At 60.2% G+C, this 56,345-nt stretch carries 55 protein-coding genes and 6 pseudogenes (1 of these 61 running past the window's edge); 30 read left to right on the forward strand and 31 right to left on the reverse strand.

What is annotated here, in order from left to right; translation table 11 throughout:
* Positions 1–149, reverse strand: a pseudogene (locus tag BSG09_RS20215) (RNA-guided endonuclease TnpB family protein); the annotation flags it as partial.
* A gap of 233 nt (positions 150–382) precedes the next feature.
* Here BSG09_RS20215 and BSG09_RS14125 point away from each other — a divergent pair.
* The 3 genes from BSG09_RS14125 to BSG09_RS14135 all read left to right on the forward strand — a co-directional run bounded on the left by BSG09_RS14125 (position 383) and on the right by BSG09_RS14135 (position 3,534).
* On the forward strand, positions 383–655 hold the full coding sequence (locus BSG09_RS14125; RefSeq protein WP_092934216.1) for a helix-turn-helix transcriptional regulator: 273 nt from the start codon (positions 383–385) through the stop codon (positions 653–655).
* Between the two features lie 34 nt (positions 656–689).
* Positions 690–1,541: a DUF6544 family protein gene (locus tag BSG09_RS14130; protein ID WP_092934219.1), complete on the forward strand. Its 852-nt coding sequence runs from the start codon at positions 690–692 to the stop codon at positions 1,539–1,541.
* A gap of 382 nt (positions 1,542–1,923) precedes the next feature.
* Positions 1,924–3,534 (forward strand): long-chain-fatty-acid--CoA ligase, encoded by a 1,611-nt coding sequence (locus BSG09_RS14135; RefSeq protein WP_092934221.1) that lies wholly within the window; start codon positions 1,924–1,926, stop codon positions 3,532–3,534.
* Between the two features lie 167 nt (positions 3,535–3,701).
* On the opposite strand, the gene BSG09_RS14140 is transcribed toward BSG09_RS14135, so the two are convergent.
* The gene (locus BSG09_RS14140) at positions 3,702–4,526 is read right to left on the reverse strand and encodes an ion transporter (RefSeq protein WP_092934223.1); all 825 of its coding nucleotides are present in this window, start codon (positions 4,524–4,526) and stop codon (positions 3,702–3,704) included.
* Positions 4,527–5,117: 591 nt separating this feature from the next.
* Entirely contained in the window at positions 5,118–5,246 is a 129-nt protein-coding gene (locus tag BSG09_RS21595) for a hypothetical protein (protein ID WP_262488536.1), read from the reverse strand.
* 481 nt (positions 5,247–5,727) lie between these two features.
* Between BSG09_RS21595 and BSG09_RS14145 the strand changes: the two genes are divergently transcribed.
* From BSG09_RS14145 to BSG09_RS14155, 3 genes are all read left to right on the forward strand, one after another.
* The gene (locus BSG09_RS14145; RefSeq protein ID WP_092934225.1) at positions 5,728–6,051 is read left to right on the forward strand and encodes a hypothetical protein; all 324 of its coding nucleotides are present in this window, start codon (positions 5,728–5,730) and stop codon (positions 6,049–6,051) included.
* A gap of 94 nt (positions 6,052–6,145) precedes the next feature.
* Positions 6,146–7,921: a nitrite/sulfite reductase gene (locus tag BSG09_RS14150; protein WP_092934226.1), complete on the forward strand. Its 1,776-nt coding sequence runs from the start codon at positions 6,146–6,148 to the stop codon at positions 7,919–7,921.
* A gap of 1 nt (position 7,922) precedes the next feature.
* Complete coding sequence (locus BSG09_RS14155) at positions 7,923–8,234, forward strand: DUF6360 family protein (protein ID WP_175542209.1); 312 nt, start codon at positions 7,923–7,925, stop codon at positions 8,232–8,234.
* Positions 8,235–8,492: 258 nt separating this feature from the next.
* Here the strand turns inward: BSG09_RS14155 and BSG09_RS14160 are convergent, their stop codons facing one another.
* From BSG09_RS14160 to BSG09_RS14175, 4 genes are read right to left on the reverse strand one after another with little or no spacing between them, the layout of a single operon-like run.
* Positions 8,493–9,281: an ABC transporter permease gene (locus tag BSG09_RS14160; RefSeq protein WP_092934228.1), complete on the reverse strand. Its 789-nt coding sequence runs from the start codon at positions 9,279–9,281 to the stop codon at positions 8,493–8,495.
* The gene (locus tag BSG09_RS14165) at positions 9,278–10,141 is read right to left on the reverse strand and encodes an ABC transporter permease (RefSeq protein WP_092934230.1); all 864 of its coding nucleotides are present in this window, start codon (positions 10,139–10,141) and stop codon (positions 9,278–9,280) included. Before BSG09_RS14165 ends, BSG09_RS14160 begins: the two co-directional genes overlap by 4 nt.
* On the reverse strand, positions 10,138–11,181 hold the full coding sequence (locus BSG09_RS14170; RefSeq protein WP_092934232.1) for an ABC transporter ATP-binding protein: 1,044 nt from the start codon (positions 11,179–11,181) through the stop codon (positions 10,138–10,140). Before BSG09_RS14170 ends, BSG09_RS14165 begins: the two co-directional genes overlap by 4 nt.
* Before the next feature lie 5 nt (positions 11,182–11,186).
* On the reverse strand, positions 11,187–12,263 hold the full coding sequence (locus tag BSG09_RS14175; RefSeq protein WP_092934234.1) for an ABC transporter substrate-binding protein: 1,077 nt from the start codon (positions 12,261–12,263) through the stop codon (positions 11,187–11,189).
* Between the two features lie 148 nt (positions 12,264–12,411).
* Between BSG09_RS14175 and BSG09_RS14180 the strand changes: the two genes are divergently transcribed.
* The 6 genes from BSG09_RS14180 (at position 12,412) to BSG09_RS14205 (ending at position 18,826) form a co-directional block, all read left to right on the forward strand.
* Positions 12,412–13,212: an enoyl-CoA hydratase/isomerase family protein gene (locus BSG09_RS14180; protein WP_223174775.1), complete on the forward strand. Its 801-nt coding sequence runs from the start codon at positions 12,412–12,414 to the stop codon at positions 13,210–13,212.
* Positions 13,213–13,214: 2 nt separating this feature from the next.
* Complete coding sequence (locus BSG09_RS14185) at positions 13,215–15,407, forward strand: acetate--CoA ligase family protein (protein WP_092934235.1); 2,193 nt, start codon at positions 13,215–13,217, stop codon at positions 15,405–15,407.
* Positions 15,400–16,197 (forward strand): enoyl-CoA hydratase/isomerase family protein, encoded by a 798-nt coding sequence (locus BSG09_RS14190; protein ID WP_223174776.1) that lies wholly within the window; start codon positions 15,400–15,402, stop codon positions 16,195–16,197. The genes BSG09_RS14185 and BSG09_RS14190 overlap by 8 nt, the downstream gene beginning before the upstream one ends.
* Complete coding sequence (locus BSG09_RS14195; protein ID WP_092934237.1) at positions 16,194–16,982, forward strand: carbon-nitrogen hydrolase family protein; 789 nt, start codon at positions 16,194–16,196, stop codon at positions 16,980–16,982. Before BSG09_RS14190 ends, BSG09_RS14195 begins: the two co-directional genes overlap by 4 nt.
* 96 nt (positions 16,983–17,078) lie before the next feature.
* On the forward strand, positions 17,079–17,600 hold the full coding sequence (locus tag BSG09_RS14200; RefSeq protein ID WP_092934239.1) for an Lrp/AsnC family transcriptional regulator: 522 nt from the start codon (positions 17,079–17,081) through the stop codon (positions 17,598–17,600).
* 146 nt (positions 17,601–17,746) lie between these two features.
* The gene (locus BSG09_RS14205) at positions 17,747–18,826 is read left to right on the forward strand and encodes a 2,3-butanediol dehydrogenase (protein ID WP_092934241.1); all 1,080 of its coding nucleotides are present in this window, start codon (positions 17,747–17,749) and stop codon (positions 18,824–18,826) included.
* A 214-nt stretch (positions 18,827–19,040) separates the two neighbouring features.
* On the opposite strand, the gene BSG09_RS14210 is transcribed toward BSG09_RS14205, so the two are convergent.
* Positions 19,041–19,499 carry a Tfx family DNA-binding protein gene (locus BSG09_RS14210; protein WP_092934243.1) on the reverse strand — a complete coding sequence of 153 codons (459 nt, stop codon included), beginning with the start codon at positions 19,497–19,499 and terminating at the stop codon, positions 19,041–19,043.
* Between the two features lie 59 nt (positions 19,500–19,558).
* Here BSG09_RS14210 and BSG09_RS14215 point away from each other — a divergent pair, with 59 nt between their 5' ends.
* From BSG09_RS14215 to BSG09_RS14225, 3 genes are read left to right on the forward strand one after another with little or no spacing between them, the layout of a single operon-like run.
* Entirely contained in the window at positions 19,559–20,479 is a 921-nt protein-coding gene (locus tag BSG09_RS14215; RefSeq protein WP_092934245.1) for an extracellular solute-binding protein, read from the forward strand.
* Positions 20,454–21,263, forward strand: a complete 810-nt coding sequence (locus tag BSG09_RS14220) for an ABC transporter permease (protein ID WP_092934247.1) — start codon at positions 20,454–20,456, stop codon at positions 21,261–21,263. The genes BSG09_RS14215 and BSG09_RS14220 overlap by 26 nt, the downstream gene beginning before the upstream one ends.
* Positions 21,264–21,266: 3 nt before the next feature.
* Positions 21,267–22,310, forward strand: a complete 1,044-nt coding sequence (locus BSG09_RS14225) for an ABC transporter ATP-binding protein (protein ID WP_092934249.1) — start codon at positions 21,267–21,269, stop codon at positions 22,308–22,310.
* A gap of 370 nt (positions 22,311–22,680) precedes the next feature.
* On the opposite strand, the gene BSG09_RS14230 is transcribed toward BSG09_RS14225, so the two are convergent.
* Complete coding sequence (locus BSG09_RS14230; RefSeq protein ID WP_223174777.1) at positions 22,681–23,496, reverse strand: lysyl oxidase family protein; 816 nt, start codon at positions 23,494–23,496, stop codon at positions 22,681–22,683.
* A gap of 302 nt (positions 23,497–23,798) precedes the next feature.
* On the opposite strand from BSG09_RS14230, the gene BSG09_RS14235 reads away from it, so the two are divergent.
* Positions 23,799–24,977, forward strand: a complete 1,179-nt coding sequence (locus BSG09_RS14235) for a PQQ-binding-like beta-propeller repeat protein (protein ID WP_092934253.1) — start codon at positions 23,799–23,801, stop codon at positions 24,975–24,977.
* A pseudogene (locus tag BSG09_RS14240) lies at positions 24,970–25,566 on the forward strand (transposase); the annotation flags it as partial. The gene BSG09_RS14235 and the pseudogene BSG09_RS14240, both read left to right, overlap by 8 nt.
* A gap of 555 nt (positions 25,567–26,121) precedes the next feature.
* On the opposite strand, the gene BSG09_RS14245 reads toward BSG09_RS14240, so the two are convergent.
* Positions 26,122–27,327, reverse strand: coding sequence for an FAD-dependent monooxygenase (locus tag BSG09_RS14245; RefSeq protein WP_092934255.1), 1,206 nt, complete (start codon positions 27,325–27,327; stop codon positions 26,122–26,124).
* An 84-nt stretch (positions 27,328–27,411) separates the two neighbouring features.
* Between BSG09_RS14245 and BSG09_RS14250 the strand changes: the two genes are divergently transcribed.
* From BSG09_RS14250 to BSG09_RS21125, 3 genes are all read left to right on the forward strand, one after another.
* Positions 27,412–28,068, forward strand: coding sequence for a helix-turn-helix domain-containing protein (locus BSG09_RS14250; protein WP_092934257.1), 657 nt, complete (start codon positions 27,412–27,414; stop codon positions 28,066–28,068).
* A gap of 107 nt (positions 28,069–28,175) precedes the next feature.
* Positions 28,176–28,628, forward strand: a complete 453-nt coding sequence (locus tag BSG09_RS21120) for a helix-turn-helix domain-containing protein (protein WP_217650126.1) — start codon at positions 28,176–28,178, stop codon at positions 28,626–28,628.
* 10 nt (positions 28,629–28,638) lie between these two features.
* Positions 28,639–29,307: an IS630 family transposase gene (locus BSG09_RS21125; RefSeq protein ID WP_254799186.1), complete on the forward strand. Its 669-nt coding sequence runs from the start codon at positions 28,639–28,641 to the stop codon at positions 29,305–29,307.
* Positions 29,308–29,378: 71 nt separating this feature from the next.
* Here the strand turns inward: BSG09_RS21125 and BSG09_RS14260 are convergent, their stop codons facing one another.
* The 10 genes and pseudogenes from BSG09_RS14260 to phnG all read right to left on the reverse strand — a co-directional run bounded on the left by BSG09_RS14260 (position 29,379) and on the right by phnG (position 36,868).
* Positions 29,379–29,642, reverse strand: a complete 264-nt coding sequence (locus BSG09_RS14260; RefSeq protein WP_223174759.1) for an ATP-binding cassette domain-containing protein — start codon at positions 29,640–29,642, stop codon at positions 29,379–29,381.
* Positions 29,643–29,776: 134 nt separating this feature from the next.
* Positions 29,777–29,991, reverse strand: a pseudogene (locus tag BSG09_RS14265) (IS5/IS1182 family transposase); the annotation flags it as partial.
* 92 nt (positions 29,992–30,083) lie between these two features.
* Positions 30,084–30,872 (reverse strand): sugar phosphate isomerase/epimerase family protein, encoded by a 789-nt coding sequence (locus BSG09_RS14270; RefSeq protein ID WP_092934259.1) that lies wholly within the window; start codon positions 30,870–30,872, stop codon positions 30,084–30,086.
* A complete protein-coding gene (locus BSG09_RS14275; protein ID WP_092934261.1) occupies positions 30,869–32,029 on the reverse strand; it encodes an alpha-D-ribose 1-methylphosphonate 5-triphosphate diphosphatase in 1,161 nt (386 codons plus the stop codon). The genes BSG09_RS14270 and BSG09_RS14275 overlap by 4 nt, the downstream gene beginning before the upstream one ends.
* Positions 32,030–32,084: 55 nt before the next feature.
* Positions 32,085–32,834 (reverse strand): phosphonate C-P lyase system protein PhnL, encoded by a 750-nt coding sequence (locus tag BSG09_RS14280; RefSeq protein WP_092934264.1) that lies wholly within the window; start codon positions 32,832–32,834, stop codon positions 32,085–32,087.
* The gene (locus tag BSG09_RS14285; protein ID WP_092934266.1) at positions 32,835–33,665 is read right to left on the reverse strand and encodes an ATP-binding cassette domain-containing protein; all 831 of its coding nucleotides are present in this window, start codon (positions 33,663–33,665) and stop codon (positions 32,835–32,837) included.
* A complete protein-coding gene (locus BSG09_RS14290) occupies positions 33,662–34,672 on the reverse strand; it encodes an alpha-D-ribose 1-methylphosphonate 5-phosphate C-P-lyase PhnJ (RefSeq protein ID WP_092934268.1) in 1,011 nt (336 codons plus the stop codon). The genes BSG09_RS14285 and BSG09_RS14290 overlap by 4 nt, the downstream gene beginning before the upstream one ends.
* A complete protein-coding gene (locus BSG09_RS14295) occupies positions 34,665–35,834 on the reverse strand; it encodes a carbon-phosphorus lyase complex subunit PhnI (RefSeq protein WP_092934270.1) in 1,170 nt (389 codons plus the stop codon). The genes BSG09_RS14290 and BSG09_RS14295 overlap by 8 nt, the downstream gene beginning before the upstream one ends.
* Positions 35,835–36,428: a phosphonate C-P lyase system protein PhnH gene (gene phnH / locus BSG09_RS14300; protein WP_092934272.1), complete on the reverse strand. Its 594-nt coding sequence runs from the start codon at positions 36,426–36,428 to the stop codon at positions 35,835–35,837.
* On the reverse strand, positions 36,425–36,868 hold the full coding sequence (phnG, locus tag BSG09_RS14305; RefSeq protein ID WP_092934274.1) for a phosphonate C-P lyase system protein PhnG: 444 nt from the start codon (positions 36,866–36,868) through the stop codon (positions 36,425–36,427). The genes phnH and phnG overlap by 4 nt, the downstream gene beginning before the upstream one ends.
* A gap of 246 nt (positions 36,869–37,114) precedes the next feature.
* On the opposite strand from phnG, the gene BSG09_RS14310 reads away from it, so the two are divergent.
* The 4 genes from BSG09_RS14310 (at position 37,115) to BSG09_RS14325 (ending at position 40,816) form a co-directional block, all read left to right on the forward strand.
* Complete coding sequence (locus BSG09_RS14310; protein ID WP_092934276.1) at positions 37,115–38,125, forward strand: PhnD/SsuA/transferrin family substrate-binding protein; 1,011 nt, start codon at positions 37,115–37,117, stop codon at positions 38,123–38,125.
* Positions 38,126–38,159: 34 nt separating this feature from the next.
* The gene (locus BSG09_RS14315) at positions 38,160–38,951 is read left to right on the forward strand and encodes a phosphonate ABC transporter ATP-binding protein (protein ID WP_092934278.1); all 792 of its coding nucleotides are present in this window, start codon (positions 38,160–38,162) and stop codon (positions 38,949–38,951) included.
* Positions 38,948–40,000 (forward strand): phosphonate ABC transporter, permease protein PhnE, encoded by a 1,053-nt coding sequence (phnE, locus tag BSG09_RS14320; RefSeq protein ID WP_092934280.1) that lies wholly within the window; start codon positions 38,948–38,950, stop codon positions 39,998–40,000. Before BSG09_RS14315 ends, phnE begins: the two co-directional genes overlap by 4 nt.
* A 150-nt stretch (positions 40,001–40,150) precedes the next feature.
* Positions 40,151–40,816: an LbetaH domain-containing protein gene (locus tag BSG09_RS14325; RefSeq protein ID WP_092934282.1), complete on the forward strand. Its 666-nt coding sequence runs from the start codon at positions 40,151–40,153 to the stop codon at positions 40,814–40,816.
* Between the two features lie 206 nt (positions 40,817–41,022).
* Here the strand turns inward: BSG09_RS14325 and BSG09_RS14330 are convergent, their stop codons facing one another.
* Together BSG09_RS14330 and BSG09_RS14335 are read right to left on the reverse strand one after the other, a co-directional pair.
* Positions 41,023–41,769: a flavodoxin domain-containing protein gene (locus BSG09_RS14330; protein ID WP_254799185.1), complete on the reverse strand. Its 747-nt coding sequence runs from the start codon at positions 41,767–41,769 to the stop codon at positions 41,023–41,025.
* A gap of 70 nt (positions 41,770–41,839) precedes the next feature.
* Positions 41,840–42,781, reverse strand: coding sequence for a PhoU family transcriptional regulator (locus BSG09_RS14335; RefSeq protein WP_092934286.1), 942 nt, complete (start codon positions 42,779–42,781; stop codon positions 41,840–41,842).
* 192 nt (positions 42,782–42,973) lie between these two features.
* Here BSG09_RS14335 and BSG09_RS14340 point away from each other — a divergent pair, with 192 nt between their 5' ends.
* Entirely contained in the window at positions 42,974–43,987 is a 1,014-nt protein-coding gene (locus BSG09_RS14340; protein ID WP_092934288.1) for a phosphate uptake regulator PhoU, read from the forward strand.
* 590 nt (positions 43,988–44,577) lie between these two features.
* Here the strand turns inward: BSG09_RS14340 and thiM are convergent.
* From thiM to BSG09_RS14375, 8 genes and pseudogenes are all read right to left on the reverse strand, one after another.
* Positions 44,578–45,411 (reverse strand): hydroxyethylthiazole kinase, encoded by an 834-nt coding sequence (thiM, locus tag BSG09_RS14345; RefSeq protein WP_092934290.1) that lies wholly within the window; start codon positions 45,409–45,411, stop codon positions 44,578–44,580.
* Entirely contained in the window at positions 45,404–46,057 is a 654-nt protein-coding gene (thiE, locus tag BSG09_RS14350) for a thiamine phosphate synthase (RefSeq protein WP_092934292.1), read from the reverse strand. Before thiE ends, thiM begins: the two co-directional genes overlap by 8 nt.
* 399 nt (positions 46,058–46,456) lie before the next feature.
* Positions 46,457–47,203, reverse strand: a complete 747-nt coding sequence (locus BSG09_RS14355; protein ID WP_092934294.1) for a lipoate--protein ligase family protein — start codon at positions 47,201–47,203, stop codon at positions 46,457–46,459.
* On the reverse strand, positions 47,200–47,469 hold the full coding sequence (locus BSG09_RS14360; protein ID WP_092934296.1) for a hypothetical protein: 270 nt from the start codon (positions 47,467–47,469) through the stop codon (positions 47,200–47,202). Before BSG09_RS14360 ends, BSG09_RS14355 begins: the two co-directional genes overlap by 4 nt.
* A gap of 43 nt (positions 47,470–47,512) precedes the next feature.
* Positions 47,513–47,905, reverse strand: a complete 393-nt coding sequence (locus BSG09_RS14365) for an OsmC family protein (protein ID WP_092934297.1) — start codon at positions 47,903–47,905, stop codon at positions 47,513–47,515.
* Positions 47,906–48,025: 120 nt separating this feature from the next.
* Complete coding sequence (gene lpdA / locus BSG09_RS14370) at positions 48,026–49,429, reverse strand: dihydrolipoyl dehydrogenase (RefSeq protein WP_223174761.1); 1,404 nt, start codon at positions 49,427–49,429, stop codon at positions 48,026–48,028.
* Between the two features lie 213 nt (positions 49,430–49,642).
* Positions 49,643–49,876 (reverse strand): annotated as a pseudogene (locus tag BSG09_RS21740) (biotin/lipoyl-containing protein); the annotation flags it as partial.
* Between the two features lie 571 nt (positions 49,877–50,447).
* Complete coding sequence (locus tag BSG09_RS14375) at positions 50,448–51,569, reverse strand: outer membrane protein assembly factor BamB family protein (RefSeq protein ID WP_092934301.1); 1,122 nt, start codon at positions 51,567–51,569, stop codon at positions 50,448–50,450.
* Between the two features lie 1,471 nt (positions 51,570–53,040).
* Between BSG09_RS14375 and BSG09_RS14380 the strand changes: the two genes are divergently transcribed.
* Together BSG09_RS14380 and BSG09_RS21745 are read left to right on the forward strand one after the other, a co-directional pair.
* Positions 53,041–53,412: a MarR family transcriptional regulator gene (locus BSG09_RS14380; protein WP_092934303.1), complete on the forward strand. Its 372-nt coding sequence runs from the start codon at positions 53,041–53,043 to the stop codon at positions 53,410–53,412.
* Positions 53,409–53,663, forward strand: a pseudogene (locus tag BSG09_RS21745) (type II toxin-antitoxin system PemK/MazF family toxin); the annotation flags it as partial. The gene BSG09_RS14380 and the pseudogene BSG09_RS21745, both read left to right, overlap by 4 nt.
* Here BSG09_RS21745 and BSG09_RS21670 read toward each other — a convergent pair.
* Positions 53,655–53,777: pseudogene (locus tag BSG09_RS21670) on the reverse strand (QacE family quaternary ammonium compound efflux SMR transporter); the annotation flags it as partial. The pseudogenes BSG09_RS21745 and BSG09_RS21670 overlap by 9 nt on opposite strands.
* Positions 53,778–53,937: 160 nt before the next feature.
* On the opposite strand from BSG09_RS21670, the gene BSG09_RS14395 reads away from it, so the two are divergent.
* The 3 genes in view from BSG09_RS14395 to BSG09_RS14405 are tightly spaced (at most 37 nt apart) and all read left to right on the forward strand, a layout consistent with a single transcriptional unit that may run on beyond the window.
* Complete coding sequence (locus BSG09_RS14395; protein ID WP_092934305.1) at positions 53,938–54,828, forward strand: DUF6159 family protein; 891 nt, start codon at positions 53,938–53,940, stop codon at positions 54,826–54,828.
* Between the two features lie 37 nt (positions 54,829–54,865).
* A complete protein-coding gene (locus BSG09_RS14400; RefSeq protein WP_092934307.1) occupies positions 54,866–55,627 on the forward strand; it encodes an ABC transporter ATP-binding protein in 762 nt (253 codons plus the stop codon).
* Positions 55,620–56,345 carry the 5' end (the start) of a hypothetical protein gene (locus BSG09_RS14405; RefSeq protein WP_092934309.1) on the forward strand. The gene runs 1,050 nt beyond the window's last position, so only the first 726 of its 1,776 coding nucleotides appear in the window; it begins with the start codon at positions 55,620–55,622; its stop codon lies beyond the right edge, outside the window. Before BSG09_RS14400 ends, BSG09_RS14405 begins: the two co-directional genes overlap by 8 nt.

Genomic DNA, 56,345 nt, shown 5'->3' on the forward strand with positions numbered 1-56,345 from the left:
ATCTCACCGTCTTCATCCCACCGTTCTTGGATGTAGTAGCGACCGACGTTCCACAGTTTCGATGCTGCGAACCCGCACTGGTCGAGGTCGTCACGAATCTGCGTGTGATTCGTGATGCGTGCGACGTAGGTGCGGGTTGTCTCCAGCATCGTACTGTGTTCATAATCAGTTATGAAACAGAGGATCTTAGAGGCTATGTTTGACGTGGAATATCCGGCCCTGTCGGTATCGGTGGAACGGGTCACTGAGTGACGGCGCGTATCCACGGCCTGAAGGCCGTGGTATTGCGCCTGTTCCACCTATAAAGAGATGGCCAGTTACGCCACCTTACAGTGGTGTACGTGTTGGATAACAAATATTGGATCAGCTGAACGCCTGTGACATGGATGACCTCACAGGATTTCAACGAGACCTGCTGTACGTGATCGCTGGGTTTGATCGACCGTCTGGACAGGACATCAAAGACGAGGTTGAGGAATATTACAGTAGCGAGATCAATCATGGACGGCTGTACCCGAATCTCGACACCCTCGTCAACAAAGGTCTCGTCGAGAAAGGACAACTCGACAGGCGAACGAACTACTATGCGAGTACAGCGGACGGCGAGCAAGCGATCGTGGACCGACAAGAATGGAAATCACAGTACATCGGCTAATTATGGTTTCGCACGCTAACGTGCCTGTGTAGCTATGTTCTCCGATCGCATTCGAGAACGCGTCGGTGGTATCGGTATCGCGCTTCTCGTCATCGTTCTCGCCAGCATCGGCTGGCGTCGGCGTGAGACGGCCCGGCGCGTGGCCGAGCTTCGACAGACTGCGACCACGGGACGTAAGCGCGTGGTCACCGAAAATGATCTTGACGGACTCCCCACCCCTGTCCGCACATATTTCGACACCGTTCTGCAGGAGGGACAGCCATTCATCGACTCGGTCCGCCTCGAACAGACCGGGAAACTGCGCCCCGGCGATGCAGCATCGCCGTGGAAACCGTTTACAGCGACCCAGTACGTCACGGTCGATCCGCCAGGGTTCCTCTGGGATGCGTCGGTCAGCCTTGCGCCGCTCGTCTCGGTTCGCGTCCGTGACCGGTTCCACGACTGGACGGGGGCTGCGAGCGTGTCGCTGTTCGGTGTCGTCCCACTCGAGAGAGACGACTCGAGTCCGGAACTGGAAGAAGCGGCACTGATGCGGTACCTTGCCGAGGCGGTCTGGTATCCGACTGCGCTCCTTCCCACAGCGGGGGTCGAGTGGGAGTCGATCGATGAGCGGACGGCGAAAGCGACCATCGAAAACGGGGCCGTGTCCGCTTCGCTCACGTTTTCGTTTACCGACAACGGTGAGGTAGCTCGTGTCCACGCTGATCGGTATCGACGTGTTGACGATGGCTACGAATCGACACCCTGGTCCGGCTACTGGCGGAACTACGAGACACGAAACGGTGTTCGCGTACCGACGGCGGGAGCGGTCGTCTGGCATCTCCCGGACGGCGATATGCACGCGTGGCAGGGACAGATCACGGCGCTACAGTACAACGAATTGTGACAGCCGTTTCTCGATCACTTATCGCGTCTGATGGCCCACTCACTGCGAAGTAGCGATAGATTCAACAGGTTGTTTGTCATACACTGACATGGCTGCCAGGGCAGCCAACGAGGACAGTCGTTTGCCGCAACTCGAGGGTGACGACGGTGTTTCTCCCAACACTACTCGCCCTCTCCTGTGACTCTCGGCTTCTGTTCTCCATCCGACTCCGTGTCCCACCCACTAACAGACGCGTTGCTGCGACGTATCCGAGAACGTCCCGGTCCGATACTCTCGGACGTTCGTCTGACAGATCTGGTCTATCACGAATTATTATACCTAATTTGTTGCGAAATTCGGGGAATTGAGTTAGTTTTAAACCACCGCCAGCACTCGATTGAATATGGATCGACCACTGCTCGTCCCACAGTTTTTAGACCGTGCCCGAACGTATTTTGGCGAGGAAGAGGCCATCGTCGCTGCGAACGGCGATCGATTCACCTACGACGAGTTCGGTGAGCGAGCCGACCGACTCTCGGCAGCGCTGCAGGACCGCGGCGTCGAAAAAGGCGACCGCGTCGCCGTACTCGCGCCCAACACCCACTACCACCTCGAGTCGGTCTACGGGATCACACAGATCGGCGCTGTTCACACGCCGCTGAATTATCGACTTGTGCCCTCTGATTTCGAGTACATGCTCAACGACTGTGATGTGACCGCGATCATCGCAGACCACGAGTACGCCGATCAGGTCGAGGCCGTCCGTGACGAGGTGCCGGTCGAGACGTTCATCGCGTCCAACGCCAATGAGGTCGACGGTGACTGGGAGGACTTCGATGAGGTGCTCGCGGACACCGAGCCAACGTACGACCGGCCCGAGATGGACGAAGAGGACATCATCACGATCAACTACACCTCGGGGACGACGGGTGACCCGAAAGGCGTGATGCGAAACCACCGCGGCGAGACCATCCACGCCTACTCTTCGTCCGTCCACCGCGACATCAGCGATGACGACGTCTATCTGTGGACGCTGCCGATGTTCCACGTCAACGGCTGGGGTCACGTCTTCTCGATCACCGGTATCGGCGGCACGCACGTCTGTACGCGCGGTGTCGACGCGGCCGACGTGTTCGAGACGATCCAGGAGGAAGACGTCTCGTACTTCTGTGCCGCACCGACCGTGCTCAACATGCTGCTCGATTACCACGAGACGAACGATCCGGTGACGACGGGCGACAACGACGTTCGCGTCGCGACCGCCGGCAGCGCCCCGCCGGAATCGACGATCCGAACCGTCGAAGACGAGTTCGGCTGGGAACTGGCACACGTCTACGGCGCGACCGAAACCGGTCCGCTCATCGCCACTTCCGAGGTCAATCGCTTCCTCGAGGACGATCAGGCCCGCTACGACATCAAGAAGCGACAGGGGATTCCGATGCTCGGCACGGAAATCCGCGTCGTCGACGATGACGGCAACGAGGTCCCGTGGGACGACGCGACGATCGGCGAGATCGTCGTCCGTGGCAACCAGATCATGGAAGGCTACTGGGAGAACCCCGAGGAGACCGAGCGTGCGTTCAACGACCGCCTCGAGGGCTGGTTCCACATGGGCGATCTCGCCACCGTCGACGAGAACGGCATGATCGCGATCCAGGACCGTAAGAAGGACATCATCATCTCCGGGGGCGAGAACATCTCGAGTATCGAACTCGAGGACACACTCTACGAACACCCCGAAGTCGCCGAGGTTGCCGTGATTCCGTCACCGAGCGACCAGTGGGGCGAGACGCCGAAGGCGTTTATTGTGCCTGCCAACGGTGATCCAACGGATCCCGGTGTGACCGCTGAGGAGATCATCGACTTCACTCGTGAGAACCTCGCGAGCTACAAGGTCGTTCGCCGGGTCGAGTTCGTCAAGCAGTTGCCGACGACGGCGACCGGGAAAGTCGAGAAGTACGAACTGCGCGAACAGGAGTGGGACGAAGAGGACTCGCTGGTCGGTCAGGGATAACAGTAGATAGCGTTCCGGTTTCGTTATGCAGCGCCGAGTGTGAAACTCGCAGCAAATACAGTCGGACGGTTATCGGCGCGAAAATCTACCTCTCTGGCTCTCAAGATCAGCCTGCTGAATACCGAAGGTACGGTCGGTACGACGGGTCGGACACATCGCGCGACCGATTAGAGGTCGTCCATGTCATGGTCGCGGCCCCCATCAGTACCAACAAGACTGTGGCCACAGTGTGGACACTCGCCGACATCGGGGTGGCGTTCTGCCTCTATGAGAAAGCCCGATGCGAGAATACTCGCGGGGAGTGCGAAGATGGCGATACCGACGATCGTCGTGAGCGCACCGAGCACCTGGCCAAGCGGTGTCATCGGGACAACATCGCCATAGCCGACGGTGGTGAGTGTCACAATACTCCACCAGAGCGCTGCGGGGATCGAGCCAAAAGAGTCCGGTTGAGCAGACCGTTCGACGAGGTACAACAGCGTTGCGGCGAACAGCGCCACTGCGCCCGTCCCGGTAAACGCGATCGCGAGGTCGTCGCGCTTGCGCCGGTAGACGGTCCGGAACCGCTGTCGGGACCCCTCGAAGCCCGGGAATCCGAGGAGATGCAGCACCCAGAGGAGTCGGATGGTTTGGAACTCCGGGATGCTGATGAACACACCGAGTGCGAACGGCACGATGACGAGGAGGTCGAGGACGGACGATGGGCGACGGAGAAACGCCACACGTGCATGCATCGGGTCTGTCGGCTCACTCACCGGGATAGCCCAGACTCGAACGACGAGCATGACTGCCAGCACACCGATAGATATCATCGCAAACAACGTCAGCACCGAGCCGTATCGTATCGCGACAACATCGACGGTTTCCATCACAGCCGAGATGGCATTGAGAATCACGAGCCACTGCAAGCCGTTGTTGAGCACTCGACCCACCGGATGGTCGGTCTCGGGAGCCAAGACGGCCCAGGTCCTGCGTTGCAGGCGTGAGAACATGCGCTAGTAAAAGCCGCCCAGGCTTGACATCCTCCTCCGCGTAAACGCGGAGGAATCCCGAGCGGTGGGAGTTTCAGGTTTGCAGTCCAATCGGCGGACTCCCAGTCCTTTCGGGGACGGGTAGTCCCACAGCGTCGGACTGGTGGACTGCTGGCCATGCCAAGTGGCCGTTACCCCTATCCTCGACCGTGTATGGCATCCCGGTGTTATTTTGGCCACAGGGATGCCAGCAGGTGTCAGCGGACTTGGGGGGTATCGTCTCTCGTGCTTGAAGCAGTCGGCACATCGGCACACCTTTCGAGGATGTGGCGTTCACCGACTGCCCTTTCGGATACTGCCTCGTTATCGGGGGCGGACAGGCCGTGGTTCGAAAATCGGAGATTTTCGTCATCACGAGAGAGCAAAGCTCTCTCGAACGACCTCCGCAGGACGGTTCGGAATCCGCTCCGACCAAGTCCTGCCCCTCGATTGGGCGACCTGCCACTTAAACATCTGCATGGGAAACTCAGATTATACATCCAAACGGTGTCTCCGCCCCGAGTGACGGCGCGTATCCACGCCGTGAACGGCGTGGTATTGCGCCTGTTCCACCTATAAAACAGCCGACGCCCCGTCGGAGACGAGATACGAGACACACCTGGTCCCGGGGCAGACGATCTGGACGACGCCTTCGATGGCCATCGTGGCGTATTCGATCGGGGTCGCAGACGTATCGCTCATTGCGATCGTCGTCAGTGCGTGAATTACATGGCTGCTATTAATTGAAATAGTGGATTCGATAGAGATATAATGGTCTGCTGTATGATGATGGCATGGTTCGCTATGCCGCCTCGCGGTGTTCCACCTGCGGTGGAAAGCAAAAACTACGAGCAAATAACTCTGTCTGGTGCCCAAACTGCGCTCAGTTTCTCTCCACTGCGTCGAAGTCGTAAGTCCTCGAGTCGCCCAGTCCTCGAAGCGAGCGCGATTTCTGTACGTCTCGATGAACCATCGAAGATGCTCGCTTCCATCTCCAGTACAACCTGTTGATCAGAACGAGTCGCGTGCTCCCTTATACCGGCTATTCTCTCCGATACCTGGGTTCGGACGAAACGGTTCGAACCCGCTGCCGTCATGCCGTTTTCGGCGAACACGGCGTCGGCACGTCGGTAAGGTTTGCACGGGGCGATAGACGAAGGTCGACAGTGGGCCAACGTCCCGTATGTCGATCGCCTTGCGGACGCTCGACGACGGCGCGTGGATCAGCATCAACGATAGTCGGCAGGTAAGCGTCAGCGATGTCTGGTCGCTCACTACCGGCGCGTTCTGTGATTGTTCTCCAGCGTACGTCCTGCTCGAGGCGTTCGTCGATGTCGACATCGACGGCTCGATCGTCGTCGTCCACGCAGTCGGGCAGTGTCTCGAGTGTGGCACGCGTGATTCGATCGAGCGCCTTCCCGTCGGCCGCATCGTGAACGACGACTTCTATCCATACGACCCCGAGGGCGTCCAGTGGCTCGTCGAACCCGACGGCGAACGTCCGTAAGTCGATAGTGGCAAAGACGACCGGAACCGCCGAGACGCGGGGAGAACTGACGACAGAGGACGTGTCTTATGTGTCTCCTCCATATGCGGTCGTAATGCCTACCGACGTCGAGCACTGGAAGGATGAACTCTATGGAACCGAAATACGCGCCGAAATCGAGCGCTTCGCCGAGGAGGGTTGGGAGTCGATTCCCGAGGACGAGCGAGACGCCTGGTTCGAGCGCTTCAAATGGTTTGGCCTGTACCACCAGCGGGCTGGGCAGGAATCGTACTTCATGCTGCGGATCGGCCCGCCGAGTGGCGTCCTCAAGCCGGGCCAGTTCCGGCGCATCGTCGAGATCGCCGACGAGTTCTCCCGTGGCCCCGCCGAAAACCCCGAGTTCGGTAACGGCTGGCTCGACGTGACCACCCGACAGGCGATCCAGCTCCACTGGATCCGACTCGAGGACGTCCCCGAACTCTTCGATCGCCTTGAGGATGTCGGGCTCTCGACGGTCCAGGCGTGTGGTGACTCCTGGCGGAACATCGTCGGCTGCCCGGTCGCCGGCAAGGACAAACACGAGCACGTCGATGCGGGTGCCCTTGCGACCGAACTCAACGAGACGTTCAAGCAGAACGAAGCGCACTCGAACCTCCCGCGGAAGTGGAAGGTCTCAGTGACGGGCTGTGACGAAGGCTGTGGGCAGGGCGACATCAACGATCTCTCCTTTGAACCCGCCGAGAAGGAGCTCAACGGGGAGACGGTGACTGGTTACAACGTTCGCGTCGGCGGTGGCCTCTCGCGAAACGAGCCGCGATTCGCCCGGAATATCGATGTCTTCGCCACGCCGGAGCAGGCCGTCGACGTGGCGGGTGGACTCTCCGCGCTCTTCCGCGATCACGGTGATCGAGAGAACCGCTACAACGCTCGCATGAAGTTCCTCGTCGACGAGTGGGGGCCGGAGAACGTCCGCGAAACCCTGCAAGCGGACTACGTCGACTTCGAACTCGAGACGGCCGGTGATGACCTCCGCGAGTCGTATTCGTACAACGCTGGCGACGCCGACGGCAAACACGACCACGTCGGCGTCCACGAGCAGGTCGACGGGAAGTACTACGTTGGATTGAACGTCCTCGTCGGCAGGATCGGCGTCAACGACGCCTACGAGATCGCCGACGCAGCCGAGGCGTACGCCTCCGGCGAAGTGCGGCTGACGCAGCGTCAAAACATCATCCTCACCGACGTCCCCGAGGAGAACCTCGACGCGTTGCTCGCAGAGCCGGTGTTCGAGGAATACAGCCCCGACCCCCATCCGTTCCAGCGCGGGTCGATCGCCTGTACGGGCACCGAGTTCTGTTCGCTCTCGATCGTCGAGACGAAAAACCGGCAAGTTCGCTACGCCCGCTGGCTCAAGGAGAACGTCGACCTCCCCGACGGCGTCGAGAACTTCCACATTCACCTATCTGGCTGTACGGCCTCGTGTGCCCAGCCCCAGATCGCCGATGTCTCCCTGCGAGGGATGAAAACGCGCAAGAACGGCGAACCGGTCGAAGCCCTCGACATCGGGCTCGGCGGTGGACTCGGTGAGAACCCACAGTTCGCCTCCTGGGTCGCCGAACGCATCCCGGCGGACGAAGTCCCCGGTGCGATCGCAACCCTCCTCGAGAACTTCGCGGCTGCCCGTGACGGCTCGGAGAGTTTCCGAGAGTTCGTTCTCGAGCGAGACGACGAGGAACTGGCCGACCTCATCGAACCCGAAGAGACGGACTACGACGATCCGTACATGCACAATACGAAACGGACCTGGTATCCCTACGCCGAGGACGACGACCTCGAGGCAAGTCCAGCTCCGGCACGAGCCGACGGCACACCGATTCCATCGGACGACTAACATGGCTGACCGGCTAATGAAAGTCAACGCGTACACGACTCTCGATCTCGTCGACGCCGTCGTGACGGGCCACGACTTCGAGACGGAATCGCTGGCCGTCGTGAACGCAACGGCGGAGAGGGACCACCCCGACTGCGTCCGGTTGCAGTTCGAACTGGACAACATGACCGAAGCCCACCTGCCCGCACATATGGAAGCCCTCGAGTTGACGCCCGAGCAAGCTCGGACGCTTGCGGCGGACCTCGAGAAACACGCCGCGCGCGTCGAGGAGGCACACGACACGCAGTCGGCTGCGGATCGTTCCGACGCCTAATCACCACCCATACGGGCTGCTGTCACTGTGTCTCGGCGCATCCGCAATGGGGTGCAACTGCATCGGCACTGACTGAGAGGGGTCTGTATCAGCTTCGGCGTTGCTGAAACAGTTTGAGAACGCGGGCTCTCGGTGTGTTATTTCGCTGAAAATACGTCCGACAGCGCTTTGGGACACGCAGAAAACGTACCTCCTTACGTACCAATTCGTATGTGAACACTGCCGGGGAGAGCCAACGACCATCGAGGAGGATACGAATTACGCAGACGAGAGCTTTCGACTGGCGAGTGCGAGGACGAGCATGACGACGATGAGTACGACCGAGAGCGCGTTGATCGTCGGGGTCAGCCCTGTTCGGAGCATCGTGTAGATGACGACCGGAACGGTGCTGGTGCCCGGCGAGATGAGAAACTGCGTCGCGGTGAACTCGCCAAACGAGACGACGAACGCAATGAATGCGCCAGCGAGAATGGCTGGCGAGATGATCGGCCCAGTCACGTGTCGGAACGTCGTCACCGGGTCGGCACCGAGCACACGCGAGGCACGCTCGAGGTCCCGATCGTAGGTGAGCAGCTCCGAACGCACCAGCAAGAAGACGTACGGAAGCGACAGCACCGTGTGGCCGAGGATGAGCGCCGGAAAGCCAGACGGAAGCTGGATGGTGCTGAAGTAGCGGACGAGCGCGATCCCTGTGATGACGGGTGAGATGATCATCGGGAGGAGCATGACCGTCGAGATCTGTTCCTTGTAGGGGAACTCCCCGCGAACGAAGCCGATGGCAGCGATCGTCCCGATGATGGCAGACAGGATCGCCGACACCGTCGAGACGATCAGGCTCACCGTGAGCGCGCTGAGTAGTCGCTGGTCGGCCAGCAGTTCCTGGTACCACTTGAGCGAGAGTCCCTCCTGTGGAATCGCCGGGAAGTTCTGTGGTGTAAACGATGTCAGGATGACGATCAGGACCGGCAACAGGAGGAAAGCGAACACGAGCGTGATAAGCGCCCGGAACGTGACTCCCTCAAGTTGCGCTGTCGTACGTGTGCTCATATGTTCCCAAGCACCTCCTGAAGATCGAACAGCGTGTTGAACACCAACAGGAGTCCGACAAGCAAGACGGTGTACACGATCGCCAGTGCGGAGGCGAACTGGATGTTGAAGTTGTCCAGGAACGCCTGTGCGATGACGTTCGCGATCATGGTCTGTTTCGGGCCGCCAAGCACAGCCGGACCAAGGAACGAGCCGGCCGCGAGGATGAACACGATGAGACCGGCAGCAACCAGTCCTGGCAGGCTCAGTGGGAAGATGACCTTGGTTATCGTCCGCCACTTCCCGGCACCGAGCACACGCGAAGCGTTGACCAGTTCCTCATCGATGGCATTCAGGGAGTTGTAGATCGGCAACACAGCGAACGGCAGGTAGACGTTCGCGAGGCCGATAACGACGGCCGGTGTGGTAAACAGCAGGTCCGTTTCGAACCCAGTTAAGTCGGCCAGCGGACCAGCCGGTGACAGGAACAGCAGGATGCCGAAGTACCGGACGATATACGCGATCCACAGCGGAACGATGATGAGAATCATCGCTGTGCGGACGCGCTCGGTACTAAATGCGAGGAAGTACGACAGCATGTACGCCAACGCGAGCGTGACGCCGGTCGTGACGAACCCATAGAGGAACGATCGAACGAACGCGTCCACGTAGATGCCGTTCATCACACGACGGTAGGATTCGAACGGCGTCGTCGACCCGAGACTCAGGCTCTCCGGGATCAACAGCAGGATCGGCAGGACGAAAAACAGGCCGACGAATCCGAGCCCGAACAGTGCCAGATGTCGGTTGGCGATCCGTCCTTCGAGCCCTTCACCGATAATGTGCGTCACTCTCCCCAGACCGCCCCGTTGGACGCTCATAGGACGATCACCCGCTCGGCTGGGAACCTGAGGAAGATATCATCATCGACATCGATATCCGGGAACCGCGTGGTGTGTGCGAGCGCCGTCGAGCCATCCTCGAGTGTGGCCGAGAGTTCCGCGCGGTTCCCGAGGTTCGCGATATCGGTTACGATCCCGCGGAACTCGTTTTCGGCCCCCGTCGGCTTTGGGCTCACCTCGATGTCTTCCGGCCGGACGTACAGCGAGACGGACTGGTCGTCGTCGATGCTCGAGTCAGGGAGCGCGATCCGCTTTTCGTCGTTATAGACGACAGCCTGCCCGTTCTCGTGGGTGACGGTGCCGTTGAACTGTGTCGATTTGCCGACGAACTCCGCGACGAACGGATTGGCTGGCGACTCGTAGATCCGCTCAGGGCTGTCGATCTGCTGGGCCTGGCCGTCGTTGAGGACGACGACTTTGTCCGACATCGACAGCGCATCCTCCTGGTCGTGGGTGACGTACAGCGTCGTGACGTTGACCTCGCGTTGGATGCGATTGAGCCAGCCGCGCATCTCTTCACGAAGGACGCGATCGAGGCCCGTGAGGGGTTCGTCGAGCAGGAGGATGTCTGGTTCGTAGGCGAGCGAGCGAGCCAGCGAGACGCGCTGTTGTTGGCCACCGGAGAGTTCGCCTGGCTTGTGATCGCCGTGGTCGGGCATATCGACGAGCTCGAGTGACTCCTCGACGCGCTCTTCGACGTCGGCCGCGGAGTAGCCATGCATCTTCAGCCCGTAGGCGATGTTCTCTCGGACGGTCATGTGGGGAAAGAGCGCCGTCGACTGGAACGCCATCCCGATGTTGCGCTTCTCTGGTGGGAGATCCGTTACGTCCGTCCCGCGCAGGCGGATGCGCCCATCGGTCGGTTCGACGAGACCGGCGATTGCGTGTAACGTCGTCGACTTCCCACAGCCGGAGGGGCCGAGTAACGTGACGAACTCCCCTTCCTCGATCCGGAAGGAGAGGTCCTCGACAGCACAGAGCTCCCCGTAGTACTTCGTGAAGGTATCTACTTCGAGCATTGACGTTAGTTCTGCTTGATGCTGTCGAGTCGCTGGGTCCACGCGTCCTCTTTCGGCAGTACCGCATCCCAGTCCCGGAAGGCCAGATCCTCCGCGGGTGCGTAGTCGGGGAGTTCCTGCATCGAGCTTGGCGGGTTCTTGACCTGAACGGTGTAGTTCATGCCCTCGGAAAGAGACAGGAGGTTCTCTCGCTGGTAGGTATGATTGAGCAGTTCGTGGGCTGCTTCCATGTTTTCCGATCCTTTGACGATCGCGAGGTTGTCGGACCACCCCATCGCACCCTCCTCGGGAATGACGTACTCGATATTGTCGTAGCCCTCGTTTTGCAGCGCGAGCACGCGGCCACCCCATGCCTCACAGATCCACGCGTTCTCTTGACGGAGGTAGCGAATCGACGTCGCGCCGTCGCCCCAGTAGGCGAAGACGTTTCCATTCTCCTCACGCGCCCGCTGGAACATCGTGTCCGTTTTCGCTTCGTCATCCGGGACCTCATTGATGTTAAGCCCCGCTGCGGCTGCCGCGTTCGAGAGCCGGTCGATCGTCCGGTCGATAAGCGACACTTTTCCCTCGTATGCGGGGTCAAGAAGTGCGTCCCATGACGTGAGTTCGCCGTCGACCTTGTCCGTATTGTATGCAAAACCCGTCGCGCCGTTCTCGCGGATGAGGCCCATGGTGTCCTCGCCGTTCATGTTGAACGACAGCGTCCGCGCCGACTCCTTGATGTTCTTCTCGTAGTTCGGAACCTGCGAGAGATCGATCGGCTCGAGGATGTCTTCCTGCTGGGCGCGTGCCATCCCGGTGTCGTTGAGCGCGACGACGTCGAACGAGCCAGGATTTTGCTTGATCAACGAGATCATCTCCGTCGTTCCGCCAGCCGACGTCCCCTCGACGGTCATCTCCGAATCCCAGCTGTCGAACACGGACATCTGTGTCTCCTGTGTGTTGCCACCGAAACCGAGGAACCGGAGTTTGCTGCCCGAACTGCTACTGAGTAGTGATGTACAGCCCGCTAGTGCCGTCAGTGTCCCAACACCTGCTGTTGCCAGTACGTCCCGTCGATCCGCCATGCCTTTGTGTGTCATTGCCGTGAGTTTCTATTACATAGTAGTATAATAGTCTTTCCCAGAAAGCCACCTCTCTTTTGTGAAGATTCTGAATTAAGGTCGAATAATTAGGAGCGAGCAAAGATTTATGTGTACAACTGATATGTATCTACGTAGTCGCTTGACTATGACTACCACAGACACTGTGGCGGAGGAACCAACACGGTATGAACGTGATGGGGCCGTCGCATGCGTCCGGCTGAATCGACCCGATAGTCTCAACGCAGTGACGCCTGCGTTATACGAGGGAATCTGCGATGGCCTTGAGCGAGCAGTCGACGACGATGCGCGCGTCGTCGTCCTCGAAGGTGAAGGGCGGGCCTTCTGTGTGGGTGCCGACATGGAGAACCACGATGAGGCCGAGCGCACCCAGAAGGAACGCCGCGAGTACGTCTGGCAGGCCCAAGAGGCCGCCAAAGCAGTCCAGACGCATCCGCAGCCGGTGATCGCGAAAGTTCAGGGGTACGCCATCGGTGCGGGCGCTGAACTCGCACTGAGTGCTGATTTCGTGCTCATGGGTGAGGACGCGGAGATTCGGTTCCCGGAAGTGTCGATCGGAACGTACATCGGCGGCGGTGTCACGTACACGCTGGCCGCCCGCGTCGGGCAGGCCCGTGCGAAGGAACTCGTCCTCTCGGCGGCGTCGCTGACCGGTGCAGAAGCAGCCGATGAAGGTGTCGTGACGAGCGCACACCCCGACGGGGAACTCGAGGACGCCGTCGACGATCTGGCCGAGGAGCTTGCGCGGAACGCCCCGATTCCGATGAAGTTCGCCAAAGAACAGTTCGGGCGTGTCGGCCAAGCAACGCGCGACGACATGCTGACGGCCGAGGCCGAAGCGCTACTGGCCTGTATGGCAACTGATGACTGGCAAGAGGGTGTCGACGCGTTCGCCGAGGACCGCGAGCCGTCGTTCGAGGGGGTCTAACCGTGGCGGACTGTTCGACTGACATCGGCCGTATCATGGACCCCGATTCGGTCGCCATCGTCGGCGCTTCCACCGACGAAACGAAACGGGGCTATCAAGCCATTGAGACGCTCCAGGAAGGCGGCTACGAGGTCGAGATCTATCCGGTCAACCCCTCCGCTGACGAGATCCGTGGCCTCGAGGTCTACCCGACCATCTCCGCGATTCCCGGCCGCGTCGACCTTGCGCTCATCGTTACCCCGGCACCGATCGTCCCGCAGATCCTCGAGGACTGTGCGGATACCGACCTCGCGGGCGCGGTGGTCATCGCCGTCGGGTTCAGTGAAGCCGGCGAAGACGGCCAAGAACTCGAAGACGAGATCGTCTCGCTGGCACGCGAGCACGGCGTCAGATTGATCGGCCCGAACACCTCCGGGATGATCAACGTCCATCAGGGACTGAACCTCGTCGGCGCGGACACGGTCCCCGAGGGTAACCTTGCGCTGCTCTGTCAGAGCGGGAACATGGCAATCTCGCTGTTCACCGAGGCCGCCACCCGAGAGGGCGTCGGCTTCAGCCACTACGTCGGCGTCGGTAACGAGGCCGACCTCCAGTTCCACGAGTACCTCCCCTTCTTCGATGACGATCCCAAAACGGACGTGATCGTCTGCTATGTCGAGGGCATGAGCGACGGCCGGGCCTTCCTCGAGCAGGCCCGCGACGTGACGACGGACACGCCGATCGTCATCTTGAAAAGCGGGCGGTCGGACGTGGGTAAGCGCTCGGCATCGTCCCACACTGGGTCGCTGGCCGGCGACGCCGCGGTGACCGATGCCGTCCTCGAACAGGCGGGCGTCGTCAGCGTCGAGCGCTCGGACGAACTCCTCTCGGTCGCGAACGCACTCTCGTCGCTTCCCAGTGCCGATAGCGAGAACGTCGCGATCCTCGCGGACGGCGGCGGCCACGCGACGCTTGCAGCGGACGCCCTCGCCGAACGCGGGCTTTCCATCCCGCAACTCACGGATGAGACACAGGACAAACTTCAAGACGTCCTCCCGGACGCGGCCAGCGTCGTCAATCCGGTAGACGTTGCAGGCGGCACCGATGAGGATCAGTCCGTGTTCGTCGACTGCGCGGAAGCCATTCTCGCCGATCCGAACGTGGATGCACTCATGCTCTCTGGCCTCTTCGGGGGCTACGGCATCCGCTTTGCCGAACAGTACACCGACGTCGAGATCGAGGCGGCATACGATCTGGCCGACTTCGCGGCCGAACACGAGAAACCGCTCGTCGTCCAAAGCGCCTACGAAGGATTCGACACGGACCCGCACGCAGTCCTGCGTGAAAACAGGATTCCGGTCGTCGAATCGCTCGACGTCGCGACTGCGAGTCTCGAGGCCCTGACGACATACGGCGAGCGCGTCGCAGCCGCCACCAAGAGCAGCGACTTCCAGCTTACCGGGACGACTGACACGGCCGAGACGATTAGCGATGCACTCGCCAGCGGTCGGACACAGCTCTCGGAGTTCGAGTCCAAGCAAGCGCTCTCGGAGGCCGACCTCCCGATCACACCGTTCGAACTCGCAACCAGCCCGGACGACGCACGGGACGCCGCAGCGTCAGTCGACGGGCCGGTCGCAATGAAGATCGTTTCGCCCGACATCGTCCACAAGTCGGACGCGGGCGGTGTCGCACTCGAGGTGTCAACCGAGGCGGCCAGCGACACCTACGACGACCTGCTCGCAGCGGCTCGCGACTACGATCCCGGCGCACAGATAGACGGCGTGCTCGTCTCACCGATGGCCGACGCTGGCGTCGAACTCATCGTCGGCGTCGTCGACGACGAGCAGTTCGGCCCCGTGGTCATGTGTGGCCTCGGCGGTGTCTTCGTCGAGGTCTTAGAAGACGTCGCGTTCCGGGCGCTGCCGCTTACCGAAGCCGACGCTCGATGGCTGCTCGAGGATATCGACGCACAGGAGCTGCTCGACGGCGCACGCGGGAACCCACCCGTAGACCGCGACGCGGTCGTGGATCTGCTGGTCTCGGTCTCCGAATTCGTCGAAGCCAATCCATCGGTGTCCGAACTGGATCTGAATCCCGTCTTCGCCACCGAAGACGGCGTCGAGGTCGTCGATGCCGCGATCACGCTCGAGTCGGATGGCACTGCTCGAGTCGACGGCGAAGCACCCATTTCGCGAGGAACAACTGATGATTGAAGTCGACGCACCATTGCACGTCGAACAGACCAACGACCACGTCGCTCGCGTCACCTACGACCGGTCCGATGCGATGAACGCGTACAACGAACCCCTGCTTCGAGGGGCGGTCGAGGCGTTTGAGCGCCTAGACGACCGAGATGAGATCCGTGCGATCGTTCTCACGGGCGCTGGCGACGCGTTCTGTGCCGGCGTGGACCTAAACGACATGCCCCTGACGCCGGAGATGGACTTCGCCGAGTACGAGACGGGACTGGGGCTGTTCCAGAACGTCGTGCGAACGATCCGCGGAATCGACACGCCCGTCATCGCGGCGGTCAACGGCTACGCGCTCGGTGCCGGTTGTGATACGGCACTCGCCTGTGACTTCCGCATCGTCAGTGACGAGGGCGTCATCGGTGAGACGTTCATCGACGTCGGGTTCGTCCCCGGCGACGGCGGTGCGTTCCTCCTGCCGCGACTGATCGGCGAGGCACGCGCGAAGGAACTCATCTTCACCGGCCGGAAACTCGTCGGCGAGGAGATCGTCGAATGGAACCTCGCACGCGAACAGGTCCCCGCAGACGAGCTACTCGATACGGCCGCGGCGTTCGCCGACCGACTGGCCGGGCGTCCACCGATCGCACTCGCCCAGAGCAAGCGGCTCGTCAACGAGAGCTTCGACGTTGACCTCGAGCGCGCACTCGAGGACGCCACCCGTGCACAGCGGATTTGTTCACAGACGGACGACCACGAGGAGGCGGTCGCTGCCTTCCAGGAGGATCGGCAACCGGAGTTCGAGGGACGATGAAGCGATTTACAGCCAGTGTGGTCCAGTTCGACAGCACGCTCGGCCCGGCAGACGACGGAACGCTCGATCGGATGGTCGAGGCGATCGCCGCCGCTGACGCGGACCTGGTCGTGTTTCCGGAGCTCGCGACGACCGGGTATCACGTCTTCGAGGACCTCTCCAACGTAGCGGAACCCATTCCAGGTCCGACGACCGAGGTGCTGAGTACAGCTGCTGCCGACGCCGAGACCGCGGTGCTGTTCGGGATGCCGGTCCAGGACGGCGACGACGTCTACAACTGTGCGGTCTGGCTCGACGCCGACGGAACCGTGCGTGCCCGCTACGACAAGCGCCACCTCTGGGACGACGAGGGCGAACACTATGCGGTCGGTGATGCGTACACCGTCGTCGACGCACCGTTCGGCCGGGTCGGTATCCAGATTTGTTACGATCTGAACTTTCCCGCTGCGAGCCTGGCGCTCGCACGTGCCGAGTGTGACGTCATGATCAACATTGCCGCCTGGTCGGTCCAGATGGAACGCGACTGGCACACGCTGTTGCCCGCACGCGCAGTCGAACAGGGTGCGTACGTGATCGGCTGTAACCGTGCCGGCACGGAGGCCGGGAACACGTTCTGTGGCCACAGCAAGGTGATCGAACCCGATGGGACGACGGTCGTCGAGATGGGAGCCGGACCCGGACAGGCCGCTGTCACACTCGATCCCGGCGTCCTCGCAGCCGAGCATGAACGGAACCCGATGCGTGTTGACCGTCCGGTGATCGACGCCGATGCGGTCCGACAATGACTGTATACGCGATCCGATTGGGTGCCTTCCAATCAAATTCCGCGAAGATCGGAACGAACCTAACATATTAACGAGATGAATGCCAATACTCAGTCGATGCCGAAGGTAGCGCTCGACGAGGTGGACTTCCAGATCCTCCGTCGGCTTGATGAGAACGGGGATATCGACGTCGACGAACTGAGCGAGGAACTCGACGTCAGTACCTCCACGATTTACTATCGGATGGAGAACTACCGGGAGAAGGAAATCGTGAAGGGAGAAATCGCTCAGCTTGATCCCCAGAAGCTCGGCCTCGAATTGACGGCGATCACCGAGATCAACGCCGATTACGACGGTCCCGGGTACGAGGAGGTCGCTGAGAAGATTGCCGGTCTCTCGGGCGTTCAGCGAGTCTTCTTCATGCTCGGCGAGATGTCATTTTACGTGTTATCGCGCGTGCGCGATCACGAGCATCTCCAGAAACTGATGGAGGAGATCATCCAGACCGAGGGCGTGGACAACTCGACGACGAACATTGTTCTGCGGACGTTCAAAGACGAAGACCGCCTGCTAGTCAACTACGACGACGAGGATCTAGAGCGAATCTTCGGCGACCAACGCCAGCCGGCAAACGACTAAAGCCGTTTCACTCGATCGCACAGCTATCATGCGATTGGGTGTGCAGTGCGTTCAGCTGCGCTGTTGGATTGTACAGATCAGGACGACGATCTATCAACCGTCGTGAGTAGGGATTTAATTGTGATTGAATGTAATAATAGGTTGCTATGCAAGCGGTAACATACCACGGACAGAAAGACATTCGTGTCGAAGAGGTAGAATCGGGAGCGGTCGGAGCGGACGAGGTCCGAATCGATGTCGATTCCTGTGGGATCTGTGGGTCGGATCTCCACGAATACACCGCTGGTCCGATTTTCGTTCCGGAGGACGATCCCCACCCCGTCTCTGGAGAGACAGCACCGATCAGGATGGGTCACGAGTACAGTGGCACCATCGCAGAGGTCGGCGAGTCCGTGACGGACTTGGCCGTCGGTGATGCCGTCGCAGTCAACCCCATCCTCTCCTGCGGTGAGTGTCGGCAGTGCCGAGAGGGGAACTACCACATCTGTGAATCGATTGGATTTATCGGACTGTCAGGCGGGAGTGGTGGATTCGCCGAAAGCGCAGTCGTTGATGCAGAACACGCCGTCCCGCTCGGGGACGACGTTCCCGTCGAACACGGCGCGCTAGTCGAGCCACTGAGCGTGGGACTGCATGCAGTCCGCCGCTCCGGACTTCAAGCAGGCGATGCTGTCGCCGTATTCGGGAGTGGACCCATTGGCCTGGCGGTCATCCAGTGTGCTCGCGTGGCCGGTGCGGGAACGATTTTCGTCTCCGAACCGCGCGACGCCAGACGCGACCGCGCAGCGGACTGTGGTGCGACAGAACTCATCGATCCATCGACAACCGATCCTGTCGAGTACATCCACTCGCACACGGACGGCGGTGCCGACATCACGTTCGAGGTCGCGGGCGTCGAACCCTCCTTCAACGCAGCCGTCGAGAGTACGACACCGAGCGGCCGTACGACCATCGTGAGCATCTGGGAGGAAACGGTGAATACGCATCTGAATTCCCTTGTCCTCGGTGAGCGAACCGTGACCGGGACGCTCGCCTATCTCGGCGGCCCGCGGTCCGACGAAGAGTACGGAATGGTAATCGAGATGCTTGCCGACGGTCGCCTCGACCCGGAGCCGTTCATCACTAACCGAATCGGCCTCGATGAGATCGTCGCCAACGGGTTCGAGCGGCTTATCGATCCCGAAAGCGACCACGTCAAAATCCTCGTCAAACCGGATATGGAATGAACCGCTCGAGTGTCGAGTGACTCGACCGTTATATCTGCCTCGAGGAGTGCCGGGACGAACTGCCGGGAGCGAAACGTGGACTACTCCAAAAGTCCTCGAGTTGCTCAACCTCAGCTGTTCTGGTCGTGAGCGCCCATCGGTGCTGTTCACGAAAGCGGTGTGCACCACTGTTCCTCTCTTCAGCACAATGGAAACCAACGGTCAGACCACTCTCTTATGTGCGCAGTTGATCATTTTGTTTACCGGAATCGCCATCATCTGTATACACCTTCACCTCTCCATCTTTCGTCAGACCGAGCGTGACCGTGTCGGTGAGTTGATTGGCGTCGGTAACCGCTTCGAGCGTCCCGTAGAGATGCGTATAGAGCTCTGGTCGACAGTATTTGATCTTGATACCAGCTTCGTCGCCGCGGGCGTATACCTGAGTAACAAGCTCATCAAACGATATTCCAGCTGGAACAGTAAATTGCACTGGCGCGCGTAGTGTCTGGGCAAGTTCGAGCGTCCGACGTGCCTTCTTGACGTTCGCTTCTGCGGCCCGTTCGATGGCACTGACGTTCGACGCGGTCGTTCCCAGTTTGTCGGCGACTTCCTGCTGGGTATGACCTCTTTCACGGAGTCTGAGCACCTCCACCTGTCGGTCAGTCAATATTGTACCTGTGGTCGCCGCCATATAAAGTCAAACAAGTGTATTTGAGATAAGCTTATTGATCAAACACTAGTTGTTGTGATATGGCTGGTGACGGACTGCGGACTCGCCGACGCTCGGTTCTCTCGGCTACCGCTGTCGCACTTTCGGGAGTCGCTGGTTGTTCCGGCACACTCCAGGGGCCCGACGGACAGTCAGTGCCCGTCTCGATGCTCGCTGCGGGAAGCTTGAACAATGCACTCGAAAACGGCTTGCGACCGAGCGTAGCTGCAACGGTTCAGATAGAAGCACACGGCTCCGCCGAGGTCGCTCGGCTCATCGCAGCGGGACAGAAAGATCCCGATATCGTCTCGGTTGCGGATATCGCCCTCTTTGACTCGCCACTTCAGCCGGCCTGGTTTGCCGAATTTGCGACCAATTCGATCGTCATCGCGTACAACCCCGATACTGAAGGTGGCCAACAGCTCGCCGATGCAGGGACAGAGAGTTGGTATCAACCGCTCTTGAACGGCGACATTACGATCGGGAGAACCGACCCGGATCTCGACCCACTCGGATATCGAGCGCTGTTCATGCTCGAGCTCGCGACTACACACTACGGAACGGACGCGAATCTCCGCGACGCGATTCCACGGACAGAACAGATCTATCCCGAAACACAGCTCATTAGCCAGTTCGAAACGGGGTCAGTTGATGCTGCCATTGCGTATCGAAACATGGCTGTCGAGCGTGGATACGACTATATCGACCTCCCAGTGGAAATCGATCTCAGTGATCCGAGCTATACAGACACCTACGAATCGGCGACCTACGAACTCCCAAGTGGAAAGGTCGTCAGCGGTGGGCTCATCAGTTATGGCGCAACGATTCGCAACCAATCGCCAGCCGCTGTTGATGTGTTCACGGAACACATAACGGGTGAGTATCTCAACGAGTTCGGGTTCGTCGTTCCGGACGATTATCCACGGTTCACAGGCAATGCTCCCGACGAAGTCACGAACTGACGTTGCTTCCAGGCGGTTCGACTGGCTGACAGTCGCGTTCCTCCTCGGAGCGGTGCTGCTCTGTTACTATCTCGTTCCACTCCTCGCGCTCGTTCTCAGTCAGCCACCAGGGGTCGTCATCCAGCGACTGACCAGACCAACTGTCGTCTCAGCCGCGACCACATCACTCACGGCGTCGATCACGAGTGCGGCCATCGCTTCAGTGTTCGGCCTCCCACTCGCTTACTGGCTTGCCCGCACTGACGGACGAGTGAAAACGGTCGTCACCGCCGTCGTCGTCCTGCCACTCGTGCTCCCGCCGATCGTCAGCGGCATGGTGTTGCTCACGGTCGTGGGCCCGAACACGTTCATCGGGGGACTGGCAGCAGCAAACGGCCTCCAACTTACCCGATCAGTCGCCGGAATCGTGCTGGCACAGACGTTTGTCGCCTCCCCATTCGTCGTCATCACGGCGAAAGCAGCGTTCGAAAGCGTCGACCGGAGCCTCGAGTATGCCTCACAGTCGCTTGGGAAGAGTCGGCTGACGACGTTTCGACGGGTCACACTGCCGCTTGCCTGGCCAGGAATCCTCGCCGGCATCACGCTTGCGTTCGCTCGTGCGATCGGCGAGTTTGGGGCGACGATCATGCTCGCGTACTACCCACGGACGATGCCCGTCCAGATCTGGGTCTCGTTTACAACGCTCGGATTAGAGAACGCCTTCCCCGTGGCTGTTATTCTGGTCGGAATCGCCGTCGCAACGCTCATCGTGTTGAACGTGCTCGGGACGAACCCACTGGAGTGATCAATGCTCGAAGTCAATTCCCTTACCAAGACGTACGACACCTTCGACTTTGGCCCAGTCGATCTCACCGTCGAGGATGAAGTCCTCTCGATCCTCGGTCCGTCGGGCAGTGGCAAGACGACACTGCTATCGCTGATCGCGGGCATCGTCGACACGGATGGTGGAACCATCTCGCTGAACGGCGACCGTCTCAATGGATGTCCGCTTCAAGAGCGCCGGACTGGCCTCGTGTTTCAAGACGGTGCTCTGTTCCCGCACATGACTGCCAGAGAGAACATCGGCTATGCCGCGACTGACCGGGATCGAATCACGAAGTTCGCATCGCTGCTCGAGATCACGGACGTGCTGGATCGCCGACCGCCGACACTGTCTGGCGGCGAACAGCAACGTGTCGCACTTGCACGCACGTTAGCGGCAGACCCTGACCTCCTGCTATTGGACGAGCCGTTAGCAAGTCTCGACGCGCCGATTCGGCGTCGACTTCGCAGGGAACTCCATGCGCTGTTCACATCACTCGAGATACCGGTGATCTACGTGACCCACGATCAACGAACGGCGACGGCACTCGGTGACCGAACTGCCATCGTTCGCGACGGTGCAATCGAGCAGGTGGGATCGCCAATGGCCGTTATCAACCGTCCTGCAACGCGATTCGTCGCGAGATTTACCGGCAACGAGAATCTGTTCGATGCAACTGTCGTTGAACAGCGCGAAGACACCACTCTTCTTCGAGTTGGCAACATTCGGCTTCAGGCGACGACGGCGGCCGCAGCTGGGACAACCGTCACTCTCTGTATCCATCCATCGCGGATACAGGTACACACGCCGAACGGGGGTGACGACTGCCATGATGAGAACACGGCGTCGGGGACGATCGACCGATGGTTAACTGAAGGGAACGAGTATCGAGTGGAAATCGACCTTGACGACGCACCGATCACGCTTACGACGACGATTCGTCCACCGAGTTTTGACCAATTACCGCTTGAAGCCGGTTCTCGCGTTCGAGTGACGATTCCACCTGCTGCGATCCATCTACTTCGTTGACAAGTAACACGTTTTACGGCTGTGGTCTTGCGCCTGTTCTGTGTCTGATCTATCGCGATAGAATTCGGTAATGTTGATTATAATTGGTATCGCTATTGGTCATCAGGTACTTCGGGAAGGCTAAGATACAGTGAGAAGAGTTCCTCGCCACAATTGAAGCACTTTCGTGGGCCTTCGTCTGGAGACGATGTTGCCATGACGTTACCGCAATGTCGACACACATGAAGGTGATTTCTGTCTCCCATATACCGAGGAACTCCGCGGAGATATAAATTATTTTCACCCATGTTCTGTGTAAGTAAGTCGACGAGAACACTCTCTGTATTAGTTAATTCTGTCCTGTTAAAATACTAAAAGCGGTACAAATATCTCAGCACGCAGACGGTCTCACGTAGTGGCTTTGTGAAGTATGGACCGTAACTGTATCATTGTTTATACGAAGGTCTACTCGAACGGTGTTATCGCCATCGCACGTCTCGTCAATCGTGCCTGCTGCGTTCGTCGTGGCTTGCAGCGTGTACTCTCCAGCAGGGAGATCATCAATAACAATATATTGACCGGGCAGAGACGCGTCATACTCGTCAGCCCACCCGGCACTGATCCCTTGATACTCACAATCGAACTGGGAACTACTACTGGCGGTTGAACGGGTTTGATACAGATCCCGAAGACAGAATGTCTGTTTTCTTACCGCACCCGTCCTCTCGCCCGATTCGTCAAGCAGGACGTAGTTATTGAAACCTTTTAAGTGCGCGTGGCCATGGGACTCCGAATATTCGAACAGATCAGGGCGGTTCTCAGGACGGCCTAATTCGGCATCCGCGTCTCCCATATTGTAGATGATCATATCAAATCGAAGTAGCCTATGTTCGCCTGGGGTTACAAAGCCGTCTTCAACGTCAGGGCTGGACTCATCAAACACTTCTGTTGAAACGCTGAAATCCTCGACGCCTGGAACGAAGTTGACCCCTGTCCTGTCCGCAACGTGGCCGTCCGAGGGTTCAGTATCGGACTCGACTGTCGTGGGTGGCGGTGTCGCCGCGTTCTCTTCGTCCGCCGTGCCTTCGCTTCCGGGGGTCGTGGAGGTGTCCGTGCTCCTGTCGTTCACTGTGAACGGATTGTCAACCGCAACGCCTCCGAGCGTAATCATGCCGACCCCCGCCACTACGATGATGAGAACACCCATCAGTGCCGTCGCACGCTTCCTACCTTTTATCCATTTTATTTTCACACTTCCTCACCAAACTGTACCCAGGCCTAAGTGAGAAGAAATATAGTAAGATCCCTATTAATCGAATGATGGAATAATATGCCTGTACTAAATTATCATTAACTGGTGAACACTATTCTTACTTCTATTTTCTTCATAGAGCTGTGTTGAATCGCCATACTGCGGTGGGAGTCACTGTTTGACAGCCCGCTTGCTGGTAGAGACCGATGGTACGCTCGGTCGGAAGATTTTTTTGCTGTCAAGTACACCGTGATTCGATGCCCTCCCGGAGAGCCCTCCTGTCGGCCATCGGTACTACTGCCTCCGTCGGAACGGCCGGCTGTGTCGGTCGGATTCGACGCGAACTGAGGGGCTATACCCCGATCGAAGGCCCCTGTGACGATCCACCAGGAGCGTGGCCGACCGCCGGTGGTGACCCCGGACGCACCGGTCGGACTACCACTGTTCCGCCAGCACCTGACGCCACCGCTGTGGACCTGCTTGCTAGCATCCGTGACGATAATGGGCAGCAGCAACACGCCTTGTCTCTCCCTGTAGTCGCAGATGGAACAGCGTATCTCCCCGTAACCGGTGGACTCGCCGCGGTTGCCCTCGACGCGCCGATAAACGGGCCGATGTGGAATCGGGACCTCGAGGACGGCATGACTGCCACACCGCTGCTCGCCTGCGAGGCCGTCTTCGCCCCAGGAATGAATCAGCTGGCCGCCCTTGACCAGACATTGGGCGACCAGTATTGGCGAGCTGACGTCGGAAGTCACCACCGCAACGATGCCACTATCGCGGCTCTCGACGACACGATCTACGTCGCTGGAGGCGGTCTCGCCGCCGTCGATATCCGTACCGGAACGGTCCAAGAGCTTGAGGGTGCCGGCGAAACGCTGGCCCTCGACGACGACAGTGTCTACACGACCCGAAGCGACGCCGGTATCTTCGCGTACGACCTGAACGGCGAGGAGCGCTGGCATATCTCGAGCAAGGAGGTCCGCGGGTCCCCCTCAGTTCTCGACGGAACGGTCTGGGTTGCCGACTACCATGGGACGGCCTCCGCTATCGACGCCAAGACCGGAGAGGTGCACTGGTCTCACTCGCTTCCCGGTGTCAACAAAGTCGACGCTGGACTTGCGGTGGCTGGAGACGAGGTATTCGTTCCCGCCGGTACCGGGACCACGAGCGTGGCCCTTGATGCCGCCACGGGCGAGATCCGGTGGGCTGTCGATACTGGCATCGTTACCGGCCGTCCGGTGGTCGGTGACGACTGGGTCGCGTTCGGGCGGACAAACGACGGGGTCAGCGTCTACGACCGATCGACAGGCGAGGAGCGAATCACTTGGTCGCGCGCCGAGCACCACTTCGGCATGATCGGTGGGCTCGTCCCGGTCGAGGAGGGGTTCGTGATTTGGGAGGGACCCTCTTTGGGACTCTCGCTGCTTCGCTGAAGAGACGGTGATGCGCGTCACGCGTGACGCGCTCGCCGTCGAGAAACCAATCTGGATAGTCGGTGACAGTGCCTACGACACGCTTGAGTGGCACGATCCCTGCGACCAGCAGGCGGTCGTGCCAATCGGTCCGTATAATCCGCGAAACACGGATGAACCGCTTGAAATCGAGTACAGGGTCGAAGGTCGGATCGAGGTAACGAAGCGGCGGCGCAAACAGGAGTTCGTCCAGCAAATGCAATCACTCGTGGATGATCACTACCCGGATGCAGTCGGCATCCGGGTAGTAATGGACAATCTGAACACGCACCAACGGTACGCCTTCTATGAACATCTCCCGCCAGAAGAAGCTCGTCGATTACTCAACAAGCTCGAATTTCACTTCACGCTGGAACACGGGAGTTGGCTGAACATGGCAGAGATTGAGTTCAGCGCCCTGTGGACGGAATGTCTTGATCGGCGCATTCCTGACGCAGCGACACTCCGTGCGGAGGTCGCTGCGTGGGAACGTACTCGAAACGAGGACGAATCCACGATTGACTGGCAATTCACGACCGACGATGCTCGAATCAAACTCCGCCAGCTATAACCAACAATTGACCTCCTCCACGCCCTGAAGGGCGTGGAATCCGACCATCGGATTTCCGCCGAATGTGGCGTTCAAGGTTCCAACCCGCACTCAAGGGGAACCGGCAGCATACCGGAGGAACTCTCGTTTCCTCCCCTGTATAGGGCTGTGGCCCGGTCAAACAGGCCCCATCGAATATCATGTCATCGCCGTGCGAACCACCGCTGATCCGCTTCCCCTTGTGGTTCGGGGTCGGCATCTCACGGTATTCGTAGCACTCCATGCTACGGTAAACCACATGAAAATGGTTATGGTGGAAATCCGGCCTGGCCACCGATTGCGAGTAGCATGCTGAGCCTACCGCTGGACCTCCGCCTGAAGACGGAGGTATGCGCTCAAATTCATATCACGATTGAAGCCGCACTAGTGTGTCACCACACTACTCAGAAATACGCCCCATATACAGCAGAATGAAACGCGCGGCAGCGTAGCCCTTCATGAGGCACTTCCCACAGCCGTCCCGTCGAATTCGACGGTATCAGCCACTGTGGGTCCGGTGAAGCGCCGGAGTTGATGTCAGCGGAGGTCGGTTCCTTCCCTCGTCACGGGGAGTGAGGTACCAGTCGTTCGCCGGTAGCGAAATCGGCGGAAGATACTGTTTGGAAGAAGGTTGACTGCGTGATTACGCACTCGGCAACCGAGATTCGATTGTATTGTCGCGAGTTTTCCAAGCCAGTGTGATTCCGAGCGGATCCGCTCGGCACGGTGCTTTCGCTCGCGTTCATATGTTTCTAGCGCCGTTGTGTGATCAGAATACCTACTGAGTGCGGCGGCCAACGAGAGTGCGTCCTCGATCGTCTGTGCTGCACCTTGACCGGCGAACGGTAACATTCCGTGAGCGGCATCTCCGGCAAGAACCACTGACCCGCGTGACCACTGGTCAAGTGGTGGCACAGCCATGAGGCCAGTCGTGATTATGTCTTCGTCAGGGGCGAACGAATTGATGATAGTCGGAACTGGTTCCGGGAAGCTACTGTAGTATTCGCGTAACCGTTCCGTGATGGTCTGTCGGCCAGTAGTCGCCGTCTCGAACGGACTCGGACTTGGTGTCGTAGCGAACCAATAGAAGCGATCAGAGCCGATCGGAGCGCCGCCAGTGTAGGTTCCCTCTCCCCAGACCTCTACTCCTCGAGTGCGGTGGTGCTCTGGCAATGCACAGGTTGCAGTGGCTCGATAGACGGTGGCGTCGAGCGTCTGCAACTCAATCTCGGGAGCGATCACGTCACGCACAGTCGACTTGATGCCGTCTGCACCAACGAGAAGATCGGGGTGGATACGCGTCCCATCTTCGAATCGGGCCGTTGGTGGGTCCGTGTCTTCAATTTCTGCACAGGCTTTGTCTGTTTTGACTCGTGAGTCGAGTTCATCGAGGAGGAGTCGCTGCAGGTCGCCGCGATGGATTGCGACATAGCCGTAGTCGAAGTGCGCCCGTTCAACGCCATCCAGATCGAGTCGCCGCAGGGTTCGACCACTCGTCGAGAGGATCCGACCACTGTCGAGTGGTACTCCTGTTGACTGGATTTGGTCTGCGATTCCGAGCCGGTCGAACACCAGCAACGCGTTCGTCTGGAGGAGAATGCCGGCACCGACCGGTTGGTATTCGGATGCTGCTTCGTATACCGTCGGCGACAGCCCTCGCTGCTCGAGCGCGAGTGCAGTCGTGAGACCGCAAATTCCGCCGCCGATGATCGCGATCTCTGTTGTCTCTCCGAGATGCTGCATGGCTATCAGCACGGCCTTGAAAGTAGAAGCGTAACTGCCGGTCAAACATTGCTTTTTAAGTTATTAGAGTTAATTCTTCGGTCAATGCGATATCTCACTGTCAAAATAACTCCTGCTGAAGGTGAGGCGTTTCACCCAACTGCGGCGGCGCTGCGAGACGAATCAGCGATCACCCGAGAGGCGATTCATCACGTCGAACTGCTCGCCGATGATACAGTGTTGGTGTTTGCTGAGGGGAGTGGCGATTCGGGCCGATACGAAGCGATTATGCGGGACTCCTCTCTTGTGGAGGAATATCTCGTCTCCGGAGAGGACCGGTGGATGGCGGTGAGTCAGTTCCAGCCCTCGGACGTGATGCGGCGATTCTTGGAGTTCGAACGCGAGTCGGACATCGTCATCGAGACGCCGATTACGATCAACTCTGATGGATCGGTTCGAGTTACCTACGTAGGGAGCGATTCAGCATTTCAAGAGGCTCTTCGACGCGTCGATGAGGAACTCCCGCTGACGTACGAGGTCATGGAAACGGGAAGCTACGACCCGGACGTGAATAAGCTTTTGAGAGTGTTAACAACGCGTCAGCAAGAAGTACTCGAAGCGGCTGTCGAAGTTGGATATTACAGTACTCCTCGGGAGGCGACCCATAAGGACGTGGCTGAACGCGTCGGGATCGCACCCACAACCGCGGGTGAACACCTTCGGAAAGTCGAGGAACAAGTCTTTGACGCGCTCGTTCGCTAAGTCGTTAGTTAGCGGACGCCGGGGACTCTCCTTTGATCAGCGCATCGTCTAGTACCGTCCCAATCGTGGACAGCTAGGTTATCTTCTCTGGGTGCGTATCTACAGGAATGAGCCGGAAGAAGTACATCGTCGATCTCTCAGACGAAGAACGCACTGAACTCGAAGAGTTCGTTACGAAGGGCACACACCGGGCAGAAGCAATCAACCGCGCAAGGATCCTCCTGAAGGCTGATGACGGGCTCACAGATGAGGCCATCTGTGAGCACGTCGGGTGTTCGGTTGGGACACCCCATCGGACCCGAAAAGCGTACTCCGAGCGAGGGATTGCGGCGATTCATCGCCGCAAACCCGACAGAGACTACACACCGAAACTTGACGGTCGTGCTGAAGCTCATCTCGTTGCTCTCGCCTGTTCAGAGCCACCAGAAGGCCGAACGCACTGGACGTACGCGCTCCTCGCTGACCGCCTTGTCACGCTTGAGGAGATCGAGTTCGACTCGATCTCCGAGGAAACCGTCCGACAGCGGCTAAAAAAACGACCTGAAGCCACACCGCTCTGAGTACTGGCTTATTCCGCCCAAAGAGAACGCAGAGTTCGTCTATCGGATGGAAACAATCCTTTCGCTCTACGAAGAGCCGTACGACGAGACCCGTCCAGTCATCTGTTTCGACGAGTCCAGCAAAGCACTTCGAAAACACGTCCGCGACCCGCTCCCGGCGTCACCGGGAGCGGTCGCTCGCACAGATCACCACTACGAACGTAATGGGAAACGAATGCTTCACCTGGCAACTGAGCCGTTGACTGGCTGGTGTCGCTTCCATGTGACTGAACGGCGGCGGACCTGTGAATGGATCGACTGTATGCAGGCGATTGCCGACGACTACCCGGATGCTGACTGCATCCGGGTAGTCTTAGACAATCTCAGCACACACAATCCGGCCGCCTTCTATCGGTTCTTCCCGCCCGAGAAAGCACGCAAGTATCTCGATCGGTTCGAGTTCTACTACACGCCCACGCACGGAAGTTGGCTGAATATGGCCGAACTCGTCTGGAGCACGCTCCAGACCCAGTGCCTCAACCGCCGAATTCCGGACGCAGCGACCCTCCGGTCGGAGGTCGCTGCGTGGGAAGCTGAGCGCAATAAGTTGGATGTCACGGTCAACTGGCAATTCACAAACGAGGACGCTCGAACGAAACTACACCGACTCTATCCGACTATCGAGGAGACCAAGAACTAGTCACTCAACGGTTGGGAAGGTACTAGCACTTTCAACCCGTGAACTGCGTAGTGCTTTTCTCTTCTAGAAGATTAACTGGCATCTGTGTCGTTCGTCCTCGATGAGGTATCCGGCACGATAACCCGTTCTCCGTCGTGGTGAACCACCGAGACGTTCGCTCCGTAAACCGTCCGGATCGTATCCGGCGTGAGGATCTCGAGGGAGCCGGCATCGTAGATCCGCCCGTCGTGGAGTAACACGAGACGGTCGCAGTAGCGGGTGGCAAGGTTCAGATCGTGCAAGGCGGCGACAACTGCCACATCTCGTTTCTGGACGTGCGTAGAAACGAGTTCCATCACATCGAGACGGTGTTTGAGATCGAGCGCGCTGTCATTGTGTTGGGGGACGTAGCTAGCGACTCGAGCGAGTTCGTTGGGACCGAATGCCTCGACGTTCCGCCCGTCGATAGTGATCTGTCCGGCGTCGGGGTTGAGAAATGAACGTCAAGAATAGCAAGAGACGCTACATCGGTTACTGTCGTCACTTTCAACGTCTGAGCGCTATTTCCAGATAGTTGATAGTAGTCTGACGAGGCAGCGCGTCGGTCGAGGAACGTGCTGTCGAAAGTTGCAGGTCCAGGCTGCGGGTGTTGCTGCGCTGAACGCGAACCAACGCCCGCCAGACACACATTTTGAGCCAACCGAAGACACTGCTCAATGGAGTCGAGGAGATCGATTTCCGCTAGAGTTCGTTTGTAGACGCTCTACCTCCCGAAAACGTACAGTCTTGCCAACATATTAGAGTACGGTATCAATCGACGGATTCTCCACTCCCATACAGCGCGCGACATCGTCGACGGACTTCATCTCGAAGACGAAGTAGTCCGCCGGAACCGTCTCGACGAGCTCTCGGTACGACGGCAGCGGATCATGGGTGTCACCGGTGCCATCGTTATCGTGGAGATGACAGACGCGGATGCGCTCGCCAAACCGGTCAACGAAGTCACGCCAGTCGTAGCCGTTTGCCTTTGCGTGGCCCACGTCAAGCGTGACACCGAGGGCATCACCGACCGGTACCGTCTGTAGCGTCGCTTCGAGATCAGCCGGTGACGTCGTGTAGCGTCGCTTCGACTCGTTCCGTGGCTGATTCTCCAGACAGAGCGCCACGCCGATCTCGTCGGCGTACTCGGCACACTCGAGCAGCGACTGACGGGCGTTGTCGGCGGCCTTCTCGCGGACCCACTCGGGATAGCGGTGGGGTACGGCACCGCCGTGGACGACAACGGCACCGGCGTCGGCGGTCGCCGCGTCGTCGAGGGTCTGTTTGACCTGCTCGACGCTCGCCCGTCGGACGGCGTCGTTGAAACTGCCCATGTTCCAGTCACGAAACGGTGCGTGGTACGTGACCGAGACACCGTATTGATCGGCCAACTCGCCGAGTTCCGCAGCCGTCGGCACGTCGGGGTGTCCCTCCAGATACTCGCGCTTGAGCTCGAGGTGGTCTAAGCCGAGGTCGGTGAGGAACTCGAGGAACTCCTCGACGGACGCCCCGAAGCGAACGTCCATGGCCGCACCGAGTCGACTCATGGCGATCCCTCCGCGCGATAGACCGGCGTGCCTGCGACGAGCGCCTGCGTGACCGTTGGCGTCGGGTTCTCGTCGATCACCACCAGGTCCGCCCGTGCTCCTTCCGTAATCCGTCCGCGGTCGGTGAGTCCCACGGCGTCGGCCGGCTGTTTCGTGACGCGGGCGACTCGCTCGGGCAGCGGGTCGCCGGTATCGACGAACGGCGCGGCGAGCAGAGACGTGGGGTGGTAGTCCGCGACCAGCGCGTCCACGACACCGGCGTCGATAGCGTCCGCCGTTCGCAGGTTGCCCCACTGGCTCCCGCCGCGAACGAGGTTGGGCGCACCCATCGTGACGGTCATCCCCAGTTCGTGGGCACGTTTCGCCGTCGCGAGCGTGATCGGGTACTCGCTGATATCCACGCCGACGTTGGAGAGCCGTTCGACCTCCGTGGCTTCCTCGTCGTCGTGCGAAGCCGTCGGAATACCGTGGTCGTGGGCAGTCTCTACGACGCGGTTTACCCGCTCGCGGATCGTTCCCAACTCGAGGTCGCCGCGCTCTTTGATCAGCTCCTGTGCTTCTTCTATCGTGTGTTTTTGGGAATTGCGGTAGTAGTCGAGGAACGCCTCCTCGTTGCGGAACTGGCCCTTACCGGGGATGTGGCTCATCACGGACACGAGGTCGGCGTCACCGGCGGCGATGAGCTCTTCCACAGCCTCGACGCACCGTTCCTGTGTCACCTCACAGCGAGCATGGATGCGGTGGTCTGCCATGAGGTCGTCGGCACGCTCGACGGCGTCGGTGATCTCTGCACCCAGTTCCGGCGAACGGTTTTCCTTGGGATCGACCTCGAAGGAGATGGCGTGGAACTTCGTCGTGATGCCGGCAGCGAGGTTCGCACGGTCGGCGGCGGCGAGCGCCATGTGCGTGTCCATCCGTGCACCCGACCGCGGGTGGAGGTGGGACTCGATATCGTCGCCGTGGAGGTCGATCAGCCCGGGGAGGACAAGGCGATCCCGTGCGTCGACGGTCTCGTCTGCGCGCCGTTCAACGTCGCCGATACCGGCGATCCGGTCACCCTCGATACGGAGCGCTCCCTCGACGACTGCCTCGGGCGTGACGAGGCGGGCGTTTTCGACGACGATTGTTGACTCGTTGACCGCGCGCTGTCCGCTCACGCAACCACCTCCAGCGCGCTGCGCTGGCGTACTCTCGCTCGCTCACGTGGTTCGCTCACGCGACCACCTCCCCATCTAATTCCTCACTGTCGTATTCCTCGATGGGGACGACTCCTCTCATGCGCGCGTCCTCGAGAACGACGACCCGATCGGCGACCGCTTCGATAACGTCGCGGTTGTGGAAGACGCCGACGACGGTCGTTCCGTCGTCAAGGAACTCCCGGAGTAGCTCGATCGCGGCCGCGCGTGTCTCTGGGTCGAGTGCGCTAGTCGGTTCGTCGAGCAACAGCAGACGTGGCTTGGGTGCGATGGCCTGTGCGAGGTTGATCCGCTGTCGTTCACCGCCGGAGAAGGTGGCGGGGTAGGCGTCCCACAGTTCCTCGGGCAGGTTGAGCCGCGAGAGCAGTGACTCGGCCGTCTCCCGTGCCTGGTCGATCGGAACGCCTTGCTCGCGGAGCGGTCGGGCGACGACGTCCACGGCGGGAACGCGGGGGATCTCATCCAAGAACTGGGACGTATAGCCGATGGCGTCGTCGCGCAGCGCGATGATGTCGCGTTCGGGACAGGCCGCCAGGTCGACGTCACCGTCCGCGTCGTGGAACACCACGTGGCCGGATGTCGGCTGGTAGGTCCGGTAGATGCACTTCAGCAGCGAGGACTTCCCGCTGCCGGACTCGCCGACGATGGCGAGGAACTCTCCGTCGTCGACCTCGAAGGAGACGTCGTCGAGTCCGACGACCTGCTTCTCCCCGAGGACGTGCATGTCGAAAGTCTTCGAGAGACCGTCGACGGTTAGAACTGTCATTTATATCACCGAGTTGATGAGCGTCTGCGTGTATTCGTGGTGTGGATCTTCCATGACGCGGTCGGTCAGGCCGGATTCGACGACCTGGCCGTGGCGCATCACGAGCGTCCGGTCGGCCAGCAGGCGGACGACGCCGAGGTCGTGCGAGACAACGATGGCGGCGACGCCTTCTTCGCGCTGGATCCGTCGAAACACGTCGAGGACGCGGGCCTGAACGCTCACGTCCAGTCCCGTCGTCGGTTCGTCGAGGATGACGAGTTCGGGATCGTTCGCCAGCGCGCGGGCGATCTGAACGCGTCGTTGCATCCCGCCGGAGTACGTGTGGGCCGGATCGTCCATTCGGTCGACAGGCACCTCCGTCTCGTGGAACAGGTCACGGACGCGCTCGCGGACGTCCTCGTAACTGCGCCACCCCGAGGACAGGAGTTTCTCGGCGACGTTGCCGCCGCCGGTGAACTCGAGGTTCAGCCCGTCGCGGATGTGCTGGTGGACGAGGCCGATCTCGCCGTTGCGGAGTTCGTGGCGCGTCTGGTAGTCAGCCTCCAGCAGGTTCCCGTCGTGACCTGCCAGGTTGACCGCCCCCTCCTGTCGACCCTCGCCTTCTGGCTCGAGTGCCAGCATCTCGGCGAGACTCGACTTGCCGCTGCCGGATTCGCCAACGATCCCGAGCACTTCGCCGGCCTCGAGGTCGAGGTCGACGTCGGCGCAGGCGACGACGCTCCCGCAGGCCGGACACTGGTTCGTCCCCGCACGGTCGCCGGTGCGGTCCCGACAGACCGAACAGCCCTCGCCGTAGACCTTGCTCAGGCCGGTCGCCTCGAGCAGGCTCATTCGTCGTCACCTCCGTCAGTCGCACCGGTATCTGGCGTGCCCGGCCCCCAGTCCACGCCGGACCGCTCGAGGTGGTGGTCCTTCGGGAGCGCGGGATCGTCCTGCCGCTTTAGACAGAAGCTCGTGTCGTTACAGGCGTAGTAGCGCTCGCCATCGTCGGTCTCGACCTCCGTGAGGTAGGTGTCGGTCGAGCCGCAGGCAGCACAAGACTGGTCGGGGAACCGTTCAATCTGGAAGGACCGATCTTCGAACGCGAGCGGTTCGACCCCGGTGTGTGGCGGAACGGCGTAGATGCGCGCCTCGCGTCCCGCCGCGAACACGAAGAGGGTGTCCGCGTCGTCGAGTTTGGGCACGTCCCACCGCGGGATCGGCGAAGGATCCATCAGATAGCGGCCGCCGACCATCGTTGGGTAGCGCGAGGCGATGTTGATCTCACCCCATTCGACGACGTTCTCGTAGAGGTGGACCCACATCTTCCCGTAGTTGCGGTGAGCGTGTCGTCGCCGGTTCGCCGCGTCCGAGGAGTCCACCTTACGGAGCGCGTCGGTGACGGGCACCTGCAAGACGAGGATCTGCTCCTCGGTCAGCACTTCTTCGGGGATTCGGTGGCGGGTCTGGATCACGTCGGCCTCGGTGGTGTCGGTGGTGGTCGCCACCTCGGCGGTGTCCTCGGCCAATCGTCGGATGTTGGCCGCGTTGACGGACTCGTCGGAGCCCTGGTCGATGACCTTGAACGTGTCCTCAGGGCCGAGCAGCGAGAGCGACGCCTGGATACCGCCGGTCCCCCAGCCACGCGCCAGCGGCATCGGCCGGGACGCGTAGGGGACCTGATGGCCCGGGATCGCGATGGCCTTCAGGGTGGCGCGCCTGACCTCGCGCTTAGTGTGTTCGTCCAGATAGGCGTAGTTGTAGCCCTCGAGGCCGTCCCCCTCGAGGTTCTCGAGGGCGGCCTCGACGGAGTCGGTCGGTACCGCCGTCTCCACGTCGATGTCGTCGGTTTCAGTCATCGTCACTCGCCTCGATCGTCTCTCGATCAGTTGGTTCGTTCTCGCCCGATTCCGTGCTGTCGTCGGCTGTACTACGCTTGGCGTCGTCGTCGCCCGTGGCCCCTGCACCTTGTCGCTCGCGAATGGCACGGATGCGATCCAGAATCGACTGGAACGTGACGTAGTGGGGAAGTTTGAGGTGTTCGATGAAACCGAACGAATCCATCCCGTCGACCACGTCGAGGACGAACTCGGCGTTCTCGGCGGGCTCGTCCTCGCTGTCGAGCTGGATGGAGGCGTCGAGGATGGTCATCGCGATGACCTTTCGCTCGTTGCGGCCGAACGTCAGTCCGTAGCCGAAGGCGAACTGCGGGTCGTCACGCTTTGCATACACCGGGACGACCGCTTCGCTCTCGCTGACGTCGACATCGGCGACGGTTACCTCGTCACCCGTGTAGGGGTGTTCGATGGTCAGCGGCAGTTTTCCGACGCGGACCTCCGCCAGCGTCGGGTGCACCTGCCCGTATCCCCGCAGTGCCGAGTAGCCGAGGGCGGTCACCGCGCCCGTCTCCCCGCGTGCGAGTTCCTGGAGTACGGCATCGCGGTCGACCGGCGGCGTGACCGGCTCTCGAGTCGTATCGGTCGGGGCGTCGACGTCCGGTACCTCGGGGTCGTGAACCAGCCCCTCCTCGCGGAGGACGTCCATGACGTTAGTGAGCGTCGTTGGTTCGGCGTCCTCGAGGTCCCACGTCTCGGTTGGATCGTCGGGGTCGTCCTCTCCTTCAAGATCGAAGTCGAGTAACCGCTGCGTGTAGTCTTTGGTCGGCCCGAGGATCTGACCGCCGGGGACGTCCTTGAACGCGGGCGAAACGCGCCGGGTAGCAAACATCTCGGCAGGCTCGACCGGAACCGACTCGTCCCACCGCTCCAGCGTCGACCGGTACGCACGCAAGAGGAAGGCCGCCTCGACGGTATCCCCCTGTGCCTGCTTGACTGCGAGTGCAGCCAACCGCGGTGCGTACAGCCCACCTTCGCTCATCGCTTGCGCGGTGAGCCGCTCGAGTTGTCCCTCGAGTTGATCGACGGTGATGGTGTCTTCGTCACCGGCGAGGCGCTGTTTCTCGAACAGGTCTTCGGCTCGCTCGATGATCTCTTCGCCGGCCGTGACGGCGACGTAGCCCATTCAGCGATCACCTCCGTTGTCGTTCTCGCTCGACTCGGGGCCGTCGGCGACGCGCAGAGTGACCGATCGCGGGAGTGCGGCGACGCGATCGTCGCTCGCGAAGACGGCGTCGACGCCGCGTGGGTAGTCTGCTTGGGCGTCCGCGAGCGCGGACAGTTCCGCTGCGGGCAGCCCGACGCCGAACGTGGTGGTCCCGTTAACGCCGGGTCCGGAAACGGTGACGTCCGTCAGCCCATCCTTGGGGGTCTCCGACAGTCCCTCGACGCGGTAGATGACGGTCGCACCCTCGCTCGGTTCGACAAGCGATCCGCGCTCGAGGTCGCGAACGTCCCACGACGGCGTCCCGTCCGCATGGACGATATCGGCCGCTGTCGGATCGGCCGCTGAGTACCGTCCCTGTCCGGCCAGTGCTGTTGTTAGCTCCTCGTCGCTCGAGTGAAACGTCACCTCGTGATCGACCAGGGTGGCGGTGATGGCGTAGTCCGCGGGCGTGGTCTGAACCCGAGAGACCGTTCCCGGTCGACTCATGACATCACACAGCTCACGGAACGTCTGACGCGTCCCGTGAACAGGGTCGATGTCGAGCGCTCTCACAGGTCGTCCTCCATGGTTTCGAACTCGACGGCGGTGTGAGTGCTCTCCGCCCACGCACGCTCACGTTCTGTCTGCTGGTTCTCGGCGACACCGCGAAGTCGCGTCGTGATGTCGTCGGCCAGCCGGTGTCCGCCGGCGACGGCAGCGTCGACGATCGCCCCCGACAGGGCGGCCCGTTCGTTCTTGCCGGGGACCATCGCAAATCCGCGGTCCTCGTCCAGTTCAACTTCAGCGGGCGTCACGACGACTTCCCCGAGATTGAACGGCCGTTTTTCGACGGGCTCGACGACACGTTGCATCACGAGCTGTGGGGTCGGTTCCTGCAGGACGGACAGCGGTGGGTCGTCCGCCAGCACTTCGTTCGCCAACTTGGTGAGCACGTCACCGTCGCACGCGGCGATGAGCTCGAACCGATCCGAACGATCGTGTGGATTTTCCATGCAATCATCCGGGGAGAGTCACAACACCAGTGTAAGACTTCGCTGGGTACTCTCTATTCTTGCTTTCCAGTGGCGGACTCTCCCCCGGACCGTGCGTTGGCGTCCGGACTGCTATTGATCGATATGTACCGATCCGAACTCACAGCGTTCGATCGGGGACGTAGTTTCCCATCACTGCACCGGCTACAGCCCCTCCGGACTTTACTCAGCCAAGGGTTATTCTATCCCGTTGCCAGCTACTCGATGATGTCAGACGAGCCGACTGCTGACGCATCCAACGTACAGGACGGGACAGGGCGTACAACAACCGAGCGGCTGAGCCGCCGTCGCTTCGCGATCGGCAGCGCAGCTAGTGTCGCCACCCTCTCCGGCCTCGCAGGATGTATTGGCTCTGCCGCCAAGGGAGAGACGGTTACCATTCTTCTGACGCCCGAGAACCCATCGGATATCCGGAACGACTACATGCCGATGAAAAACTATCTCGAGGGCGAGATCGACGGTCTCACCATCGAGTACAAGGTTCCACAGGATTATTCGGCGATTCGACCGGCGCTCAAGAGCGAGCAGGCCGAAATCGGCATGGACGACATTACGCTGATTTCCGCGCCCGATATGATGGACGTCTTCGGGACGGCAGTGACGGGCGGGACCGCGTGGTACTTCTCGATGATGCTGACGAACAGGGGTTCGGGGATCGAAAAGCGAACCGATCTGAAAGATAAGACGGTCGCCTTCGCCGACAAGCTCTCAACGAGTGGCTCGATCTTTGCCGTCTACACGCTGAAACAGGCCGGCCTCGACGTCGGCGACGCACCGCAGGGCGATCCGGTCGACTTCGACGGGACGTGGTCGAACCACAAGTTCGCCGTCGAGAAACTCGCAAACGAGGAGGCTGACGCCTGCTGTACGTGGGGCGGCAACGGCATGCCCCACGTCGAAAAGAAAGACGTCCCAGAGGACGTCAGACCGAAGACGGCCTATCTCGGCGACACTGCCACCGAAGAACCCCTATTCAAACCGATCTGGTGGTCGTTCCCGATCCCGAAACAGCCAATCTACTCCCGACAGAGCTGGGAGTCGGACATGAAAGGGAAGATCGAACAGGCGCTTCACGACTCCACCGGGGAGCTGATGAAAGAGTACCAGCCCGACGACTACGACGCCACGCTGCCGTTTACGACACTCAGAGACACCTCGATTGAGGACTACCAGCCGGTCATCAAGCGCCTCAACAACCTCGGCGTCGAACTCGGATAACACGCCAGCGAATTACTCTCAGCATTCCTTTACAATGAGCACACTCACCGTAGAGAACGTAACAAAGACGTACGGAGACGTGACCGCGCTGGAAGACGTGTCCTTCGAGATCGAAGATGAGTTCGTCGTGCTACTTGGCGAATCCGGTGCCGGAAAGTCCACGCTGTTGCGCTGTATCAACGGCCTAACCGAGCCGACAACGGGGACCGTCACTCTCGACGGCGAACCGCTTGCGGGCTCGCGCCCCTCCGTCGGAATGATCTTCCAACAGCACAACCTCGTCGAGGGCGTCTCCGCGTACCTCAACGCGCTCACCGGCTCGCTCGAGCGGACCTCGCTGCTCGAGAGCATCTTCCAGTGGCACGACCGGGCGGACAAGCGCCGGGCGCTCGAGGCCCTCGAAACCGTCGGGCTCCTCGACGAGGCCCACCAGCGCGTCTCCCAGATGAGCGGCGGCCAGCAACAGCGCGTCGGCATCGCTCGAGCACTCGTCCAGGACCCCTCGCTCGTGCTCGCTGACGAACCGGTTGCGAGCCTCGATCCGGGGAGCGCCGAGGACGTGATGGGCTACCTGAAGAAGGCCGCGACCGTCCACGAAGTGACGGCACTCGTGAGCCTCCATCAGGTCAACATCGCCGCCCACTTCGGCGAGCGCTTCATCGGACTGCGTGACGGCCAACTCCTCTTCGACGTCCAGCAGGGCGAACTTACGCCTGCGTTGATCGACGAGCTGTACGGCGACGTCGAGACGGTCGGCCTCGCCGAGTATCTCGCACGCGACAGCGACGAACCACCCACCCAACAGCGACGGAGGGTGGAGGCGTGAGCTCGGAGTCCTCGTCGCGGGGCGATCGGCTCCGTGAGTACCTCGGCCTCGCCGATGTCGGTGAGACGTCCGTCGACCGGAAACTGACGGACCTCAAGCGCCGAAAGACGGTTCGTCGGTTCTGGACCGCGCTCGGCATCGTTGCTGTCGCCTTGCTCCTCAACTTCAGTCTCCGCACAGTCGGGTTCTCGCTGGTCGAACTGATCACGCAGTTCCCCTTTTTCCTCGATGCGCTCCCCGAGTACTTCCCGCCGACGACGTACTACGGGCTCCCCTTCCTCGACGTGATGCAGTACTGGTCTTTCATCATCGAGCAGAACCTCCTCCTCTCGCTGGAGGGGGGCCGCTGGCTCGCCGGTGACATCAACATCGTCTGGGGAGCGACGTTCGTCACCCTGGCCATCGCGTTCGCAGGCACGGTGCTTGGGCTTCCCGGGGCACTGCTGTTCGGCGTCATGGCGAGCGAGCGCGTCGTTCCGTATCCGTTCAACTTCCTCTTCCGGGCTACGATGAGCCTCATCCGGGCGATTCCCGCGCTGGTGTGGGTGCTCATTCTGATTCCGCTCGGCGGCGTCTCGCCGTTTACCGCGACGCTTGCGATCATCATCGACACGACGGGCTATCTCGGTCGCCTGTTCACCGACGAACTCGAGGAGATCGCGGACGGCCCCATCGAGGGCATCCGTAGCACGGGCGCGAACAAGCCACAGGTCGTCTCGTTCGGTATGCTGAGCCAGGTCTTCCGGCAGTTCATCGCCTGGATCGCCTTCGACCTCGAGCACAACGTCCGGGTCGCAATCAGCCTCGGCCTCATCGGCGCTGGCGGCCTCGGGCTGGAACTCGACATCCAGCGCAAGACGTTCAACTACACGGAGATGATGGCCTGTATCATCCTGATCGTCCTGCTCGCCGGCTCCGTCGAACTGCTCAGCCAGCGCGTTCGATCCTACCTCCGCGGCGAAGACGAGGTCGAGAAAACCGGCGTCCTCGAGGCGTTTTTCACCTCCCCACGGAAGATCATCGAATCCGCCGCCGGTCGGCGCAGGTAATCGCCCGTCCGCTACCACCCAATCCATGACACGCACGACAACGACGAAGCTCGCATCACGCGCACGCACGCAACGAACTCGTATTACTCGTCACTCCCAGCTCAGGCTCCGGTCCCGACGACCCGGCAACACACACGTGGAGGCGACGACATGACGTACATCGACTCACACGGTGGTGATCGAGTGAAATCGCTCTCGCCCGAGCCGACGATCCACGATCCGGTACAGATAACCGAGAGTACGCTCGGCGAGTGGACCGAGATCCGCCCGCACTCACGGCTGCACGCCGCCGAAATCGGCGACTACACGTACCTGATGGAACGCGTCCAGCTCGATTACACGACCATCGGCAAGTTCGGCAACATCGCTTCCGACGTTCGCCTCGGCCCGCCGAACCACCCCATCGACCGCCCGACGGCCCACCACTTCACCTATCGGGCAGCGATGTACGACATGGGCGAGGACGACGACACGATCTTCGAGTGGCGAGCCGACCAGCCCGTCGAGATCGGTCACGACGTCTGGATCGGACACAGCGCGACGGTACTCCCGGGGTCCACCATCGGCAACGGTGCGGTCGTCGCTGCCGGTGCGGTCGTCGTCGACGACGTGCCACCGTACAGTATCGTCGCTGGGGTTCCGGCCAAACCGGTCCGTCGGCGGTTCCCCGAAGACGTCGCCGCGCGACTCGAGGCCACCGAGTGGTGGCACTGGGACCACGAGACGCTTGCCGACCGTCTCGCGGACTTTCGCGACCTCGAGTCGTTCCTCTCGGCGTACGCGCCTGAGACGGCGGAGCCATCACGACTCGATTGAGGACGTCCAGAGACGGACGGTTGTCGTCGCAGCTCCTTACTCACGTATCGAGCGTATTTCCTGCGTCTGTGCACCGACACCGAGAGAGCCGTTTCTGTCTCCTGCGTTCGCGATCGAGGGGCCTCGATTCCAGACGCGTTCTGTCAGCAACCCGTTGTGCCGAAGTCCGGCCCAAGTACGGCTCGAGTGGGAATAGCCGCCGGCAGTTAGGACTGTCGAACCGATTGCCTCCGGACGAGCCAGTAGACGACGCTGAGGAGTCCGGCGAGGAGCCCGACTTCGGCGAGACGGCGACCACGCTTGCGTTCCGTGGGCGACGATTCCTGTTCGCGTTTCGTAAGTGGCGATTCACGCGCTTGCTCTGTGGGCGGCGACTCACGTTTATATTCCATGGCAACACGGTCGTCGGTCTGTGGTGTGTCGGCCGCGACCCGCTGTTCGGCGAGTGCGGCGAAGTCGGTAGCGAACGCTTCGACCTCGTCCCAGTCGGTGTACTCGTAATCCCGTGACGTATCCGTATCGCCAGTCGTTACCGCCGAAAAGAGCTTGAAGAAGAGCCGCGTGAAGGGACCGTATCGCGTGTATTTGACCGCGCCAGCGAAGAGCCCGACGCGGTCGGGCTGCCATCCAGTTCGTTCGATGAGGGCATCGACCCACTCTTGGGCCCCGTCTCGAGCCCAGTTGGAGGGAATAGCCGAAGCAAAGGACAGCTGGAAGAACGCGGTTGGCTTCGCCGCGAGCGCCTCGCGGTTTCGGTCGACGAACGCAACGACTGCCCGTAGATGTTTTCGATTGATGACCGGCGAGCCGATGAGCACTGCATCGACATCATCGACGATCGAATCCGACGTCTCTGTCACGTATCGCGTTGTGACGTCGTGGCCGCGGTCGGTGAGCACGGTTCCGATGTACTCAGCGACCGTCGCCGTCTGTCCCTCGTCGGTTCCGTACACTATGAGAAACGATACCATCCGGAATCACGACTTCGCTACGACCTCGATGGTCGTAGTTCTGTGGGGGCGTTCAGATCATAACATGGTCGGGCTGGACGCCGGAGTGTAAGCGGACGGCGATTTCGGCGGCGTGCACCCAGTAGTAGATCGCCCGCTCGAGCGCCCGGGTCACCGTCACCAAGTAGCCGTACATCTCCGGATCGTACGCCGTCACCAGTTCGAACAGTTCGTCGAGGTCGCGGTGGACAGTCTCTTCTTGCGCGATGAGATCGTCGTGGGCCGCAAGGTCACACTCGAAGAGGATCGCTGTGAGATAATCGTTGATCTGCTCGCCCGCATCGAAGATATCGCAGACACGCTCTTCGATCACGCCGGTGGTTGCTACCTCCTGGTTGTCGATGACGTCAGTAATGAAGCAGGCCCGATCGCCGACGATCTCTAAGTTCGTCGCGATCGTCGCCAGATCGGCGGCGACTCGGTTGCCGGGCCAGTCGGTCGTCAGCGTGTATGACTTGAGTTCAGAGAGGACCGCCGAGTGGCGCTCGTTCGCTAGCGACTCGAGCGTATCTGCCGGCCGTTCGGGTTCTTCGCCGACAAACGACTGACGGGCAGCCGAGTACTGCGCAGTCGTAATGTCCTCGAGTCGCGCTAACAAGTCGATCACCGTTTCTCCTCGCTTACCGGGTGCTGTCGTCCCGACCCCGGACGCATCCCGTGTGCGCTCGGAGTCTTCGGTGTCGGGGGCCACACAGTCGGCGTCGAGCGGCGAGAGTGAGTCTGCGTGTGCGTACAACGACGCATCGTCGACGACGTACGCCTTTCGGACGATGTCGTCCGCTTTCAGGTCCTGCAGCAGTTCGGAGAGATACTGCTCGGAGATACCGACGTCCGCCGCCAGCCGGGCCTTTGTCTGCGGTGCAGTCCGGTCAATAGACTCGATAACCTGTGCGATCGTCGCATCGCGACCCTGTCGGGTCGCGTCTTGCGGCCGATGCCACATTTCCCGGAACATACCTGCGAAACTCGACGGGCGGGGTTAGTCCTGTGCAATAGACTGTCCAGACGCCTATATAGCAACTGGACTGCTGTCGCGCTCTCGAGTCGAGAGCTGTCATAGCTGCAAACAGTATTGATATGTAGCCACCTATAGCAGACTAATCCATTCATATAAGCGGTAAAGGGGGAGTCATGCGGTTCGGTCAGTATGGAGACACGGAAAGTTCAGCTCTCCGGTGGAACGACGTACACCATCTCGCTCCCGAAGTCCTGGGCACAAGAACACGGGATCGAGGCCGGATCTGTGCTCTCATTGCACCCGAATCAGGACGCTTCGCTACTCGTCGAAGCGATGGGTGGCCGCACCAGTGCCGATCGCTCGACGACGATCGATGTCTCCACTGACAGCGACAACACGATCCGCCAACGGATTCGCGCTGTTCACGCAGTCGGCTACGATTCGGTGACGCTCGTGGATACGACGGGGCACCCAGATGACCGCCGGAAACTGGTCGACCGAACGCTGACGGAGCTATCGGGATTCGAACTCCTCGAGACGACCGACACCCGAATTCGACTGACGAATCTCATCGACGCCGAGAACGTCGACGTCAGGAAGAGCACGCTCCGGCTCCGACTGGTGATGCTCGCGATGCACCGGGACGCCGTGACTGCTGTCGTCGACGGGAACGAAGACTTGGCTCGACGCGTTATCGAGCGCGACAGCGAAGCCGACAAGCTGTTCGCGATGATTACACGCCACTTCCGACGCTCGCTGACTGATCTCCACGAGGTCGAGAAACTGGACTGGAGCCGGGACGAACTCTTCGAGTACTACTACGCCGCACGCCAGTTCGAACGCATCGCCGATCACGCCGAGAAAATCGCCAAGTTCGCATTCGAGCCGGCCGCGACGATTCCACCGGCGTACGCCACACGGCTCTCCGAACTCGCCACCGCCTCCCGGCAGGTCGTCGATGAGGCGGCCGACGCTATCCTCACAGATGCCAGCGTTGCGGCCGCCAACGGCGCGCTTGACAAACGCGATCGGCTGCTGGATCGACTCGAGGACTTCGACCGCGATCTCTACGATCACGACGTGCCAAACGAGGCGTACGTCCTCGGACTCCTGCTCGACAGCCTCCGCCGAACGGTTCGGTACGGTGCGAACGTCGCCGAAATAGCCCTCCAGCAGGTCACTAGACAGAACACTACAGACTGATGCGGCGGCCTCCTCGTGTGCAGTGGATATATTGTTGAAGCGATAAGGACGGCCGTTGGTTGAGTACCGGATGATATGAATTTGAGCGCATACCTCCGTCTTCAGGCAGCGGTCAAGCGGTAGGCTCAGCGAGCTACTCGCAATCGGTTGCCAGGCCGGATTTTCACCATAGCCGCTTTCATGTGGTTCACCGTAGCATGGAGTGCTACGAATACCGTGAGATGCCGACCCCGAACCACAAGGGGAAGCGGATCAGCGGTGGTTCGCACGGCGATGACATGGTATTTGATGGGGCCTGTTTGACCGGGCTACAGCCCTATACAGGGGAGGAAACGAGAGTTCCTCCGGTATGCTGCCGGTTCCCCTTGAGTGCGGGTTGGAACCTCGAATGCCATACTCGACGGAAATCCGATGGTCGGATTCCACGTCCTTCAGGGCGTGGAGGAGGTCAACCAGTGCTGCGGTCCAGTGTCCGGAGTTGCTGATCGCCATGCTGCTTGTCTCCAGTTCGATTCGACGACGGGCGAACAGCCACCACCAACGGACGGCCGATCCAGCGTCCCAGAACTGTGTGGGACGCGGTCGACTGCTCAACGGACGCGCTCTATCTGATTTTCCGTCTCGAGTTCTGCCGCGACCTCCGGGGTGAGGCCGGCGATGCTGTCGATGAGATTTATCCGGTAACTGGCCGGCCCGTTGTACTCGAGGTCAGTTGCACGCTCGCCCGCGAGCCCATAGGCGAGTGTCCCGTGGAGGGCAGCGGCCACGTTGTCTTCGAGACTGCCAGTGAAGGCCGCAAGGGTCGCCCCAAGCATACAGCCCGTCCCGACGACCGTCGAGAGCATCTCGTCACCAGCACGGAGGCGATAGAGTCGGTCGGCTCCGGCGACGATGTCTTCGGCACCCGAGGCGACGACTGCAGCACCGGTCGTCTCGGCGAGTGCCTGTGCCGACTCAGTAATGTCCTCGTATTCGCCGACGGACTCGACGCCTTTCACCTCGGCTGTCTTCCCCGCCAGATGCGTGATCTCCCCGTAATTGCCCTTGATAGCGGCAAACTCGACGTTCTCGAGTAAGCTTGTGTGGACCTCGTCTCGGGTCGGCGTCGTCCCAGCACCGACGGGGTCGAGGACGACCGGGACACCAAGGTCGTTGGCCGCCCGACCCGCGGCGTGTAACGCCTCGATGTTCGAATCGGTCATCCGGCCAGTGTTGAGCAGTACCGCACCCGCGAGTTCAGCCATCTCGGGCGCTTCGCCAGGTGCATCCGCCATCACCGGTAACGCACCCCAACTGAGAGTGACGTTCGCCAGATCATTTTTCGTTACTTCGTTTGTCAACTGCTGGACCAGCGGCTCGCGTTTACGGATCGCCGCAAGCGAGTCCGCCAGCGCCTCACCGGTACCCTCAAGGTCGTTAGTCATCGCTGCCCACCTCCCCGGAGACGTCGGCGGCCACCTCTCTTGTCGAAGTCGCCGGATCGTCGGCTGCAGTGATTTCGCTGATCATGGCGACGCCGGTCGCACCCGCTTCGAGAACCGATGGCGCGTTCGAAGCGGTGACGCCGCCGATCCCGATGACGGGAATCGAGACGGTCGCGGCGATCTCGGAGACGAGCTCGAGGCCGGTTCCGTTTTTCTCCTCGGGCACGTTTTTCTTTGAGTCCGTACCATAGATAGCGCCCACGCCGAGATAGTCCGCGCCGGCCGCTTCGGCTTCGATCGCCTCCTCGACTGTCGCGGTCGAGCAGCCGATGACGGCCTCGGGACCGAGCAGGTCGCGGGCGACTGCAACGGGAAGGTCTGACTGACCGAGGTGGACACCGTCGGCGTCGATCGCCTGTGCGATATCGACCCTGTCGTTGACGAGCAGGGCAACGCCTGCCTCAGCAGTGCGTTCACGCAACTTGCGACCGAGTTCGTAGCGCCAGCGAGCGTCGGTGTCTTTCTCTCGGAGCTGAACGACGTCGACGCCGCCGTCGATCGCGGCTTCGACCACCTCGACGGTACGCTTCCCGTTGGAAAGCGATTCCTGTGTCACCAGATACGTCTGCCAGTTCGATGTATTCATAAAAGATATTACTTGGTGGTGAAACTAAGCCGCTTCGATTCGAAGTCTCGAGCGAGCGGTCGTTCACTCCACGATCAAGTGCGTACTATCGCTTTCTCGAGATGAAATCGACTACTCCGTTGAGTCGCTTCTCGACGCCTGATCGTCTGGCAGAGACAAAGAACGATCAATCCGGTAAGAGTTGCTCTATCGAAGCTGACAGTGACTGACTGCGCGTGGATCGTTCCGTAACCGTTTGAGAAAACAATCAATAATTCGACGATATCGTTGCGCACTGTGTTCGCAAGAAGGGCGGAGACACATTCGCGGAACTCGTTGATCGGCTCGAGCTTCTGTCAGAAGTGTTCAACCGCCTGGGAATTTATCCCGAGGCGCTGTCTGAGCCACTGCGATCTGTGCCTAGAGCTTTCGGTTCCACTCCTCGGTGGTGAACGTCTCGCTAGCGCGTATCCGTGCCTCATCGATAACCGCGTTCGGGAGCGAACCGGGCTCGGCATCGAAGCGCTCGGCGAACGTGTCTTTCAGCACAGTGATGATCTCTTCCCGGCTCGCGTCGACGTAGTCACGCATGACAGCAACGCGCTTTTCTGCGGACTCGATCGCCTTGTCGGAGACTTTTTCTTCGCCGATGCGGAGCACTCGAAGCATCTCGCTCGTATCGAGTGCGTAGCTCATCGTCGTGTGATGCAAGACGGCGTCGTCTTTGCGAAGCTGTGCCGAGCCGCCGATCTTGCCGTCGGGATGAGCAATGTCGTTCAACGGCTCGTGAGAGACCTCGAGTCCACTACTCCGGAGGGCGTCGATCGCCCACTGGTCGAGTGCAGCGTAGCTGGTCTCGATGTCGTCCGGGACCGCCTCGCGTGGCAGGTACAACGAGTAGGTGATGACCGCCCCTGGTTCGACGTACATCGCCCCGCCGCCGGTGAGTCGCCGGACGACGTCGATATCGCGTTGGTCGACGTAGTCGACCGCGACTTCGTCTTCGTACGCCTGAAAACGTCCGAGCGCGACCGCAGGCGACTCGCGATACCAGAACCGCAGCGTCGGCTCGAGCTCACCCTCGTCGAGCCGCTCCGCCAGAACACCCTCGAGGGCCTGTTGAACCGGCTCGCTGTACGTTCCGTCGTCGATAATCCGGTAGGTCATTGGATCGCCTCCAGCGTTGCAGCTGCCAGATGCTCTGCGTCGAACCCAATAAGCGTCGCGTCGACCCCCTGGATCGCCTCGATGAGCGTCGCTCGAGAAACGTCTGTCGGGTGGCCCTCGAGTGCAGCCTCGAGCGCCGCATGACTCTCTGGTGGCTCGAGAAAGAAATCACCAGTAACGTTGACGTTCGTCACCCGGTCGTCGTAAGTGACCTCGACCTCGAGAAGCTTTCCATTCGGGACTTTCAGTGTCGCGCTGTCGTGCATTCGTACGAAAAACGGCTGGGAATAGTGCTACCGAGCCGAAAGACTAGAACGCGTCGTCTTCGACGGTGATATCGGCGTGCAGGTCCTCGCGAAGCGCCGCGTGTACGTGGCAGATCTCTTCGCCGAGAGCCGCCAGTTCGCTCGGATCCTCGACATCGGCTTCGACTTTCAGTGTGAACTCGATGGCCTCGAGATCGTCCTCGTCGTCGAGCGTGGCCGATGCGTCGATCTCCATCCGACCGAGATCGTCGTAGCCGGCTTTTTGCGCACCGACTCGGACGGCGGGGAGGAAACACGACGCATAGTCGGCGACGAGTACCGCAACTGGGTTCGGGCCCGTCTCTTCCATCGGATCGATGGCGAGTGCGAACTCGCCGATGACGCTCTGGGTGTCGAAACCGTCTTCACTGGTCGTCGTCAGGGAGATATCGTCCATATCTGTATTGTGTAGTATCCACCATATAGGAAAGTACCTTGTGGATCGAAGATATATAAATACGGTGGAGAAATAGGCCGACTGCAGCCCTGTACCAGCTTCCTCGATGACAGCAGATCGTCAGTGGGTGTGGACCGATTCGTCACGAGCGTCGGCGGCAGCTTCCATGATAGCCTCCGACAGCGTTGGGTGCGTGTGGACCGTCCCGGCGAGCGTCGAAAGGTCGGCATCGGCCTCGAGTGCAAGAGCGACCTCACCGATCAGTTCGGAGGCGTTCGGGGCGACGATCTGCGCGCCGAGAACGCGTTCTGTCGCCTTGTCGGCGACCACGCGAACGAATCCATCGGTCTCCTCGACGGTCAGTGCACGGCCGTTTGCCTGCAGTGGCATCTGACCGACGACCGGGTTATATCCCATCTCAGCGGCATCCTCGCGGGTCAACCCGACTGTCGCGACTTCTGGATCGGTAAACACCGCAGCTGGCATCGCTTCGTGGTCGAGGGCGGCCGGCTGACCGGCGATTGCGGCCGCGGCGACCTCGCCCTCGTAACTGGCCTTGTGTGCGAGCATCGGCTCTCCGGCGACGTCACCGACGGCGAAGACGTGGTCGCGGCTCGTTCGACCCTGCGCGTCCGTCGGCACGCACCCGTTCTCGTCGAGTTCGATTCCGATCGCCTCGAGGTTCACCGTGTCGGCAGCCGGTTCGCGGCCGGCGACGACTAACACGGCGTCGGCGGTGAGTTCGGCCGTCGTGCCGTCTTCGGCCTCCGTTGTGACGAGGACGCCGTCATCGGTCGGCTCCCAGTTGGCAGCGCGCTCACCGAATCGGAACTCGACGCCGTGCTCGACAGCCCGTTCACGAACGACACGCGAGATGTCGTCGTCGTACATCGGCAAGACGTCGTCGAACATTTCGACGACCGTGACATCCGTGCCTAACTTCGCGAAGACCGTCGACAGCTCCATGCCGATGTAGCCTGCGCCGACGACGAGCAGCCGATCGGGGGCGTCCGCGAGTTCAAGTGCATCGCTCGAGTCGAGGATTCGCTCACCGTCGGGCTCGAATTTTGGAATCTCGATGGGGCGGCTGCCGGTGGCGACGATCGCGTACTCGAATGATAGAGTCGCCTCCCCGTCGTCGGTCGAGATGCGGGCGCGGTGGTCGTCGACGAACGCCGCGTGGCCGTCCACGAGCGTGACGCCGGCTGCGCGACACAGGCTCTCGACGCCGCCAGTCAGCTGATCGACCACGCCGTCTTTCCAGTCGGTCAGCCGGTCGACGTCGACGCTGATCTCGGCGGAGATCCCCAGATGTTCCGCGCTCGTCGCTTCGTGGGCCACGTCTGCCCCGTGAATGAGCGCCTTCGACGGGATACAGCCGTCGTTGAGGCACGTGCCACCGTAGGCGTCCTTCTCGACGAGCGTGACCTCAAGCCCGAGTTGGGCGGCGCGGATGGCCGCGACGTATCCACCGGGACCGGCCCCGATGACGAGTACCTCGGTCGATGCGGGAACGCCGTCAATGGTGTCCGTGGACGCTTCTGCCGGTCCCGTTGACTCGGTACCCTCGTCGATGCGGGTGACAGCCGGGGTTACGTCCTCAGAATCCGACTCGTTCGCGTCGGTTTCCTCGTCCGGCGTCTCGAGTCGCGTTACAGCCGGAGTGTGGTCATCGGCGTCCGCGTCAGCGGAGGTGTCGCCTGCATCTTTGCCGTCGGTATCGAAGCGCAGGACGACTTCGCCGACGGAGACGGTATCGCCGGGGTCAGCGACGACTTCGGTAACGGTGCCATCAACCGGTGCCGACACCTCGATGACGGACTTGTCGGTTTCGACTTCGGCGACGAGATCGCCTTCGGTAACGACGTCACCCGGTTCGACGTGACAGGCGACGAATGTCCCCTCATCCGCGCCGTTTCCAAGCTCCGGGAGCTCGAACTCGTAGGTCATCAATCCTGACTCAGTTCTCATGTCTAATATTGGCTTTGATCTGCAATACTATTGGTGGGTCGGTAGCATGTGATGCTGTCTCATCTGGCCGGAGATACGAAGACGTAGCGGCAAAAAGAGCCAATCGATTCAAACACAGTAGTGGATATCTAATCCGACATCAAACAATACCATCCAACTGAACTGTCGAGAGTATCGGACCATCTCCGGTCTCAATTTGATTCGGCATCTACTGTAACGACGGACTGTTCTTGCTGTTTGAGGAGAGGGCGACGTATGTGATTTAGACGGTGGTGCCGAAGTCTTCATAAGGACGTGGTATTTTCTCCACGTCGCGTTCGAACAGTAACGCGGATCGTCTGTTTCGTTCTCGAGCCCGCTGTAGTTCACTAGCTACAACTCATTTCACCATCCGTGTTCGGTTAAGGCCTTACCTCCGTGTTGAAGGCTTGAGCCACTCGTTTGGTCAAGGTGAGGCGTGATATTTCTGGTTGGCGTGCCCCGCTCCGCATCAGTTCTGGAAGTCTTGTTGATTGGGGATACTACTGACACCTGTTGCGCCACACATCTGGTGGCTGCCCGTCTGTGTGCGTTAGCCAACCAGACAGCGACCGGCGACCTCGAACGAGCACTCGCCGAACGCGTGGAGGTTTCCGCGGTTCGACCCGAGGAAAACGAGGTCAGAGGTGACTGCTGGAGTCCCCTTACCGGCGTCTTCGTTGCGGCCCAGCTCTGCGCGACCGAGTTCCGCGCCCGTTGCAGCGTCAACGACGAACAGGTGCCCGTACATCGTATCCCGCTGGATCCAGCCCGTGGCGTAGACTGCATCACCGGAAACGACTGGCGTCGAGACGAGATCGACCTGTGGCTCGCCCTGCGGGCGCTTGCCCTCGTCGGGACCAAACCGCCACACCCGCTCGCCCGTCTCGAGACGGCGCGCCTCGAGGCCGAAAGCCGCGGCATGATAGATCAGCCCGTCAGCGACGGTGACTCCCGCATCTGACCAGCGGGGTCCGATCGACCGCTGCCAGCGAAGCGATCGGTCACCGCGGTCCAGCGCGACAAGCGTGTGCTGATCGTCGTCCTGGTGCAAGAGCGGCACGAGCAGCAGGTCGTTGACCACGGTCGGGGTCCCGGTGATAGTCCCCTCCCAGCGCCAGCGTTCCTCGCCAGTCGCCAGATCGAGCGCGACGAGCGCGTCGTGAGAGAACGGAACGTAGACTACGTCGTTGGTGCCGGCCAGTTGCCACATGCTTGTCCGCTCGGGGAAGGGCACGCTCCAGCGTTCCTCGCCGGTCGCGGGATCGATGCCGTAGATTGTTTCGTCTTGGTGGTCGTCGACGACTGTGCTGTACGTCCCCGTCACGACGACATTGTCGGTCACGACGGGCGTGACGGCATCGGGCAATTGCTGGCCACGAGAGAGATTGTCGAAAGTCCACTGGACCTCTCCGTCGGTGGTGAGCATCGTCACGCCGGGCTTGGTCTGAAGGATTATCCGGTCGCCGTCGACGACCGTCGAATCCGAGTGGTAGAAGTAGTGGAACTCGTCGGTCCGGAAGAGTTCGGTTGTCCACCGGGAGTCGCCGGTCGCCGCGTCGAACGCCTCGATCCACGCCCCGCCGCGTTCGTCACTTCGCGACTCCTGTGAGTAGGCAAAGTAGAGCACACCGTTGTCGACAACCGGAGAGGGATCGACCCCGCCGCTACGCAATCGCTCCCGGTACCAGACTGTGTGGAGGTCCGTCGTCGGACCCTCTGTGGTCGAGTACCCGGTGTGGGAATTATACGCTGAACAGGCGCAATACCATGGCCTTCAGGCCGTGGATACGCGCCGTCACTTAGTAACACGTTCCACCGACAACTGCAGAGCCCGAGTTTCCAATCCGTACTCTCAAGTGAGAGGAATCCGTACAAAGTGGCAAGGTCAGGTCGGAACGGAGCGGATTCCGAACAACCTTCGGAGGCGGTCTACCCGCCAACCCAATGAGACAGTATTCGAAACGCCGACGTGGTGAACGCGAATCCTCGAAGGGTTCGTCCCTGTGCCCGTCAGCCTGAGCAAGCCCGACGATAACTCCAAGTATGTTAACGCGTCAACAACTCCCTGCTGGCAAAAACAACAGCTGGGAGTCAACGACGCTGAAGATAGGAGTAACGGCGGTTTGGCACCGTCCTCAGAAATCGAAGATTTCTGATGGGCTGCACGAGAACTCCGTTCTCGTGAACGCCTGTCAGCTACCGGCCACGATGGCTGGGTTAGACGCGAACTCCCGTGAAGTGGCGGCGTCCATGGTTGCAAACCTGAAACTCCCACCGCTCGGGATTCCTCCGCGTAAACGCGGAGGAGGATGTCAATCAGTGTTCGTCTGGGCCAAGAGCCGTCGGCGGTCGGTTTCTCGGTCGAGATGCACCCTGCGAGGGCACCGATCCCGGTGGTACACGTTGCGAGAATCGACCGGCGGGTAGAGGGCATTGGTACAAGGGTGACAAAATTGTAAAGTATAGGTTTCGGTCGTCCGTCACGATTGTTGTCGAAGACGAGGTCCCACCCGCCAGTATGGCCTTGTCGAAGCCGGATAACACGGTCCTCAATCCTCGAGATGTCCGACGCAGCGCACGCCGTAACTACAGATGCGGATTGATCGTTTGCTGTTCCACGAACTTTCCTAAAATCATCCGACATTCATATATGTGTATAAATCAATGCGTGAATAATGCCCGCTATATCCCTGTTAGGTATTGTATTATTTGTTCTCCAAACTGGTGTTGGATACCATCTCTATCGTTCACTTTCTAGTAGTGGAAACGGCTCTGGGATGCTAATTGGGGCTATGGTCACAGGTGTGGGGATCGCATCCCTGTTTATATTTGGTATAATTCCGACTCTTGTGCTTGATTTCGTGCTTTTATTGATATCTGCGTTAGTATCTCGTCAATCAAACAACATTACGTCCTGAATTGACCCTTGTCTCATGACTTCCGCGATGCATGAGGCCTCTGTACTTATCAAATTAGGATGCCCGCACAGTAGGTGTGACGCCCGTTCTATAACACCCCAGCTAGCCGTCTCAATGCATACGATTCTCGAATCGCTTCGTAGTCAATAGTGATTTCTCCTTCGGTGTTTTCGTAGCTTTCACTCCTAACACTCTTTACAGCGGATGACGTACCCTCATTCAACGATGTCCATCGACCGAGACACCTTCGAGAACACGAGCGAAGACGAGCTCGAAGAATTCTCCGTACCTGATCAAGTCCTCGGATTTCTCGCCGCCAACCAGGACCGGGCGTTCAAGGCCCGCGAAATCGCCTCCCAGATCGGCGTCGACGAGGGCGCAGTCAGCACCGCGCTCTCACGGTTGAAGGGCCGTGGTCTGGTCGAACACAAGGCGACGTACTGGGCGGTGACTGACGACGCTGAGCGCCTCGACGGATACAGCGGGTACGAACGAGCAACGGCTCTGTTCAACGACCAACTCGGTACAGAGGACAAGGAAGCGTGGCGCGAGCACGCACCGCAGGAACCCCACCCGAGCGTCGAGGACGAACAGTGACCGACGAAGAGACACCGATTTTCGAGCGGGGCGACGTCGTCTACGGTGATGATCCATTCAAAGGCGAGGAAGACGCTCGGCCCTGGCTGATCCTCTCGAACCACGAAGGCCGTCCACGGCGACCAGTATATCGCGCTAACGTTGACGTCGAAATCCTGGATGGACGGCCTCATCGACATCCCCGAAGAGCGTTGGCTTCGTGGTGGGATGCCGGATGAGAGTCGGATCGTCCGTGGGACGTCCAATCGATAGCCGACGACGCCGAAACCGGGGATCGGCCGGGAAAAACCTTCCGAGAGCTTCAATGATGTGGTCCCGTTGAGTTCGGACACGATCGCTGCACCGAGGAGGGCGTATGGATTCAGAGGCTAATTGAAACACCTCTCGCTCACGGGCTATATTTCTATACTTTGGTGACTCTTTTGACCGCGATTGAGGTTGATAGGGAAAAAACCACAGGCACAATCACTAGACCGGAATATGGACACATCTTTCAATGATCTTGGGAGATAAATCCGACGTATTATGAGAGTGCTTAGGCGTCTCAAAATCGGATTCGGCATGGCACGCCGGAGCGGTCGCGTGCTCAGAGCTTACCCGAAACTGTTCGTGTTCCCACTCATCGGCGGGCTCTCGGGCGTCGCGTTCATCGTCACGCTGTTCGGGAGTCTGTACGTCACGGACTCGTTCCTCCAAGAGCCCGGGCTGGCAGTGTACATCGCATTGTTTGTCGCCTACCTCGTCGAAACGTTCATCGCGTCGTTTTTCACGGCGGCGCTGGTCGCGGCGACTCGAACTGTTTTCCACGGCGAAGAACCTTCGATCCGAGGAGCGCTGGCCGCCGCTTGGAAACGGAAACTGCCGCTGTTGGCCTGGTCGCTTATCGCCGCGATTGTCGGTGTAGTCATCCGAATTATCGAATCAGAGGACAACATCGTGGCACGGATCGTTGCGGGCGTCTTTGCGGTGGCGTGGAGCGTGATGACCTACTTCGTCGTTCCGGTGATCGTCTTCCGTGACCCATCGGTCACAGAGATGCTCAAAGAGAGTGCGAGTACGTTCAAAAACACATGGGGCGAGTCAATCGGTGCGATGGGCACGATCGACATCGTCACCACCCTACTGGCACTCACTGGCGTCGGGCTCGGTGCCCTCACGTTCATCGTAACCGCTGGCATGGGCACAGTCCAACTGCTGGCAACGGTGCTAATCGGTGGCTCTACGTTCATCTTTGGCCTCCTCCTCGGGAAGGCGCTCAGTGGTGTCGCAAAGACAGCACTGTTCGTCTACGCGACCGAGAGTACTGCGCCAGAGTACTTCGACGATATGGACTTCAGTGAGTTCGGTGGTGACAAGTCGTCGTCCACAGGTCGCCTCGGAGGCCGCCTTGGTGGCTCCGGCGGCGGTCAAATATAACGAGCATATCATTCCTCAAAACACCAGTTAACAATTTATGCCAAGGATCGAAACGAGTGAATTGACGAAACGATATGGCGAGACGCTCGCTGTTGATCGATTAGACTTATCGATTTCTGAAGGGAGTGTGTACGGGTTTCTGGGACCGAATGGTGCAGGAAAGACGACAACGATGCGGCTGCTTACCGGTCTCACACGACCTACGAGTGGCACCGGTTCTATCGCTGGCGTTCCTATCACGGATCGGGACGGACTGCGCCCTCATCTCGGGTATCTTCCCGAGGAACCACCACTATACGAACAAGCAACCGCATACGAACAACTCGAGTACGTCGCTGGACTCCGTGATTTACCCGAAAGGGCTACGCAAGAGCGTATCAATACGTTGCTCGACGAACTCGATCTCACAGCCGACGCTACGACGCGAATTGCGGACTATTCGAAAGGAATGCGTCAGAAAACGGCGTATATCCAGGCCGTGCTTCACGAACCGGACGTCGTGTTTCTAGATGAACCCACGTCTGGCCTTGATCCACGCGCGGCCCGCACGATTCGAGAGATGATTCTGGACCTCGCTGATTCAGGTACCACTGTCTTTCTCTCGACGCACATTCTTCCCGTCGTTGAAGAAGTCGCAGATACAGTCGGTATTCTCTCTGATGGACAACTCGTTGCTGAAGGCGATCCAGAGACACTCACACAGCGCGCAGAAACAGGCGATACACAAACGCTCGAGGACGTGTTCCTCGAACTGACGAGTACCGATCCCGCCGCAGATGTGGAGGCAACCGATGGCTGAGTTAACCTGGCCGCGACATGCTCTAAGCATCGGCGTGTTCGAGTTCCGACGGTCAGTACGCGCACTGTGGCAAGATAAAGCCCGGCTCACGTTGATGGCGTTCGGGATGGTGATTCCATCACTCTTGACGCTGGCAGTTACTATCGTGTTCGCCGATGCGATACGTAATATCGAGGAATTTGCTGTTCCAGATATGGTTCGCGGAATGGTCGCGTTGTTCTGGTTGTTCGGTGTCTATCTCATCGCTCAGCGCGTCGTCTCAGCACGACCGCGAATCAACGCCGAATCGCTGATGTTGACGACTGTCTCAGCACGAACGGTCGCATTTGGACTACTCGTCGCGGAGATGCTGCGAATCCTCGCGTACGCTGGCTTTCCAATTCTGGTACTGACTGGTGTTAGCGTGTTCCTCCTTGGCTCACCCGTAAGTCTCATCCTGCTCCCAGTAGCTGCCGTTCTCTTCGCCGCGACCGTGGTGGTTGCAGGATCGGCGGTGGGGTATGCGGTTGCGTTGCTCGTTGCGACATCGCCTTTCGTTGCCCGCCATAAGACGATACTCGGAACAGCTGCTACGCTGCTTGCAATGGGCGGGTACTTTCTCTTTCTCTATCCACAAATAAGCGGACTCAGCCAAGCGGCACTCGCATGGGTCCCAATAGGGTGGCTAGCCGATCTCGCAGTTGTGGGAACACCGTTTGTCGGGTCTTCCCTCCGAGCG

The sequence above is a fragment of the Natrinema hispanicum genome (assembly GCF_900111485.1).
GTDB classification, from domain to species: Archaea; Halobacteriota; Halobacteria; order Halobacteriales; family Natrialbaceae; genus Natrinema; species Natrinema hispanicum_A.

Excerpts from the sequence above, each read along its gene's own strand:
- BSG09_RS14285 (WP_092934266.1), bottom strand. The coding sequence starts at position 33,665 with ATGAGCCTGCTCGAGGCGACCGGCCTGAGCAAGGTCTACGGCGAGGGC.
- BSG09_RS14360 (WP_092934296.1), bottom strand. The coding sequence starts at position 47,469 with ATGCACGACAGCGCGACACTGAAAGTCCCGAATGGAAAGCTTCTCGAG.
- BSG09_RS14335 (WP_092934286.1), bottom strand. The coding sequence starts at position 42,781 with ATGTTCCGGGAAATGTGGCATCGGCCGCAAGACGCGACCCGACAGGGT.
- BSG09_RS14220 (WP_092934247.1), top strand. The coding sequence starts at position 20,454 with ATGCTCCCGACGAAGTCACGAACTGACGTTGCTTCCAGGCGGTTCGAC.
- BSG09_RS14260 (WP_223174759.1), bottom strand. The coding sequence starts at position 29,642 with ATGGAACTCGTTTCTACGCACGTCCAGAAACGAGATGTGGCAGTTGTC.
- BSG09_RS14175 (WP_092934234.1), bottom strand. The coding sequence starts at position 12,263 with ATGACACACAAAGGCATGGCGGATCGACGGGACGTACTGGCAACAGCA.
- BSG09_RS14135 (WP_092934221.1), top strand. The coding sequence starts at position 1,924 with ATGGATCGACCACTGCTCGTCCCACAGTTTTTAGACCGTGCCCGAACG.
- BSG09_RS14355 (WP_092934294.1), bottom strand. The coding sequence starts at position 47,203 with ATGACCTACCGGATTATCGACGACGGAACGTACAGCGAGCCGGTTCAA.
- BSG09_RS14280 (WP_092934264.1), bottom strand. The coding sequence starts at position 32,834 with ATGACAGTTCTAACCGTCGACGGTCTCTCGAAGACTTTCGACATGCAC.
- BSG09_RS14250 (WP_092934257.1), top strand. The coding sequence starts at position 27,412 with ATGCGATATCTCACTGTCAAAATAACTCCTGCTGAAGGTGAGGCGTTT.
- BSG09_RS21120 (WP_217650126.1), top strand. The coding sequence starts at position 28,176 with ATGAGCCGGAAGAAGTACATCGTCGATCTCTCAGACGAAGAACGCACT.
- BSG09_RS14340 (WP_092934288.1), top strand. The coding sequence starts at position 42,974 with ATGGAGACACGGAAAGTTCAGCTCTCCGGTGGAACGACGTACACCATC.
- BSG09_RS14165 (WP_092934230.1), bottom strand. The coding sequence starts at position 10,141 with ATGAGCGTCCAACGGGGCGGTCTGGGGAGAGTGACGCACATTATCGGT.
- BSG09_RS14325 (WP_092934282.1), top strand. The coding sequence starts at position 40,151 with ATGACGTACATCGACTCACACGGTGGTGATCGAGTGAAATCGCTCTCG.
- BSG09_RS14310 (WP_092934276.1), top strand. The coding sequence starts at position 37,115 with ATGTCAGACGAGCCGACTGCTGACGCATCCAACGTACAGGACGGGACA.
- BSG09_RS14290 (WP_092934268.1), bottom strand. The coding sequence starts at position 34,672 with ATGACTGAAACCGACGACATCGACGTGGAGACGGCGGTACCGACCGAC.
- BSG09_RS14125 (WP_092934216.1), top strand. The coding sequence starts at position 383 with ATGGATGACCTCACAGGATTTCAACGAGACCTGCTGTACGTGATCGCT.
- BSG09_RS14130 (WP_092934219.1), top strand. The coding sequence starts at position 690 with ATGTTCTCCGATCGCATTCGAGAACGCGTCGGTGGTATCGGTATCGCG.
- phnG (WP_092934274.1), bottom strand. The coding sequence starts at position 36,868 with ATGGAAAATCCACACGATCGTTCGGATCGGTTCGAGCTCATCGCCGCG.
- BSG09_RS14380 (WP_092934303.1), top strand. The coding sequence starts at position 53,041 with ATGTCCATCGACCGAGACACCTTCGAGAACACGAGCGAAGACGAGCTC.
- BSG09_RS14195 (WP_092934237.1), top strand. The coding sequence starts at position 16,194 with ATGAAGCGATTTACAGCCAGTGTGGTCCAGTTCGACAGCACGCTCGGC.
- BSG09_RS21595 (WP_262488536.1), bottom strand. The coding sequence starts at position 5,246 with ATGAGCGATACGTCTGCGACCCCGATCGAATACGCCACGATGGCCATC.
- BSG09_RS14365 (WP_092934297.1), bottom strand. The coding sequence starts at position 47,905 with ATGGACGATATCTCCCTGACGACGACCAGTGAAGACGGTTTCGACACC.
- BSG09_RS14205 (WP_092934241.1), top strand. The coding sequence starts at position 17,747 with ATGCAAGCGGTAACATACCACGGACAGAAAGACATTCGTGTCGAAGAG.
- BSG09_RS14180 (WP_223174775.1), top strand. The coding sequence starts at position 12,412 with ATGACTACCACAGACACTGTGGCGGAGGAACCAACACGGTATGAACGT.
- BSG09_RS14245 (WP_092934255.1), bottom strand. The coding sequence starts at position 27,327 with ATGCAGCATCTCGGAGAGACAACAGAGATCGCGATCATCGGCGGCGGA.
- BSG09_RS14270 (WP_092934259.1), bottom strand. The coding sequence starts at position 30,872 with ATGAGTCGACTCGGTGCGGCCATGGACGTTCGCTTCGGGGCGTCCGTC.
- BSG09_RS14200 (WP_092934239.1), top strand. The coding sequence starts at position 17,079 with ATGCCGAAGGTAGCGCTCGACGAGGTGGACTTCCAGATCCTCCGTCGG.
- thiE (WP_092934292.1), bottom strand. The coding sequence starts at position 46,057 with ATGAATACATCGAACTGGCAGACGTATCTGGTGACACAGGAATCGCTT.
- BSG09_RS14170 (WP_092934232.1), bottom strand. The coding sequence starts at position 11,181 with ATGCTCGAAGTAGATACCTTCACGAAGTACTACGGGGAGCTCTGTGCT.
- thiM (WP_092934290.1), bottom strand. The coding sequence starts at position 45,411 with ATGACTAACGACCTTGAGGGTACCGGTGAGGCGCTGGCGGACTCGCTT.
- BSG09_RS14395 (WP_092934305.1), top strand. The coding sequence starts at position 53,938 with ATGAGAGTGCTTAGGCGTCTCAAAATCGGATTCGGCATGGCACGCCGG.
- BSG09_RS14225 (WP_092934249.1), top strand. The coding sequence starts at position 21,267 with ATGCTCGAAGTCAATTCCCTTACCAAGACGTACGACACCTTCGACTTT.
- BSG09_RS14210 (WP_092934243.1), bottom strand. The coding sequence starts at position 19,499 with ATGGCGGCGACCACAGGTACAATATTGACTGACCGACAGGTGGAGGTG.
- BSG09_RS14400 (WP_092934307.1), top strand. The coding sequence starts at position 54,866 with ATGCCAAGGATCGAAACGAGTGAATTGACGAAACGATATGGCGAGACG.
- BSG09_RS14140 (WP_092934223.1), bottom strand. The coding sequence starts at position 4,526 with ATGTTCTCACGCCTGCAACGCAGGACCTGGGCCGTCTTGGCTCCCGAG.
- BSG09_RS14160 (WP_092934228.1), bottom strand. The coding sequence starts at position 9,281 with ATGAGCACACGTACGACAGCGCAACTTGAGGGAGTCACGTTCCGGGCG.
- BSG09_RS14295 (WP_092934270.1), bottom strand. The coding sequence starts at position 35,834 with ATGGGCTACGTCGCCGTCACGGCCGGCGAAGAGATCATCGAGCGAGCC.
- BSG09_RS14235 (WP_092934253.1), top strand. The coding sequence starts at position 23,799 with ATGCCCTCCCGGAGAGCCCTCCTGTCGGCCATCGGTACTACTGCCTCC.
- BSG09_RS14230 (WP_223174777.1), bottom strand. The coding sequence starts at position 23,496 with ATGGGTGTTCTCATCATCGTAGTGGCGGGGGTCGGCATGATTACGCTC.
- BSG09_RS14155 (WP_175542209.1), top strand. The coding sequence starts at position 7,923 with ATGGCTGACCGGCTAATGAAAGTCAACGCGTACACGACTCTCGATCTC.
- BSG09_RS14215 (WP_092934245.1), top strand. The coding sequence starts at position 19,559 with ATGGCTGGTGACGGACTGCGGACTCGCCGACGCTCGGTTCTCTCGGCT.
- BSG09_RS14145 (WP_092934225.1), top strand. The coding sequence starts at position 5,728 with ATGTCGATCGCCTTGCGGACGCTCGACGACGGCGCGTGGATCAGCATC.
- BSG09_RS14150 (WP_092934226.1), top strand. The coding sequence starts at position 6,146 with ATGCCTACCGACGTCGAGCACTGGAAGGATGAACTCTATGGAACCGAA.
- BSG09_RS14315 (WP_092934278.1), top strand. The coding sequence starts at position 38,160 with ATGAGCACACTCACCGTAGAGAACGTAACAAAGACGTACGGAGACGTG.
- BSG09_RS14190 (WP_223174776.1), top strand. The coding sequence starts at position 15,400 with ATGATTGAAGTCGACGCACCATTGCACGTCGAACAGACCAACGACCAC.